The organism is Lysobacter sp. DMC104, assembly GCF_056313665.1.
Window position 1 is genome coordinate 1 of record NZ_JBQUZW010000002.1, and the last position, 53,027, is coordinate 53,027.

Annotated in this window: 65 protein-coding genes and 2 pseudogenes (1 of these 67 running past the window's edge); 19 read left to right on the top strand and 48 right to left on the bottom strand. The window is 67.0% G+C overall.

What is annotated here, in order from left to right; translation table 11 throughout:
• Together ACT53R_RS02765 and ACT53R_RS02770 are read right to left on the bottom strand one after the other, a co-directional pair.
• A partial coding sequence (locus ACT53R_RS02765) for a hypothetical protein (RefSeq protein WP_476170323.1) occupies positions 1-183 on the bottom strand: 183 nt, incomplete at its 3' end.
• A 229-nt stretch (positions 184-412) separates the two neighbouring features.
• Positions 413-886, bottom strand: coding sequence for a hypothetical protein (locus ACT53R_RS02770; RefSeq protein ID WP_476170324.1), 474 nt, complete (start codon positions 884-886; stop codon positions 413-415).
• A 735-nt stretch (positions 887-1,621) separates the two neighbouring features.
• Here ACT53R_RS02770 and ACT53R_RS02775 point away from each other — a divergent pair.
• The 5 genes from ACT53R_RS02775 (at position 1,622) to ACT53R_RS02795 (ending at position 4,679) form a co-directional block, all read left to right on the top strand.
• Positions 1,622-2,455, top strand: coding sequence for a kanamycin nucleotidyltransferase C-terminal domain-containing protein (locus ACT53R_RS02775; RefSeq protein WP_476170325.1), 834 nt, complete (start codon positions 1,622-1,624; stop codon positions 2,453-2,455).
• Positions 2,456-2,588: 133 nt separating this feature from the next.
• Complete coding sequence (locus tag ACT53R_RS02780) at positions 2,589-2,882, top strand: hypothetical protein (protein ID WP_476170326.1); 294 nt, start codon at positions 2,589-2,591, stop codon at positions 2,880-2,882.
• Positions 2,883-2,938: 56 nt separating this feature from the next.
• Positions 2,939-3,601, top strand: a complete 663-nt coding sequence (locus ACT53R_RS02785) for a hypothetical protein (RefSeq protein ID WP_476170327.1) — start codon at positions 2,939-2,941, stop codon at positions 3,599-3,601.
• Between the two features lie 159 nt (positions 3,602-3,760).
• On the top strand, positions 3,761-4,150 hold the full coding sequence (locus ACT53R_RS02790; protein WP_476170328.1) for a hypothetical protein: 390 nt from the start codon (positions 3,761-3,763) through the stop codon (positions 4,148-4,150).
• A gap of 223 nt (positions 4,151-4,373) precedes the next feature.
• The gene (locus ACT53R_RS02795; protein ID WP_476170329.1) at positions 4,374-4,679 is read left to right on the top strand and encodes a hypothetical protein; all 306 of its coding nucleotides are present in this window, start codon (positions 4,374-4,376) and stop codon (positions 4,677-4,679) included.
• A gap of 39 nt (positions 4,680-4,718) precedes the next feature.
• Here the strand turns inward: ACT53R_RS02795 and ACT53R_RS02800 are convergent, their stop codons facing one another.
• From ACT53R_RS02800 to ACT53R_RS02815, 4 genes are all read right to left on the bottom strand, one after another.
• On the bottom strand, positions 4,719-4,952 hold the full coding sequence (locus tag ACT53R_RS02800; protein WP_476170330.1) for a hypothetical protein: 234 nt from the start codon (positions 4,950-4,952) through the stop codon (positions 4,719-4,721).
• Between the two features lie 198 nt (positions 4,953-5,150).
• Positions 5,151-7,052: a propionate--CoA ligase gene (prpE, locus tag ACT53R_RS02805; RefSeq protein ID WP_476170331.1), complete on the bottom strand. Its 1,902-nt coding sequence runs from the start codon at positions 7,050-7,052 to the stop codon at positions 5,151-5,153.
• A gap of 291 nt (positions 7,053-7,343) precedes the next feature.
• Positions 7,344-8,327, bottom strand: coding sequence for a malate dehydrogenase (locus tag ACT53R_RS02810; protein ID WP_476170332.1), 984 nt, complete (start codon positions 8,325-8,327; stop codon positions 7,344-7,346).
• Positions 8,328-8,527: 200 nt separating this feature from the next.
• The gene (locus ACT53R_RS02815; RefSeq protein ID WP_476170333.1) at positions 8,528-9,733 is read right to left on the bottom strand and encodes an aminotransferase class I/II-fold pyridoxal phosphate-dependent enzyme; all 1,206 of its coding nucleotides are present in this window, start codon (positions 9,731-9,733) and stop codon (positions 8,528-8,530) included.
• 150 nt (positions 9,734-9,883) lie between these two features.
• Between ACT53R_RS02815 and ACT53R_RS02820 the strand changes: the two genes are divergently transcribed.
• Genes ACT53R_RS02820 through ACT53R_RS02830 form a run of 3 tightly spaced genes read left to right on the top strand, consistent with a single transcriptional unit; the run spans position 9,884 to position 12,395 of the window.
• A complete protein-coding gene (locus ACT53R_RS02820) occupies positions 9,884-10,630 on the top strand; it encodes a hypothetical protein (RefSeq protein WP_476170334.1) in 747 nt (248 codons plus the stop codon).
• A 5-nt stretch (positions 10,631-10,635) separates the two neighbouring features.
• Positions 10,636-11,820: a M48 family metalloprotease gene (locus ACT53R_RS02825; RefSeq protein ID WP_476170335.1), complete on the top strand. Its 1,185-nt coding sequence runs from the start codon at positions 10,636-10,638 to the stop codon at positions 11,818-11,820.
• Positions 11,817-12,395 carry a hypothetical protein gene (locus ACT53R_RS02830; RefSeq protein WP_476170336.1) on the top strand — a complete coding sequence of 193 codons (579 nt, stop codon included), beginning with the start codon at positions 11,817-11,819 and terminating at the stop codon, positions 12,393-12,395. Before ACT53R_RS02825 ends, ACT53R_RS02830 begins: the two co-directional genes overlap by 4 nt.
• 66 nt (positions 12,396-12,461) lie before the next feature.
• Here ACT53R_RS02830 and ACT53R_RS02835 read toward each other — a convergent pair whose 3' ends face one another.
• Positions 12,462-13,019 (bottom strand): carboxymuconolactone decarboxylase family protein, encoded by a 558-nt coding sequence (locus ACT53R_RS02835; RefSeq protein WP_476170337.1) that lies wholly within the window; start codon positions 13,017-13,019, stop codon positions 12,462-12,464.
• 100 nt (positions 13,020-13,119) lie between these two features.
• Here ACT53R_RS02835 and ACT53R_RS02840 point away from each other — a divergent pair, with 100 nt between their 5' ends.
• A complete protein-coding gene (locus tag ACT53R_RS02840; RefSeq protein WP_476170338.1) occupies positions 13,120-13,950 on the top strand; it encodes an AraC family transcriptional regulator in 831 nt (276 codons plus the stop codon).
• A gap of 58 nt (positions 13,951-14,008) precedes the next feature.
• Here the strand turns inward: ACT53R_RS02840 and ACT53R_RS02845 are convergent, their stop codons facing one another.
• The 3 genes from ACT53R_RS02845 to ACT53R_RS02855 all read right to left on the bottom strand — a co-directional run bounded on the left by ACT53R_RS02845 (position 14,009) and on the right by ACT53R_RS02855 (position 15,533).
• Positions 14,009-14,503, bottom strand: a complete 495-nt coding sequence (locus ACT53R_RS02845) for a peptidylprolyl isomerase (RefSeq protein ID WP_476170339.1) — start codon at positions 14,501-14,503, stop codon at positions 14,009-14,011.
• 83 nt (positions 14,504-14,586) lie between these two features.
• Positions 14,587-15,078 carry a macro domain-containing protein gene (locus ACT53R_RS02850; protein WP_476170340.1) on the bottom strand — a complete coding sequence of 164 codons (492 nt, stop codon included), beginning with the start codon at positions 15,076-15,078 and terminating at the stop codon, positions 14,587-14,589.
• A gap of 146 nt (positions 15,079-15,224) precedes the next feature.
• The gene (locus tag ACT53R_RS02855) at positions 15,225-15,533 is read right to left on the bottom strand and encodes a hypothetical protein (RefSeq protein ID WP_476170341.1); all 309 of its coding nucleotides are present in this window, start codon (positions 15,531-15,533) and stop codon (positions 15,225-15,227) included.
• Positions 15,534-15,571: 38 nt separating this feature from the next.
• On the opposite strand from ACT53R_RS02855, the gene typA reads away from it, so the two are divergent.
• Both typA and ACT53R_RS02865 read left to right on the top strand, forming a co-directional pair.
• Positions 15,572-17,431 (top strand): translational GTPase TypA, encoded by a 1,860-nt coding sequence (gene typA, locus ACT53R_RS02860; protein ID WP_476170342.1) that lies wholly within the window; start codon positions 15,572-15,574, stop codon positions 17,429-17,431.
• Positions 17,432-17,439: 8 nt separating this feature from the next.
• Positions 17,440-17,931: a DUF2127 domain-containing protein gene (locus tag ACT53R_RS02865; RefSeq protein ID WP_476170343.1), complete on the top strand. Its 492-nt coding sequence runs from the start codon at positions 17,440-17,442 to the stop codon at positions 17,929-17,931.
• A gap of 48 nt (positions 17,932-17,979) precedes the next feature.
• Here the strand turns inward: ACT53R_RS02865 and ACT53R_RS02870 are convergent, their stop codons facing one another.
• From ACT53R_RS02870 to ACT53R_RS02880, 3 genes and pseudogenes are all read right to left on the bottom strand, one after another.
• Positions 17,980-18,204, bottom strand: coding sequence for a helix-turn-helix domain-containing protein (locus ACT53R_RS02870; protein WP_476170724.1), 225 nt, complete (start codon positions 18,202-18,204; stop codon positions 17,980-17,982).
• 6 nt (positions 18,205-18,210) lie between these two features.
• Positions 18,211-18,975: pseudogene (locus ACT53R_RS02875) on the bottom strand (sigma-54 interaction domain-containing protein); the annotation flags it as partial.
• 21 nt (positions 18,976-18,996) lie between these two features.
• Positions 18,997-19,755 (bottom strand): annotated as a pseudogene (locus ACT53R_RS02880) (PAS domain-containing protein); the annotation flags it as partial.
• Between ACT53R_RS02880 and cydP the strand changes: the two are divergent.
• The 8 genes from cydP (at position 19,743) to ACT53R_RS02920 (ending at position 24,374) form a co-directional block, all read left to right on the top strand.
• Positions 19,743-19,907, top strand: coding sequence for a cytochrome oxidase putative small subunit CydP (gene cydP, locus ACT53R_RS02885; RefSeq protein WP_476170344.1), 165 nt, complete (start codon positions 19,743-19,745; stop codon positions 19,905-19,907). The pseudogene ACT53R_RS02880 and the gene cydP overlap by 13 nt on opposite strands.
• Positions 19,904-21,472: a cytochrome ubiquinol oxidase subunit I gene (locus ACT53R_RS02890; RefSeq protein WP_476170345.1), complete on the top strand. Its 1,569-nt coding sequence runs from the start codon at positions 19,904-19,906 to the stop codon at positions 21,470-21,472. The genes cydP and ACT53R_RS02890 overlap by 4 nt, the downstream gene beginning before the upstream one ends.
• A 12-nt stretch (positions 21,473-21,484) precedes the next feature.
• Entirely contained in the window at positions 21,485-22,627 is a 1,143-nt protein-coding gene (gene cydB, locus ACT53R_RS02895) for a cytochrome d ubiquinol oxidase subunit II (RefSeq protein WP_476170346.1), read from the top strand.
• Between the two features lie 7 nt (positions 22,628-22,634).
• Entirely contained in the window at positions 22,635-23,039 is a 405-nt protein-coding gene (locus tag ACT53R_RS02900) for a NifB/NifX family molybdenum-iron cluster-binding protein (RefSeq protein ID WP_476170347.1), read from the top strand.
• Positions 23,040-23,051: 12 nt separating this feature from the next.
• Positions 23,052-23,195, top strand: a complete 144-nt coding sequence (cydX, locus tag ACT53R_RS02905) for a cytochrome bd-I oxidase subunit CydX (protein ID WP_476170348.1) — start codon at positions 23,052-23,054, stop codon at positions 23,193-23,195.
• A complete protein-coding gene (locus tag ACT53R_RS02910; RefSeq protein ID WP_476170349.1) occupies positions 23,161-23,466 on the top strand; it encodes a cyd operon YbgE family protein in 306 nt (101 codons plus the stop codon). The genes cydX and ACT53R_RS02910 overlap by 35 nt, the downstream gene beginning before the upstream one ends.
• A 51-nt stretch (positions 23,467-23,517) precedes the next feature.
• Entirely contained in the window at positions 23,518-23,985 is a 468-nt protein-coding gene (locus ACT53R_RS02915; protein WP_476170350.1) for a hypothetical protein, read from the top strand.
• Between the two features lie 143 nt (positions 23,986-24,128).
• Positions 24,129-24,374 (top strand): hypothetical protein, encoded by a 246-nt coding sequence (locus ACT53R_RS02920; RefSeq protein ID WP_476170351.1) that lies wholly within the window; start codon positions 24,129-24,131, stop codon positions 24,372-24,374.
• Between the two features lie 46 nt (positions 24,375-24,420).
• Here ACT53R_RS02920 and ACT53R_RS02925 read toward each other — a convergent pair whose 3' ends face one another.
• The 35 genes from ACT53R_RS02925 to rpoB form a co-directional block, all read right to left on the bottom strand.
• The gene (locus tag ACT53R_RS02925; protein WP_476170352.1) at positions 24,421-25,815 is read right to left on the bottom strand and encodes a class II 3-deoxy-7-phosphoheptulonate synthase; all 1,395 of its coding nucleotides are present in this window, start codon (positions 25,813-25,815) and stop codon (positions 24,421-24,423) included.
• A 64-nt stretch (positions 25,816-25,879) separates the two neighbouring features.
• The gene (locus ACT53R_RS02930; RefSeq protein ID WP_476170353.1) at positions 25,880-26,392 is read right to left on the bottom strand and encodes a disulfide bond formation protein B; all 513 of its coding nucleotides are present in this window, start codon (positions 26,390-26,392) and stop codon (positions 25,880-25,882) included.
• A gap of 208 nt (positions 26,393-26,600) precedes the next feature.
• Complete coding sequence (gene rplQ, locus ACT53R_RS02935) at positions 26,601-26,972, bottom strand: 50S ribosomal protein L17 (RefSeq protein WP_476170354.1); 372 nt, start codon at positions 26,970-26,972, stop codon at positions 26,601-26,603.
• Between the two features lie 66 nt (positions 26,973-27,038).
• Entirely contained in the window at positions 27,039-28,037 is a 999-nt protein-coding gene (locus tag ACT53R_RS02940; RefSeq protein ID WP_476170355.1) for a DNA-directed RNA polymerase subunit alpha, read from the bottom strand.
• Between the two features lie 155 nt (positions 28,038-28,192).
• Positions 28,193-28,819: a 30S ribosomal protein S4 gene (rpsD, locus tag ACT53R_RS02945; protein ID WP_476170356.1), complete on the bottom strand. Its 627-nt coding sequence runs from the start codon at positions 28,817-28,819 to the stop codon at positions 28,193-28,195.
• Positions 28,820-28,847: 28 nt separating this feature from the next.
• Positions 28,848-29,240, bottom strand: coding sequence for a 30S ribosomal protein S11 (gene rpsK, locus ACT53R_RS02950; RefSeq protein ID WP_476170357.1), 393 nt, complete (start codon positions 29,238-29,240; stop codon positions 28,848-28,850).
• 12 nt (positions 29,241-29,252) lie between these two features.
• Positions 29,253-29,609: a 30S ribosomal protein S13 gene (gene rpsM, locus ACT53R_RS02955; RefSeq protein WP_476170358.1), complete on the bottom strand. Its 357-nt coding sequence runs from the start codon at positions 29,607-29,609 to the stop codon at positions 29,253-29,255.
• 419 nt (positions 29,610-30,028) lie between these two features.
• The gene (gene secY, locus ACT53R_RS02960) at positions 30,029-31,384 is read right to left on the bottom strand and encodes a preprotein translocase subunit SecY (protein WP_476170359.1); all 1,356 of its coding nucleotides are present in this window, start codon (positions 31,382-31,384) and stop codon (positions 30,029-30,031) included.
• A 7-nt stretch (positions 31,385-31,391) separates the two neighbouring features.
• Positions 31,392-31,826: a 50S ribosomal protein L15 gene (gene rplO, locus ACT53R_RS02965; RefSeq protein ID WP_476170360.1), complete on the bottom strand. Its 435-nt coding sequence runs from the start codon at positions 31,824-31,826 to the stop codon at positions 31,392-31,394.
• A gap of 4 nt (positions 31,827-31,830) precedes the next feature.
• Positions 31,831-32,013, bottom strand: coding sequence for a 50S ribosomal protein L30 (rpmD, locus tag ACT53R_RS02970; RefSeq protein WP_476170361.1), 183 nt, complete (start codon positions 32,011-32,013; stop codon positions 31,831-31,833).
• Positions 32,006-32,545 (bottom strand): 30S ribosomal protein S5, encoded by a 540-nt coding sequence (rpsE, locus tag ACT53R_RS02975; protein WP_476170362.1) that lies wholly within the window; start codon positions 32,543-32,545, stop codon positions 32,006-32,008. The genes rpmD and rpsE overlap by 8 nt, the downstream gene beginning before the upstream one ends.
• Before the next feature lie 188 nt (positions 32,546-32,733).
• The gene (rplR, locus tag ACT53R_RS02980) at positions 32,734-33,087 is read right to left on the bottom strand and encodes a 50S ribosomal protein L18 (protein ID WP_476170363.1); all 354 of its coding nucleotides are present in this window, start codon (positions 33,085-33,087) and stop codon (positions 32,734-32,736) included.
• Positions 33,088-33,144: 57 nt separating this feature from the next.
• Positions 33,145-33,672 carry a 50S ribosomal protein L6 gene (gene rplF / locus ACT53R_RS02985; RefSeq protein WP_476170364.1) on the bottom strand — a complete coding sequence of 176 codons (528 nt, stop codon included), beginning with the start codon at positions 33,670-33,672 and terminating at the stop codon, positions 33,145-33,147.
• Positions 33,673-33,685: 13 nt separating this feature from the next.
• Positions 33,686-34,081: a 30S ribosomal protein S8 gene (rpsH, locus tag ACT53R_RS02990; protein ID WP_476170365.1), complete on the bottom strand. Its 396-nt coding sequence runs from the start codon at positions 34,079-34,081 to the stop codon at positions 33,686-33,688.
• Positions 34,082-34,287: 206 nt separating this feature from the next.
• A complete protein-coding gene (rpsN, locus tag ACT53R_RS02995) occupies positions 34,288-34,593 on the bottom strand; it encodes a 30S ribosomal protein S14 (protein WP_476170366.1) in 306 nt (101 codons plus the stop codon).
• Between the two features lie 17 nt (positions 34,594-34,610).
• On the bottom strand, positions 34,611-35,153 hold the full coding sequence (rplE, locus tag ACT53R_RS03000) for a 50S ribosomal protein L5 (RefSeq protein ID WP_345303000.1): 543 nt from the start codon (positions 35,151-35,153) through the stop codon (positions 34,611-34,613).
• A gap of 11 nt (positions 35,154-35,164) precedes the next feature.
• Entirely contained in the window at positions 35,165-35,479 is a 315-nt protein-coding gene (gene rplX / locus ACT53R_RS03005; protein ID WP_476170367.1) for a 50S ribosomal protein L24, read from the bottom strand.
• 14 nt (positions 35,480-35,493) lie between these two features.
• On the bottom strand, positions 35,494-35,862 hold the full coding sequence (rplN, locus tag ACT53R_RS03010; protein ID WP_476170368.1) for a 50S ribosomal protein L14: 369 nt from the start codon (positions 35,860-35,862) through the stop codon (positions 35,494-35,496).
• A gap of 16 nt (positions 35,863-35,878) precedes the next feature.
• On the bottom strand, positions 35,879-36,142 hold the full coding sequence (gene rpsQ / locus ACT53R_RS03015) for a 30S ribosomal protein S17 (RefSeq protein WP_476170369.1): 264 nt from the start codon (positions 36,140-36,142) through the stop codon (positions 35,879-35,881).
• A 12-nt stretch (positions 36,143-36,154) separates the two neighbouring features.
• Positions 36,155-36,340: a 50S ribosomal protein L29 gene (gene rpmC, locus ACT53R_RS03020; protein ID WP_476170370.1), complete on the bottom strand. Its 186-nt coding sequence runs from the start codon at positions 36,338-36,340 to the stop codon at positions 36,155-36,157.
• On the bottom strand, positions 36,340-36,753 hold the full coding sequence (gene rplP / locus ACT53R_RS03025; protein WP_386823126.1) for a 50S ribosomal protein L16: 414 nt from the start codon (positions 36,751-36,753) through the stop codon (positions 36,340-36,342). The genes rpmC and rplP overlap by 1 nt, the downstream gene beginning before the upstream one ends.
• Positions 36,754-36,756: 3 nt before the next feature.
• Positions 36,757-37,521 (bottom strand): 30S ribosomal protein S3, encoded by a 765-nt coding sequence (gene rpsC / locus ACT53R_RS03030; RefSeq protein ID WP_476170371.1) that lies wholly within the window; start codon positions 37,519-37,521, stop codon positions 36,757-36,759.
• Position 37,522: 1 nt separating this feature from the next.
• Positions 37,523-37,858, bottom strand: coding sequence for a 50S ribosomal protein L22 (rplV, locus tag ACT53R_RS03035; protein WP_476170372.1), 336 nt, complete (start codon positions 37,856-37,858; stop codon positions 37,523-37,525).
• Between the two features lie 10 nt (positions 37,859-37,868).
• Positions 37,869-38,135, bottom strand: a complete 267-nt coding sequence (gene rpsS / locus ACT53R_RS03040) for a 30S ribosomal protein S19 (protein WP_476170373.1) — start codon at positions 38,133-38,135, stop codon at positions 37,869-37,871.
• A 6-nt stretch (positions 38,136-38,141) separates the two neighbouring features.
• Positions 38,142-38,969 carry a 50S ribosomal protein L2 gene (gene rplB, locus ACT53R_RS03045; RefSeq protein WP_476170374.1) on the bottom strand — a complete coding sequence of 276 codons (828 nt, stop codon included), beginning with the start codon at positions 38,967-38,969 and terminating at the stop codon, positions 38,142-38,144.
• 10 nt (positions 38,970-38,979) lie between these two features.
• A complete protein-coding gene (rplW, locus tag ACT53R_RS03050) occupies positions 38,980-39,276 on the bottom strand; it encodes a 50S ribosomal protein L23 (RefSeq protein ID WP_476170375.1) in 297 nt (98 codons plus the stop codon).
• Positions 39,273-39,878, bottom strand: coding sequence for a 50S ribosomal protein L4 (gene rplD, locus ACT53R_RS03055; protein WP_476170376.1), 606 nt, complete (start codon positions 39,876-39,878; stop codon positions 39,273-39,275). The genes rplW and rplD overlap by 4 nt, the downstream gene beginning before the upstream one ends.
• Positions 39,879-39,889: 11 nt before the next feature.
• Positions 39,890-40,540: a 50S ribosomal protein L3 gene (gene rplC / locus ACT53R_RS03060; RefSeq protein ID WP_476170377.1), complete on the bottom strand. Its 651-nt coding sequence runs from the start codon at positions 40,538-40,540 to the stop codon at positions 39,890-39,892.
• 11 nt (positions 40,541-40,551) lie between these two features.
• Positions 40,552-40,863, bottom strand: a complete 312-nt coding sequence (rpsJ, locus tag ACT53R_RS03065; protein ID WP_005408208.1) for a 30S ribosomal protein S10 — start codon at positions 40,861-40,863, stop codon at positions 40,552-40,554.
• Positions 40,864-41,362: 499 nt separating this feature from the next.
• Positions 41,363-42,553: an elongation factor Tu gene (gene tuf / locus ACT53R_RS03070; protein ID WP_476170378.1), complete on the bottom strand. Its 1,191-nt coding sequence runs from the start codon at positions 42,551-42,553 to the stop codon at positions 41,363-41,365.
• Positions 42,554-42,619: 66 nt separating this feature from the next.
• Positions 42,620-44,737 carry an elongation factor G gene (fusA, locus tag ACT53R_RS03075; protein WP_476170379.1) on the bottom strand — a complete coding sequence of 706 codons (2,118 nt, stop codon included), beginning with the start codon at positions 44,735-44,737 and terminating at the stop codon, positions 42,620-42,622.
• Between the two features lie 110 nt (positions 44,738-44,847).
• Complete coding sequence (gene rpsG / locus ACT53R_RS03080; RefSeq protein WP_476170380.1) at positions 44,848-45,315, bottom strand: 30S ribosomal protein S7; 468 nt, start codon at positions 45,313-45,315, stop codon at positions 44,848-44,850.
• Positions 45,316-45,429: 114 nt separating this feature from the next.
• The gene (gene rpsL, locus ACT53R_RS03085; RefSeq protein WP_476170381.1) at positions 45,430-45,807 is read right to left on the bottom strand and encodes a 30S ribosomal protein S12; all 378 of its coding nucleotides are present in this window, start codon (positions 45,805-45,807) and stop codon (positions 45,430-45,432) included.
• Between the two features lie 375 nt (positions 45,808-46,182).
• Positions 46,183-50,448, bottom strand: coding sequence for a DNA-directed RNA polymerase subunit beta' (gene rpoC / locus ACT53R_RS03090; protein WP_476170382.1), 4,266 nt, complete (start codon positions 50,446-50,448; stop codon positions 46,183-46,185).
• Positions 50,449-50,516: 68 nt separating this feature from the next.
• A protein-coding gene (gene rpoB, locus ACT53R_RS03095) for a DNA-directed RNA polymerase subunit beta (protein ID WP_476170383.1) crosses the window boundary here: on the bottom strand, positions 50,517-53,027 show its 3' portion. It continues 1,659 nt past the right edge of the window; 2,511 of the gene's 4,170 nt are visible here — the last part of the coding sequence; its start codon lies beyond the right edge, outside the window; it ends in the stop codon at positions 50,517-50,519.

Genomic DNA, 53,027 nt, shown 5'->3' on the forward strand with positions numbered 1-53,027 from the left:
GGTGACCGCTTCACAAGACCACGTGAACTGCCCTGAATCGATGTCCGCCCCGAGCACACAAAAAATCTGACACACCCGGCGCCACCCTTTGCGGGTGGCGTTTGCCGCTTTTCGGGGCAGGCGTGGCACTTTTCCGGTCACGCACCACACTTTCCGTCTGGCGCGCGACGCTTTTTTGGTCATGTGTGACCATTTCAGACTGACATGCGACACTTTTTGGATCGCGCGTGGCGCTTTTTTTACCATCTGCCACACTTTTTCACTGGTGCGCCACGCTAGAAGTGTGGCGCATGATGCTTTCTACCTTGCATGCCACGCTTTTCAGGTGGTGGCCGGCGCTTTCCGGGGGTCGCACGGCGTTTCGACTGTCATGCGCCACGGGGCGGGCCCCGATCGCGCCCGCCCGGGGCGTTCAGCCGTCCTTCGACGCGGCAGCGGCCGCCTTCGAGGGCCGGGCGAAGCGCGTCGACAGGGCCTTGCGCAGCCCTTCCAGCCCCTGATTGCGGCCGGACACCTTCAGCAGCGCATAGCCTTCCAGCGCGAACGACATCACGTCGCTGCCGAGGGCGTCCTGGCTGTCCTCCCACCGCTCGGAAAGGCGCTGCAGCCGGGCCAGCCGCGGGCGCAGCTGGTCCAGCGCCGCCAGGTCGGCCTGCGCGTCGGCCAGATCCAGACTCGGCGGGATGACCTGCGGGTTCTCGCCCAGCACGGTCAACGTCTGCCGGCAGAAGGCCTCCGACTTCGGCCCCATCCGGTACAGGCCCTTGCGCTGGTCGGGCGTCAGCGAGATCAGCCCCTGCAACTCGGTTTCGAGCGCGGCCAGGGCGTTGTCGATGCGCGCAAGCTGTTGGTCGTCGAAGCTCAGGGACAGCAGGTTCTGACTCATGGGGTTCCCGATTGGCGTTGGACCCGCGTGCTGCGGGCGGGCGGCAGCCTACACGGGTCGCGGGAGACGGCGCATGAAACCGGAATCACGACCATAGGGTGGGCTCGGGCCTGAGGTATCCCCACAAGTTTTCGCGGAAGCCTCGGACATTCATGTCCCAACGACATCCGTGAGCCCGTTCTGGTCTTGACGTTCCGGGGCCCCTGGTCGCGACGGGCTTCGCGGATCAGGCCCGAAGGGCGCGCGGCAGGAGGCCGCGCGTTTTTCGACCAGCACACGGATGTGCTGTCGAAAAACCCCGCGGAGCCCGTGCACCCGGCGCGCAGCGTCGGGCGCGACCGACGGGGTGTGCTTTCTTTGGGTCACCCTTTCTTTACACAAGTAAAGAAAGGTGACTCGCTCGCGGCAGCGAGCGAAACACGGAAACAACGGCAGAGCCTTCAAAGCGGGATCCCGGCGTTCGCCGGGATGACGGGATGACGGGATGACGGGATGACGGGATGACGGGGAATGGTGCTGCCGGATCAAGCAGCCCCCTCGCCTCCGGCCCGGGATGACACGAGAGAGGGTCGACCCCACCTGCCCCGATGATCCGCCAGGACAAGAAGTGGGGAACCCCCAGACCCGGGCCCGCCGCAACGTCTGCCCGCATGGGCATACTGGGACCGCGATCGCCCATCGTGCGTCGCCTGCGTCATCGGACAAGTCCCACATCCACGGAGCCCATTCCACGCCATGCAGTACGAACTTCCCACAGGCAGACTCGAAGACGTGTTTTCCGGCCCGCGCGCGATCACCGCCGACGAGCGCAGCGCCCTGTACGAGCTGATCATCAATGCGATGCGCGAGCGCTTCGGCGAACACCTGCAGCATCTGGTGCTGTACGGCTCCACCGCACGCGGCGCCGCCCGCCCCTACTCGGATGTCGACCTGTGGGGCGTGATCGACGACGAGGTCTACGGCCCCGAGTTCCAGAAACAGGTCGAATGGGTCTACGGCCCCGGCAAGGCGCTGGTGTACCTGCTCTCGCGCACCGCGGCCGAAGCGCTCGCGCGCGTGGTCGACGAAAGCTGGCCGATCAGCCGCGGCAAGTTCGTCTATTCGCACGTGGTGTGGACCGCGCCCGGCCACGAGAACCTGCTCGCCGAGCTGCGCGAGATCGCCACCCATCCGGATTCGGACACGGTGGAGCGTTCGATGGCGCGGATCGTCTCGGGCACGCTGTACGAACTGATCGGCAAGCTGCGCAACCGCTCGGCGCCACACGCGATGATCGCGGGCACCTTTGCCATGCATCTGGCGCTGGTGACGGGGCTGTCCGCGCGCTATCCGTACGCGACCTTCGGCACGGTGCTGGAAGAAGCCGCGCGGCTGCCGGCGCCCGATGGCGCAAAGGAACTGTACGCAATGGTGATCCAGGGCGACCTGGCCGATCTGGCCCGCGTCAACGACGTGGTCGAGCGCGCCTGGGCCGGACTGGCTTCGTGGCAGGCCGGCCCGGCCTTCACCGCGGCGGTGGAACGGCGCGTCACCCCGGTGTTCGAGCCGAGCGTGGAAGACGCGCACTGAGCCGGCGCGGATTCGCCTGTCGGCGTGCCGCCGACCGAAGGGCGTAGCCCGGGTAAGGCCGCAAGCCGTACCCGGGCGGCTTGCTTCGGCGAGAATTGAAGCCCTGCCCCCCGCCAGTCTCGCCGGAACGCGCATGACTCCCGTACAGACGACATTGACGGCACTCGCATCGCTCGACCTGATCGCTTCGCTGCTGGCCCTCTTCAACCGCTCGTACACGGGCAGGCAGCGCGTCCTTCAACTCGCCATCATCTGGTTGTTGCCGCTGGTGGGCGCGTTGATCTGCATCGGCATCGCATGGTCCGACCACGCGAGCCTGACCGTGCGCAGCACGTTCGACCCGCTGCACAAGCCGACCGACGGCAGCACGATCGATGCGACCGGGCCGCCGGGTACGCATCTTCGCCACGGCGACAACGACCATTGAAGAAATCGCCACGCCCGTTTGTCCGCTATCTGTGCTGGATCACGATAGTCTGGGCTGTGCTGCTCGCTCTCTACGCCGCCGGGACATTCCTGATTCCAGATGACGGCGCACGGGAACCCGAGATGGGGCGCATGGCGACGTTCCTGATCTTCGCCGTGCCCGGCTCGGTGCTCTACTTCATCGCCGCGCTGGGCCTTTACCTGCTGGCGAGCATCGCGTCGGACAGCATGTCACCTGACAGCGTCCGCATGCCCTTTCCGCCTCCGGGCGGCATCGCATTCCACACCGCGGAAGACATCGAAGCGGACGACCTCTGCGTCCTGCTGCACGATGTCGTCGCGTTTCTCGGCACCTTGGAGCCGCCGCTGCGGAAGCTCCGTCGCTACGACGACTGGTGGCAGCATGACGGCCTGCATTTCGCACGAGGCAGCATCACCTTTGGCGAACTTGCCGCGATGGTCGAGACACCGCGCGCCATGCTGGAAGCGACGCCGGACGACGAAGCAGTCTTCGTCGGCATCGCGCCCGACGACGCGCGCTGGTATCTGCGCTTCCGCGCGGAGCGGGATGCTGACGACGAACGCATCGTGGGGCGCATGGCGCTCGTCCTGCCTGCCGAAAGTGCGCGTGGGTTTGCCTCGACAATTTCCGCTCCCGATCGCGCTTTGGTGCAGGAGGCCGCCGAAGCCTGTTACGCGAAGATCATTCGGCGCGATTGAGCATCCAGGCTGCGCCGGGGCCATGGCCGACAATGTTGATGACGCAGTCGGTACAGCCCGGGATGAAGACGCCGGCGTCGGCACCGCGGATCACCCGACCGAGCGAGCTGTAGACTAGGGCGGCAGGTCTTTATTCACTCAACCCGGGCATCAGGCGTCATGGGCGACCAACGCGATTTCGACAAATTGCTTGCGTACCTCAGGCGCGTTCCTGCCATTTCTTCCGATCCCATCGGAACCGGCAAGCTCCCCGACGGCAATTGGCGGGTCCAATTCTCGCTCGACATCGAACACCCGCTTGCATGGCATGTCGTGCAGGAGATGGGCTGCGTCCTCAACTACCTGTCCCTGACGGAACGCTTGCCGACCGTCTTCATGCCCATCTCTCCGGCACCATATCTCAATGGAGGACCTGAAGAATTCCTGTCCTGGATCATCGAATCCAAAGACCCTGCGTTCAAGCCAGGCACGGTTGCAGACTGGCTTGATTCACGCCTGCCCCGCCCTGTCGACGACATCTCTCAATGGCCCTCGGACGACGAAATTTGACCCATCGACAAAGAGCCATCACCCGAGCGCAACGGATACAGGCGCACACTCTGCCCGACAGAGACGGGCAATCTCTTTCATCCCGGGCAGACAAAGCTCACTCTGCCCTCCAGATCATCTGTTCGCTGGTGTGAGCCCAGCCATGCAACTGACCCGCTGTAAGGACCAGGACCACGACACGCTGGATGGGGCATACGGGGAACTCGCACGGAGCGATGACGCGATGAGTCGCGAACTTGGTGCGACGATGCTCGACTTGCTCGCCCGCCTCCGCGCGTTGCCCGGCGACAAGCCGGCATTCGTCCTCACCTCGCATCATCGACTTGTCCTGCTTGCACAGGATTCGCATGCGTCGCCGTGGTTCGTCATCGTGTCCGCGCTGTGCAAGTCCGAATACCACATCGAAGCGCTGCTGCCGGAGCGGGCAGCACCGTGGTCCGGCGCCTACGTGCGTGGCATCGCGCGGACGGAAGACGAAGCGACCGAGATGATCGTGACCGCGATGACCGTTTCGGAAGGATGGAAGTAGCCGCTGAGTGCGTGCACGCCGCGGCACTTGTGCGAAGCATCATGCAAGCCGGGCTCGATCAGGCCTGAACATTTTCAGACAAGCGCCGTCCTCTCCGTACACGACGCACTCCCGATCCGGGAACGACCGAACATGGTCTTCGCAGAACGCGAACGCCGATGCGACGCTGTCGAAATCGATCCGGCATTCCGCATCTCCGGCCTGATGGCGCGTGCCATCGAGATGCAGGACCTTGCCGGTAGCGACTTCAGCGATGAGGACGCGGATGGTCATGGCGGCTCTGTTGATGTTGCACACCATGATTCCAAGCCCATAGGGCGGGCTCAAGCCCGCCGGCTCAAGCCCGCGGGCATGCAATCACGCCCCCGCGACACCCGCGTCGCTACGCCATCATCTTCGAAGCGACGTGATGGGCCGCGATGGCGGGCTTGAGCCCGCCCTATGCCGGCTCACGGGCGCCGCGTGAGACTCTCAGCTCCCGAACTCCGGCCCGCGTGCCAGTGCGCGCTTCACTTCTTCCAATGCGTTCGGGTCATCGAGGGTGGACAGGTCGCCCGGGTCGCCGCCCTGTGCGAGGGCGAGCAGCGAGCGGCGCAGGAGTTTGCCGGAGCGGGTCTTCGGCAGCGCGCCGACGACGTAGATGCGGGCCGGGCGGGCGACGGCGCCGAGGTTGTGTTCGACCTGCTTGCGCATGCCGTCGGCGGCGGCGACGCGGGCGTCGCGTTCGGTCGTGGCCTGGCGCAGGGTGGCGAAGACGACGGGCACCTGCCCTTTCAGTTCGTCGGCGACGCCGACGACCGCGGCTTCGGCGACGACGGGGCAGCTAGACACGGCTTCCTCGATCTCGCGTGTGCCCAAGCGATGGCCGGCGACGTTGATGACGTCGTCGGTGCGGCCGAGGATGAAGGTGTAGCCGTCCTCGTCGCGAATCGCCCAGTCGAGCGAGCTGTACAGCAGTTCCTTGAAGTGGCCGAAGTAGCTGCGCAGGAAGCGCGCGTCGTCGTGCCACAGCGTGCTCATGCAGCCGGGCGGCAGCGGCGGTTGCAGCACCAGCACGCCCTTCTCGCCGGGGCCGACTTCCTCGCCGGTGGATTCGTGGATGATCTTCGTGCGGTAGCCGAGATTCGGGAAACCGGGCGAGCCGAACTTCACCGGCTTCATGTCGAGGCCGGGCAGCAGGCACAGCACCGGCCAGCCGGTCTCGGTCTGCCAGTAATTGTCGATGACCGGTTTGCCGAGCGCGTCGGTGATCCAGTGCGCGGTGGGTTCGTCCAGCGGTTCGCCGGCGAGGAACAGGTAGCGCAGCGACGTCAGGTCGTGGCGGCGGATGTAATCGACATCGTGCTTCTTCAGCACGCGCGCTGCGGTCGGCGAGGAGAACATCGTGCGCACGCGGTACTTCTCGCACAGCGCCCACCAGATGCCGGGATCCGGATGTACCGGCAGGCCTTCGTACAGCAGCGAGGTCGCGCCGACGATCAGCGGGCCGTAGACGTTGTACGAATGGCCGACGGCCCAGCCCACGTCGGAGGTGGAGAACATCGTCTGCCCGGGGCCGACGTCGTAGACGGTGCGCATCGACAGCGCCATCGCGACCGCGTGGCCACCGACGTCGCGCTGCACGCCCTTGGGCTTGCCGGTGGTGCCGGAGGTGTAGAGCAGGTAGCTGGGTTCGTTCGACTCCAGCCATTCGACCGGCACCTGCGCATCACCGACGGCGGCGCGCAGTGTGGCGTAGTCCTCGTCGCGGCCGGCGACCTTCGGTTCTGCCGGGTCGAGCCCGCGCGAGACGATCAGCACCTTCGGCGGCGCGAATTCGGCTTCGGCGCAGGCGGCGTCGACCAGCGCCTTGTACGGGATGACCTTGCCGCCGCGCATGCCGGCGTCGGCGGCGATGAGCAGTTTCGGTTTCGCGTCGTCGATGCGCAGCGCGAGGTTGTGCGCGGCGAAGCCGCCGAACACCACCGAGTGGATCGCGCCGATGCGCGCGCAGGCGAGCATCGCGAACACGGCTTCGGCCATGTTCGGCATGTAGATCACGACGCGATCGCCGCGGCCCACGTCCAGCCGCTTCAGCACGGCGGCGAAGGCGTTCACCTCGCGATGCAGCTCGCGATAGGTGATCTCGCGGGTGGTGTCGGTCTCGGTGGAGATCGCGACGAGCGCGAGCTGGTCGCCGCGTTCGTCGAGGTGCCGGTCGACGGCGTTGTAGCAGAGATTGGTCTCGCCGCCGACGAACCATTTGCGGAACGGCGGTTCGTCGTATTGCAGGATCGTGTGCGGCGGCACGTGCCAGTGGATGGCCTTGGCCTGCTCCGCCCAGAATGCCTCCGGTTCTTCGACCGATCGGCGATATTCGTCTTCGTAGCGCATGGCCCCTCCCGGCGTGGCGCGATGCCGGGAGCATAGTCCCGCGCGCCGCCGCCGGCCTTCCGACCTTGGTCGGAGGTGGCAAATCATCGAGCCGCCTACGGCTCGGTAGAGCGGCCTTCAGGCCGCTGCGCTTGATCCATCGCGCATCTCGAAAAGCAGCGGCCTGGTGTTCAACAGCCGAATGGCTGGTCAGGCCGCTCTACCGAGCGCGAGATGGCAGACGGGCGCATCGCAAACAAAAATGCCAGCCGGGGGTGAGCCGGCTGGCATTCGAATCGGCAACAGATGCGTTTACAGCAGGTGCGCGACGCCGGCGCGTTCCTCTTCCAGCTCGGCCAGGGTCTTGTCCATGCGGGCGCGGCTGAAGTCGTCGACCGGCAGGCCTTCGACGCGGGTGTATTCGCCGTTGGCGCAGGTCACCGGCACGCCGTACATCACGCCTTCGGGGATGCCGTAGCTACCGTCGGACGGAATGCCCATCGTCACCCACTCGCCATTCGTGCCCAGCGCCCAGTCGCGCATGTGGTCGATGGCGGCGTTGGCGGCCGAGGCGGCCGACGACAGGCCGCGGGCCTCGATGATGGCGGCGCCGCGCTTGCCGACGACCGGGATGAAGGTATTGGCGTTCCAGTCGGCGTCGTTGATCTTGCCCTGCAGCGACTCGCCGCCGACGGTGGCGAAGCGGTAGTCGGGGTACATGGTCGGGCTGTGGTTGCCCCACACGACCATCTTCTTGATGTCGGCGACGGCGACGCCAGCCTTGGTCGCGAGCTGCGACAGCGCGCGGTTGTGGTCGAGGCGCAGCATCGCGGTGAAGTTCTTCGCCGGCAGGTCCGGGGCCGACTTCATGGCGATGTAGGCGTTGGTGTTCGCCGGGTTGCCGACGACCAGCACCTTCACGTTGCGCGAGGCGACGTCGTTCAGCGCCTTGCCCTGCACGGTGAAGATCTCGGCGTTCTTCAGCAGCAGGTCCTTGCGCTCCATGCCCGGGCCGCGCGGCATCGCGCCGACCAGCAGGGCATAGTCGGCGTCCTTGAACGCGACCTTCGGATCATCGGTGCCGACCATGCCGGCGAGCAGCGGGAACGCGCAGTCTTCCAGCTCCATCATCACGCCCTTGAGCGCGGCCTGGGCCTTCTCCAGCGGCAGCTCCAGCATCTGCAGGATCACCGGCTGGTCCTTGCCCAGCATTTCGCCGGAGGCGATGCGGAACAGCAGGGCGTAACCGATCTGGCCGGCAGCGCCGGTGACGGCGACTCGGACGGGGGTCTTCATGTGCGGTAGCTCCAGAAAGCCTTGAGGAAAGATCGAAGGAAGGAAACGCGATCGGGACGGGTGGCAAGGGTAGACGCGCCATGGCCGGGAGGCCATCGCCCGCGGCTACGACTTCAGTCGCAAGCCGCGGAGGCGTCGGGAAATCGTATGCAGCCCCCCGACGAAAAAGGCCGGATCGCGGAGGCGACCCGGCCCGTGGTTCAGGACAGCTCGGCGAAGAACTCGCGGAAACGTTGCATGCCCGGCATCAGCTGCGGCGTCGGGCAGGTGTAGCTGATGCGCAGCGCGCGCGGTTCGCCGAACGCGGAGCCCGGCACGCAAGCCACGCCCTTGGCGTCGAGCAGCGCGTTGCACAGGTCGACGTCGTTGGCGATCGTCAGGCCGGTGGGGCCATGGGTCTTGCCGAAGTAGGCGCTGACGTCCGGGAAGACGTAGAACGCACCCAGCGGCTTCGGGCAGACGATGCCGGGGATCTGCGCCAGCACCGCCATCACCTCATCGCGCTTGGACTGGAATTCGGCGCACTTCTGCGCCGGCACGTCCTGCGGGCCGTCCAGCGCGGCGATCGCCGCAGCGGTGGTGAGCTCGGGGATGTTGGTGATGTGGTTCGAGTTGAGCGTGACCACGGCCTTCGCGACGGACTCGGGGCCGGCCATGAAGCCGACGCGCCAGCCGGGCATGCCGTAGGTCTTCGACAGCGAGTCGAGGAAGATCAGGCGGTCGCGCAGTTCCGGGCGGAAATGCAGGAAGTTGTGGTAGCCGACGCCGTCGAACACCATCGTGTTGTAGATGTCGTCGGTGATGATCCAGGTGTCGGGATGCTTCGCGACCACGTCGGCCAGCGCGGCGATCTCGTCCTTGGTGTACGCCATGCCCGTCGGGTTGGACGGGTTGTTGAACAGGAACACCTTCGGCTTCTTCGCCAGCGCGGCGTCGAGCTGCGCGGGGGTGAGCTTGTAGTCCTGCTCGGGCGGGCACGGCAGCAGGTCGACCTTGGCATCGACGATCTCGGCGATGTCGAGGTAGCTGGTCCAGTACGGCGTCGGGAAAGCGATGGTGTCGCCTTCGTCCAGCAGCGCCTCGGCCAGGTTGTAGATCATGTGCTTGGCGCCGATCGCCGTGACCACGTTGGCGCGGGCGTAGCCGGTCATGCCGAGCGCTTCGATGTGGCGCAGGAAGGCATCGAGCAGCGCGTCCGCGCCGCGATTGCTGCCGTACTGGCCGCTGTCCTTCGCGAGGGCCTCGCGCACCGCTTCGTACACGTGCGGGCCGGGGAGGAAGTTCGGGACGCCGATCGAGAAGCTGATGATGTCGCGGCCTTCGGCCTTGAGCTTCTTGGCCTTTTCGGCGACGACCATGATCGCGCTGGGCTTGGCGCGACCGATGCGCCGGGCGAGCTGTGGCATGAGGGTTTGACCTGGGGAAGGTATGCACTATTGTAGCCCCGGCGATCCCGCGTCGCAGCATTCGCGGTGCGACGGAACCGTGATCGCCACCCGGCACGACCGGGTGCATGCCCGCCCTGGAGACCCGGAAAGAGGGGGAATCGCGTGAAGATGCGTCCGTACGCCCGGTTGATGTTCCCCGCCTGCGCCCTGCTCGTCGCCTGCGTGCTGGCGACCGCCGGTGCCGCGGCCGCCACCCGCTCCCGCACCGCCGTCGACGCCACCGGCAGCCTGGTCAAGGTCGACGGCAGCATCGCGGTGATCGAACCCGACATCGAGCTGTCGCTGGTCACCGCCGGCGGCATGCTGGAGCCCCGGCGCGAATGGTCCGAGACCGCACGCCGGCTGTATCCGGCCGAAGTGCGCCAGCAGCTCGAAGGCCGGCGCGTGGTGATGGCCCCCGACTACGACATCCCCGACGGTCTGGACCCGGCCTCGCAGCTGGGCCAGATCATCCGCCTGCACCAGGCGGTGGCGATGAGCATCCTGCAGTACACCACCCCCGGCAACGTGCTGGCGACCAAGAAGGACGCCAAGGGCCGCGCGCGGATGGACTGGAGCCTCGGCCCCGGCGTGCAGGCACTGCGCGAACAGACCGGCGCCGACTACGCCCTGTTCACGTACCTCCGAGACAGCTACACCAGCAGCGGCCGCGCCGCGCTGCGCGTGGTCGGCATCCTGCTGCTGGGCGGCGACATCGGCGGTGGCGCCCAGGTCGGCGTCGCGACCTTGGTCGACCTGCGTACCGGCCAGGTGGTCTGGTACAACCTGCTGGCCAAGCAGACCGGCGACCTGCGCGACCAGGCAGGCGCGGCGACCACGGTCCGGCAGATGCTCAGCAAACTGCCGGTGGAGTGACGCCCATGCGCGTATCCCGCCCCTTCGCCACCGCCCTGCTCGCCACCGCGCTGGCGGGCACCGTGGCCGGCAGCGCCGCCGCGCCGCCGCTGCCGCACCTGAAGCCGGGCGAGCGCCCCGCGCCGGGGTCGACCGAATCCGAGCTGTGGTACGGCACCGACCAGGCCGAGAAATACCTGCGCCAGGCGCCGATCGTGGTCCACGACCCCGATCTGCAGCGCTACGTCGAGGGCGTGGTCTGCCGCGTCACCGGCGACTACTGCAAGGACCTGCGCGTCTACATCGTCGACTACCCCGTGTTCAACGCCTCGATGGCGCCCAACGGCGCGACGCTGGTGTTCACCGGCGCGCTGCTGCGCATGCGCGACGAATCCGAACTGGCGGTGGTGCTGGGCCACGAATTCGCGCACTACAAGGCGCGGCACTCGCTGGAAAGCTGGGAAACCACCAAGCGCGCCAGCGCCTTCCTCAGCACGTTCGGGCTGGTGAGTTGGGTCGGCGGGATCCCGCTGGCGGGCGAGATCGCCTATCTCGGCGGCATCGGCGGGCTGTCCAAGCAGTCGCGCGACAACGAACGCGAGGCCGACCGGCTCGGCTACGCCGCGACCATCGCGCTCGGCTACGACCCGCAGGGCGGCGTGCGCGTGTGGGAGCGCATGCGTCGCGAGGAACAGGCCGACAAGCACCACCACAGCGGCGGCGTGTTCGCCAGCCACCCGAAGACCGAGGAACGCCTGACCGACATGCGCGCCGCCGCGGCGCAGGTGTCGACCGAGCATCCGGTCACCAACGCCGAGGCCTACCGCGCGGCGATCCGCCCGTTCCTCCAGCGCTGGATGGAAGGCGAGCTGTCGCGACGCACCTACGACACCAGCCTGCAGGTGCTGTCCGAGTTCAGGCAGGACGCCACGCCCGACACCGCGGCGCTGGCCACGTTCTACCTCGCCGAAGCGCATCGCCGCCGCAACAAGGGCGACGACATGGCGCAGGCCGGCAAACTGTACGCCGAAGCCCTGGCCCTGCCCGATCCGCCCGCCGCCGCGTGGCGCGAGCAGGGCCTGTACCTGCAGGCGCACGGCGACCAGCCCGGCGCGATCGCGGCGCTGCGCCGTTACCTCGACGCGGCCCCGGAGGCCGGCGACGCCGCGCTGATGCGGCATACCCTCGAACGATGGGAGAAGACGCCATGACCCTGCGCACGATGCGCTTCCTGCTGCCTGCGCTGCTGGCGCTGCTGCTGGCGGCCTGCGCCAGCCAGTCGCTGCAGACCGCCGGCAAGGCGTCGGCCTTCGACATGACCTTCGACACCACGCTCGACTGGAGCCGCATCAAGGCCAACCGGCGCGAGATCTGGACGATCGACGGCGTGCTGCTGAACCGCCTGCTGATCTTCTCGAAGATCAAGCCGGGCGAGCACGTGTTCCAGCAGGCCCGCGAGCGGAAGTCGCGCCCGGATGGCCCGTGGTACCGCAGCGGCATGCGTCTGGACGAAGTGCAGAAGCTGATCACCGACGGTCTGGTCGACGGCCAGTGGGTGGGTGTGCAGGCGACCAACCTGCGCCCGCACAGCTTCGGCGGCGTGGACGGCATCCGCTTCGACGTCGAGATGGCCGATCCGGACGGCCTGATCTACCGCGGCACCGTCGCCGCCGCCGAACGCAACGGCCTGCTCAACCTGATCGTGTGGGTCGCCCCGAAGGAGTACTACCACGGCCGCGATGTCGCCGCCGTGGACGCGATGCTGGACGGGATGCGGTTCAAGTAATCGCACGCCGCACCGCCACGCCGCGCACCCGGAGGCGCGCGGCGTTTCCGGTCGGTGCCGCAGCCCTCAGGCCGCGATCTCCAGCGGCACCGCCGGGAAATCCACGACCGTGCCGGCGACGTGGTTGACGTAGTTGGTCAGCGTGTTCAGCGCGACCAGCGCCACCACTTCCAGCACGTGGCCATCGTCGAAGCCGGCCAGTTTGAACGCCGCCAGTTCGGCATCGTCGATCACGCCGCGTGACGTGGTCAGCCGCCGGGCGAAGTCCGCCAGCGCGGCATCGCCGGCATCGGAGCTGGCGCCCGAGCGCGCCGCGCGGATGTCGGCTTCCGACAGGCCCGCGCCCTTGCCGATCAGCGTGTGCGCCGCAAGACAGTAGCCGCAGCTGTTCGCCTGCGCGACGGCGAGGGCGACGATCTCGCGACGGCCCGCGTCGAGGCGGCCGCCCGCCAGCGCGTCCGAGAACGCCAGATAGCCGTTGAGCGTGGCCGGCGCGCGGGCAAAGGTGCGGAACAGGTTGGGGACGACGCCGAGCTTCGCCTTCACCGCGGCGAGGGTGGCGGCGACGGCGGGATCGGCCGAGGCCGGGTCGAGCGGGGCGATGCGGGGGGACGAGGCGTTCATGGCGGGCTCCTGGGAAGCCGTGGAAGGAAGCGTCACTGTGGCGGCTCGATCGATACACATGGCATCATTTCGTCCACGAAAAGCCACGGATCGTCTCACCATGCAGGATCGCCTCAGCGCACTGCTCGACTGCTTCCGCCTGCGGGCCCGGGTCTTCCACACCGGCAGCCTGTGCGACACCGCCGATTTCGACGCCCGCGAAGGCGTCGGCCACCTGCACGTGCTGCGCGGCGGCACGCTGCGGATCGGCGACGGCGTCGCCGGCGAGACCGTGATCGCCGAGCCCAGCCTGATCTTCTATCCACGGCCGGCCCCGCACTGGATCCGCGGCGAAGGCGCGCACGGCGCGGAGCTGGTGTGCTCGTCGATCGAACTGGGTGCGGATGCCGGCAACCCGCTGACCCGCAGCCTGCCCGCGCGACTGGTGCTGCCGCTGCGCGACAACGCGCTGCTGCGCGGCACGCTCGAACTGCTGTTCGAAGAAGCGTTCGCCCAGTACTGCGGGCGGCAGGCGGCGCTCGATCGCCTCAGCGAACTGATGATCCTGCAACTGCTGCGCCACTGCATGACCGCCGGCGTGGTCGCACAGGGCGTGCTCGCCGGCCTCGCCGACCCGCGTCTGGCGAAAGCGCTCAACGCGATGCACGGCGCCCCGGGCGAGGCGTGGACGCTCGACGGCCTGGCGCGGGTCTGCGGCATGTCGCGCGCCCGGTTCGCGGCGCACTTCCACCGCGTCGTCGGCACGCCGCCGGGCGACTACCTGACCGACTGGCGCCTCAGCGTCGCGAAGACACTGCTCAAGCGCGGACAACCCGTGAAGACCGTCGCGCTCGACGTCGGCTACGCGAATGCATCGGCGTTCGCGCGCGTGTTCGCGGCACGGCATGCGGGCACGTCGCCCACTGTCTGGCTGTCTGCGCTGGCGCACTGAGCGCGGAAACGAAAAACGCGCCCGGAGGCGCGTTTTCCATGCGATGCCGCAGCCCGGATCAGGCGGCGAGGATCTTGTTCCATTCCGCCACGCGGTCGGCCTTCGCGTCGAGCGCGGCCTGGGCGTCGCCTTCGATCTTCACCGACTTGATGACGTCGCCCTGGCGGATGGCGTCGACCACGTCAAGACCTTCCAGCACCTTGCCGAACACGGTGTGCTTGCCGTCCAGCCACGGGGTCGCCACGTGGGTGATGAAGAACTGGCTGCCGTTGGTGTTCGGGCCGGCGTTGGCCATCGACAGCACGCCGCGCTCGTGGCGGACACCGTTGCTGGTCTCGTCCTCGAAGCGGTAGCCGGGGCCGCCGGTGCCGCGGCCCTGCGGGCAGCCGCCCTGGACCATGAAGTCGGCGATCACGCGGTGGAAGACCAGGCCGTTGTAGAAGCCGCGCTGCACCAGGTTCACGAAGTTGGCGACGGTCAGCGGCGCCTTGTCGGCGAACAGTTCGATGCGGATCGGGCCGCGGTCGGTGTCGAAATGGGCGATCAGGGACATGCGGGTGTCTCCGGGCGACGAAAAAGGGCGCACACCGTACCACGCCCGCCCTCCCCGGCGGGCGTGGCGGTGGCCCCCGTCATTCAGAACACTTCGTCGGCCAGTTGGCCCGGGCGGTAGGTCGAGTAGACGTAGACCGGGATGCCGGCATCGGCCAGATGTTCGAGGATCAGCGGACGCACGTCGTCCCACGCCAGACCGCCGACGCCGGTCGCCAGCCGCGGCAGCGCGATGCTGGTCAGGCCCTGTTCCTCGATCTCCGCCCGCAGCGCCTTCAGCGCATGGCGGACGTGCTGGAGGCTGGCCTTGCCGGGCTTGCCGCCGTGGTGGCCTTCGGCGCCGTCCTGGGTGAACAGGTTGACGATACGGCGGCCGTCGGCGCCCGCCCAGGTCCACAGGGTGCCGGGCTTGGGATGGGTGGACTGGCAGTAATGCCGGAAGTCCTTGTAGAGCGCCGGGGCGTACTCGCGCAGCGAGAGCGCCAGGCCGGTATGGAAATCGTCGTTCGGAGCCACGCCGTGGGCGATGGCCTGGGCACGCGTCTTGAGGATGTCGCCGGTGGTTTCCTGAAGCATGGGGCTTCCTTGGGGTGGAAATGGGATGGCGCCAGCCTCCCACGCCCACGCCCGCATCGCCTTGCCTCCGGGCAGGCGCGCATGACGCAAAAACCGCTAGAATCGCTGATTCGCCACCGTACTTCCGCAGACCATGGCGTCGCGGCTCAGCGCCGGTGGTGGGCGATCATCGACATCGCCAGGCCGGCCCAGCCGAGCAGCACCATCACCCCGCCCAGCGCCAGCAATGGCACCCGCAGATCGGCCGGCAGGGCCTGCGCCACCGCCGACGCCGGCGAGTACTGCATCAGCAGCCCGAGGGCCAGCACCAGTATCCCCAGAATGTCCAGGGCCATGGCCCACAGCGGCGGTTTCCAGGGGGTCGGGGCCATGCGCGGGTCCTTGATGAACGAGACGATCGTCGCCGATCGAGCCATTGCTCGACCGGGCAGCCTATAATAGTCGGCTTCCTTCACGACAATCCGCGCCCGGCCCACCCGCGGCGCCATTCGCCATGTCCGCACAGAATTCCGTCGAACGCCTTCGCAACATCGCCATCGTCGCCCACGTCGACCATGGCAAGACCACCCTCGTCGATCAGCTGCTGAAGCAGTCCGGCACCCTGAACGAGCGCGCCGTGGTCCCCGACCGCGTGATGGACAGCAACGATCTGGAAAAGGAACGCGGCATCACGATCCTCTCCAAGAACACCGCGATCCGCTGGACGAACCCGAAGACCGGCGAGCAGTGGCGCATCAACATCGTCGACACCCCCGGCCACGCCGACTTCGGCGGCGAAGTCGAGCGCGTGCTGTCGATGGTGGACTCGGTGCTGATCCTGGTCGACGCGATGGACGGCCCGATGCCGCAGACGCGCTTCGTCACCCAGAAGGCGTTCGCGATGGGCTTCAAGCCGATCGTCGTCGTGAACAAGGTCGACCGCCCCGGCGCGCGCCCGAGCTGGGTGCTGGACCAGACGTTCGATCTGTTCGACCGTCTCGGCGCCACCGACGACCAGCTCGACTTCACCACCGTCTACGCCTCGGGCCTGCAGGGCTTCGCCGGCATGACCGAAGACGTGCGCGGCGGCGACATGACCCCGCTGTTCGAGGCGATCTGCGAGCACGTGCCGGCGCCGCCGGTGGATCCGGATGGCCCGTTCCAGATGCGCGTCACCTCGCTGGACTACAACAACTACGTCGGCATCATCGGCGTCGGCCGCATCCAGCGCGGCAAGGTGAAGACCAACCAGAACGTCACGATCGTCGATCGCGAAGGCAAGACCCGCAACGGTCGCGTGCTGCAGGTGCTGGGCTTCATGGGCCTGGAGCGCGTGGAAGTGCCCGAGGCGCAGGCCGGCGACATCATCGCGTTCAGCGGCATCGAGGGCGTGGGCATTTCCGACACGCTGTGCGCGCCCGACGCCGTCGAGCAGCTGCCGGTGCTGGCGGTGGACGAGCCCACCATCTCGATGACCTTCCAGGTGAACGATTCGCCGTTCGCCGGCGTGAAGGAACGTTCGGGCGGCAAGTTCCTCACCTCGCGCCAGCTGCGCGATCGCCTCACCCGCGAAACGCAGCACAACGTCGCACTGAAGGTCGAGGACACCGCCGACGCCGACAAGTTCAAGGTCAGCGGCCGCGGCGAACTGCACCTGTCGATCCTGATCGAAACCATGCGCCGCGAAGGCTACGAGTTGGCCGTGTCGCGTCCGGAAGTGATCATCCGCGAGATCGACGGCGTGCTGCAGGAGCCGTACGAAGCGCTGGTCGTCGACATGGAAGAACAGTTCCAGGGCGGCGTGATGGGCCGTCTCGGCGAGCGCAAGGCGCTGCTGCAGAACATGGAACCCGACGGCAAGGGCCGTGTGCGCCTCGACTACCTGATCCCGGCGCGCGGCCTGATCGGCTTCCAGACCGAATTCCGCACGCTCACCGCCGGCACCGGCCTGCTGTTCCACGTCTTCGACCATTACGGCCCGAAGACCGACGGCGCGATCGGCCAGCGCCAGAACGGCGTGCTGATCTCCAACGGCACCGGCAGCTCGCCCGCGTACGCGCAGGCGGCGATGCAGGAACGCGGCCGCCTCTTCATCGAGCCGGGCGAGGAGATCTACGAAGGCCAGATCGTCGGCATCCACGCCAAGGACAACGACCTCACGGTCAATGCCCTGCGCGGCAAGCAGCTGACCAACTTCCGCGCCTCCGGCAAGGACGACGACGAAGGCCTGATCCCGCCGATCAAGTTCTCGCTGGAACAGGCGCTGGAGTTCATCGACGACGACGAACTGGTCGAAGTCACCCCCAAGCAGATCCGCCTGCGCAAGAAGATGCGCACCGAGGTGGATCGCAAACGGGCCTCGCGCGCGGCATAATCCCGCCCATGCGACCGGATGCGCCTTACAACCCGAGCCCCAATGCGCATCCGGGGCTGCATGCCATCGCGCTGATCGAACTCGGCAAGAGCCTGCTGGCCCTGCTCGCGGCCAGCGGTCTCGAACTCTTCGGCCCGGTCTCGATCCGGGCCTTCCTGCATCGGCTGGTCGAGATGTTCCAGTTCGATGCCCAGCACAGCGCCCTGTCGGTGCTCGCACAGAAGGTCAGCCCCGGCGCCGTGCACTGGGCCGCGGGCGTGGTCGCCGCGTACGGCGTGCTGCACCTGATCGAAGCCTGGGGCCTGTGGCGCGCCAAGGCCTGGGCCTCGTGGCTGGGCTGTCTGGCCGCCGCCATCTACGTGCCGTTCGAACTCTACGAACTGATCCGCAGCCCCGGCTGGATCGCGCTCGCCGTGGTGACGATCAACGTCGCCATCGTCTGGGTGCTGGCGCGCGATCTGTACAAGCGGCGCGGTCCGCACGCCGCACCGGCCGCCTGAGCGCGGCGCCGCGCGGCCATCGCCGGGTCGCCCTTTCTTCGCCCGCCCTCAGATCAGTTGCAGCGTCCGCAGCCTGCGGTAGAGCGTGCGTTCGCTGATGCCGAGGCTCGCGGCCAGGCTGCGCCGATCGCCGCGATGCGTCGCGAATGCGGTGCGCAACGCGTCCGCTTCCAGCGCCTTCAGTGACCCGGGACGCGGCGCATCGCCGGTGATGTCGTCGTCCGTCGACGGCGCGTCGGGCATCGCGGCGCCGCTCCACACCGCATCGTCCATCGCGCGCCGCACGTGGCTTTCGCCGATGCGGTCGCCGTCGGCCATCAGCACCGCGCGCTCGAGGATGTTGCGCAGTTCGCGGATGTTGCCGGGATACGCATGCCGGCGGAGGCGTTCGAGCGCGCCGGCGGTCAGCGTGCGCTCGCGTCCTTCCGGGATGCGCTGCAGCAGCGCGCGCGCCAGCAGCTCGATGTCCTCCAGCCGATCGCGCAGCGACGGAATGCGCACCGGGTAGGTCGCCAGCCGGAAGAACAGGTCCTGGCGGAACCCGCCCTCGGCCACCATGCGCCGCAGGTCGCGATGCGTGGCCGACACCACGCGCAGGTCGGTGTGGCGCAGGTCGTTGCCGCCCACGCGCCGATAGCAGCCGGACTCCAGCAGGCGCAGCAGCTTCACCTGCATCGACAGCGGGATGTCGCCCACTTCGTCGAGGAACAGGGTGCCGCCGTCGGCGGATTCGACCAGCCCGGGCTTGGCGCTGCTCGCGCCGGTGAAGGCGCCCTTCTCGTGGCCGAACAGTTCGCTCTCGAACAGGCTCTCGGGCAGGCTGGCGCATTCCACCACCACGAACGGCCGCGCGCGGCGCGGGCTCATCTCGTGCAGCGCCTGTGCGACGAGTTCCTTGCCCGTGCCGGATTCGCCCAGCAGCAGCACGCTGGCCTGCGATGGCCCCGCGCGGGCCACGGATTCCAGCATCCGCCGGAACGCCGGCGCCCGTCCGACCAGACGCTGGCCGCGGCCGGCATCGCGCACGGCGCGCAGCGGCAGCATCTTCTCCAGGAAGTAGACGAAACGGCCGTCGCCATCCGCCAGCGGCGTCAGCTCCACTTCGATGTATTCCTGCCCGATGGGCAACTGGTGCAGGTGCAGCACCTTCTCGCGCTGCCCGCTGGCGAGCGCGGCCGCCAGCGGACACGACTCGCCGGCGCGGTCGCAGGGCACGTCGACGTGGTGCGACACCGCGTGGCAGGTGCGGCCGACGACGGCGCCGTGCGCGAACTGCGCCCGGTAGGCGGCATTGGCCGCGAGGATCCGGTAGTCGCGATCGAACAGGATGTGCGGCTCGGGCAGGCTGTCGATCAGCGAGACCAGCAGCGGCGGAGCGTCGGGACTGTGTTCACCAGCCATGGGGGCGGCTCCGCGGGCGAGGCGGCCATCATGCCACTCTGGCAGTAGCGACTGCCATTTTCGACAGTTTCCGTGGCGGACGCGCCAGCCGGTTGCGAGCAACCCTTTGATTTCAAAGATCTGCCGCGACGGATTCGCGATGGCACGGATGCTGCATTGAAGAAGGCGTGAAACCCGCCTCGCCCACCGCCCGTCTGGTGCGCCATCTCGTCGCGATCGTCGTGGCGAAGCGGGGACTGCCGCACGCCCCTCGCGACCGGAGGCCCCGAACGACCGCTTCGGCTGGGGCGATATGCCCAATCGAGACGATGGGGAGGCCCGCCTAGCATGGCCATCCGACGACCGACCGAGCCTCCGCGCAGGCGAAGCACCCGGCACACCCTCCGCTCCCCCACGCAGGCCCGCATCCGATGACGACCGCATGGCTCCGACGCCACCTGGGCGTCGTGCTCGCAGTGAAGTGCGTCCTCCTCGCCGCCCTCTGGTGGTGCTTCTTCCGCGAGGCGCGGCCCGCCATCACGGCGGAGGACGCCGCTTCGCATCTCCTTTCGACCCAGCAGGAACGACCCGAATGATTTCCGAGCACCTCGTCGACCTGTCGCGGCTGCAGTTCGCGGCGACGGCCATGTACCACTTCCTGTTCGTGCCGCTGACGCTCGGCATGACGTGGCTGCTGGTGATCATGGAAAGCGTGTACGTGATGACCGGCAAGGTCGTCTGGAAGGACATGACCCGCTTCTGGGGCAAGCTCTTCGGCATCAACTTCGCGCTGGGCGTGACCACCGGCATCACCCTGGAATTCCAGTTCGGCACGAACTGGGCGTACTACTCGCACTACGTCGGCGACATCTTCGGCGCGCCGCTGGCGATCGAGGGGCTGATGGCGTTCTTCCTCGAATCGACCTTCATCGGCCTGTTCTTCTTCGGCTGGGACCGCCTGACGCGGCCGATGCACCTGCTGGTGACGCTGCTGATGGCGATCGGCACCAACCTGTCGGCGCTGTGGATCCTCATCGCCAACGGCTGGATGCAGAACCCGGTCGGCGCCGAGTTCAGCTACACCACGATGCGCATGGAGATGACCGACTTCTGGGCCGTGGTCTTCAACCCGGATGCGCAGGCGAAATTCGTGCACACGGTGTCGGCCGGCTATGTCACCGGCGCGATGTTCGTGCTGTCGATCTCGGCGTGGTACCTGCTGAAGGGCCGCAACGTGGAATTCGCCAAGCGCAGCTTCCGCGTCGCCTCGGCGTTCGGCCTGGCCTCGGCGCTGTCGGTGATCGTGCTGGGCGACGAGTCCGGTTACACCGTCGGCGAAGCGCAGCAGACCAAGATGGCGGCGATCGAGGCGATGTGGGAAACGCAGCCCGCGCCGGCCGGCCTCGCGCTGGCGGCGGGCATCGACGAACGCGCCGGCCGCAACACCTGGGAGATGCAGGTGCCGTGGGTGCTGGGCCTGATCGGCACACGCTCGGTGACGAAAACGATCCCGGGCATCGTCGAGATCAAGGAAAAGAACCGCGAGCGGATCCTGAGCGGCATCGAGGCCGTGACCGCGCTCGAACAGTTGCGCAAGCATCGCGACGACGCCGACGCGAAGGCGCGGTTCGAGGCGCACAAGGCCGACCTCGGCTTCGGCCTGCTGCTGAAGAAATACGTGGTGGATGTACGCCAGGCCACGCCAGCGATGATCCAGCGCGCGGTCGACGACACCGTGCCGCGGGTCACGCCGATGTTCTGGGCGTTCCGGGCGATGGTCGCCGCCGGCTTCGCGATGCTCGCGCTGTTCGTGCTGGCGTTCGTCGAGACCGTGCGCGGTCGCTGCGGCGGGAAGCGCTGGCTGCTGCGCTGGGCGCTGTGGATGCTGCCGGTGCCGTGGATCGCGAGCGAGCTGGGCTGGTTCGTCGCCGAGTACGGCCGCCAGCCGTGGACCATCTACGGCGTGCTGCCGACGCACCTGTCGGTGTCGACGCTGAGCGTGGAAAGCCTGTACGGCTCGCTCGCCGGCTTCATCGGTTTCTACACCCTGCTGTTGATCGTCGAGATGTACCTGATGGTGCGCTTCGCGCGACAGGGGCCCGGCAGCCTCGGCACGGGGCGCTACGACCAAGACGTCGCGCCCGTCGCGGCCCACGCCTGAGGAGATCGCGTCATGCTCGACTACACGACCCTGAAACTGATCTGGTGGCTGCTGGTCGGCGTGCTCCTGGTGGGCTTCGCCATCATGGACGGCCACGACATGGGCGTCGGCACGCTGCTGCCGTTCGTGGGCAAAAACGACGACGAACGCCGTGTCGTCATCAACACCGTCGGCCCGCACTGGGACGGCAACCAGGTGTGGTTCATCACCGGCGGCGGCGCGATCTTCGCCGCGTGGCCGCTGGTCTACGCCACCGCCTTCAGCGGCTTCTACTGGGCGATGCTGGCGGTGCTGTGGGCGCTGTTCTTCCGGCCGGTGGGCTTCGACTACCGCAGCAAGATCCACAACGCCACGTGGCGGAGCACCTGGGACTGGGGCCTGTTCGTCGGCGGCGCGGTGCCGCCGCTGATCTTCGGCGTGGCCTTCGGCAACCTGTTCCAGGGCGTGCCGTTCGGCTTCGACGATGCCCTGGTCTCGACCTACACCGGCAGCTTCTGGGCGCTGCTCAATCCGTTCGCGCTGCTGGTCGGCGTGGTGTCCAGCGCGATGATCACGATGCACGGCGGCATGTACCTCGCCCACCGCACGGAAGGCGACGTGCAGCGTCGCACCCTCCGCGCGGCGTCCATCGCGGCGCTGGTGATGGTGGCCGCGTTCGTCGGCGCCGGGCTGTGGCTGCGCTTCGGCGGGATCGAGGGCTACGCGATCACGTCGATGCCTGCGACCGACGCCCTGCCCGACCCGCTGGCCAAGACCGTGGTCCGCAGCGCCGACGCGTGGTGGGCGAACTACGATCGCCAGCCGCTGATCTGGCTGCTGCCGGTGCTGGGCATCGTCGGCGCGCTGCTCGCGGTCTGGCAGGTGCGCACAGGGCGGACGCTGACCGCGTTCGTGCTGTCGTCGCTGTCGATCGTCGGCGTGATCGGCACCGCGGGCGCGGCGCTGTTCCCGTTCGTGATGCCGTCCTCCACCCATCCCGGCGCCAGCCTGACGGTCTGGGACAGCACCTCCAGCCACCTGACCCTCGGGCTGATGTTCTGGGCCGTGGTGATCTTCATGCCGATCATCGTCTTCTACACCAGCTGGGCCTACCGGGTGATGCGCGGCAAGGTCACCGTCGCGCAGATCCGCGCCAACGAACATTCGGCGTACTGAGGCGGCCATGGTCACGATCGCCTTCACCACGCAGAACCGCAGCCAGATCACCTCGCATGCCGGGCGATGCCGGCACTTCATGGTGCGGCGGCTGGATGGCGGCACCGTCGGCGAGTGGGAACACCGTTCGCTCGGCCGCGAGGACACCCTGCACGCCTCCGCCGACGCCCTGCCGCCCGCCTTGCAGGACGTCGATGTCCTCATCACCGCCGGCGCCGGCCCGGGGCTGGTGTCCCGGCTGGCGCGGCACGGCGTGCAGCTCGTCATCACCGACGTACTGCTGCCGGACCAGGCCATCGCCGCGTGGATGACGGGCACCCTGCCCGTCGTCGCGCCCCGCGAATCGCACGCCGGCGCGCACGCCTGCGGCTGCGGGCGCGGCCGCTGCGGCGGCGCGTCGCACGAACCCTGAAGGAGAGAACCGATGTGGTATTTCGCGTGGATTCTCGGCGTCGGCTTCGCCGTGCTGCTGTCCATCCTCAACGCCATGTGGGGCGAGCACGAGGAGAACCGCCAGCAACCGGAGACAGATCATGCAGACCATCATGGACACGACGTCCAGGACTGATGCCGCGCCGGCGCCGGCGCGCATGCACGTGCCGGCGCTGCTGGTCGCGCTGGCCATCATGCTCGTCGGCACCGCTCTGCCCGCGGTGATGGCGAACGCCGCAGGCAAGGCCGACCACGGCCTGGCCACGCTGCTGCTGTGGGCGATGGCTGCGGGTTTCGTGCGCGGCGTGGGATTCGTGCCGCGGCATCCCGTGCCGCGTTGGCTGTTGTCGGGCTGGGCCTGCGCGATCGGCCTGGTGTCGTACGCGGCGCTACGTTGGGCCGCGTGACATTGCGGTCGCACGCGCAACGCCCGTCATCCATCGAAAAGGAGTCACGAGATGCGTTCGCAAGTGCCGGTTTCGATCGTCCTGTCCTGCCTGACGGCGGTCGGCTTGGCCGCTGCCGCCCCAACCGAATCGCCGGCGGCGGCCGACGCACGCATCGCCATCCCGCTGTCGCCGGCCGACGCCGCGGCCTTGCGCACCGAGATGCGTGGCCAGCTCATCACCGTGCAGGGGCTGGTGTCCGCGCTGGCCGCGGACGACTGGAACGCGGTGGCCGGGCTGGCCGACACGCAGCGCCCGGGCCCGCAACGCCACCCTGCCGGCCCGCCGGGGTTCCGCGCGCATCTGCCGCCGACCTGGTTCGATCTGGCGCGGCCGATGCACCAGAGCTACGGCACCATCGCCGAGGAGGCCCGCGGCGAGCGGCGCAAGGACGCCGCGCTCCGGCACCTGTCCTCAGTGATAGCGCAGTGCACCGCCTGCCATGCGACATATCGCATCGAGGAACGCCCCGCGGACTGAGCACGTGACCGCGGCCCTCCCCGGCCGTCACGCGTCTTCGGCGGCCGGCGATGGCATCGTGGCGCCGCCGACCATCGCCGGCAGATTCCTGCCCCCGACCCGGCAATGCGCGCCTCCAGAGGTGGCTGCAGCAGCACCTCGGCATGCACGCGATCGCGATTGCGTCGCCCTTCCCGTTCACGGGTGAGCACCCCGCCCGCGTCCAGTTTGCCCGGGATCCGCAGCACGGCCCGCGCCGTGATCCCGACCTGGCACGCGATGTCGCCGTCCTGACCGCTCAGGCAGACCGGGACATGCGTGTGATTGCTGAGACATGCGCCATGACGCGGCGCTGGGCCGGCATCTGGTCGAACGACTGCGCCTGCGCGGCCTGCTCCGCACCAGCCTGAGCGCACGCACCGCCGGCAGGCGGCGGCGCGTGTCGGACGTCGGGCGTCAGAGCTTCGCGGGTGCGTTCAACTGCGCCTGCTTGCGCACGATCAGCATCGCGATCTCCAGCGCCTGCTCGTAGTTCAGGCGCGGATCGACCGTGGTGCGGTAGGCGCGTTCCAGGTCGGTCTCGGTCAGCTCGCGCGCACCGCCGGTGCATTCGGTGACGTCCTCGCCGGTCAGCTCCAGGTGCGCGCCGCCGAGGCGGGTGCCGACCGCGGCGTGGATCTCGAACGCCTGCTCCAGTTCGCTGCGGATGTTCTCGAAGCGGCGGGTCTTGTAGCCGTTCGCGGTCGACTCGGTGTTGCCGTGCATCGGATCGCAGATCCACAGCACGCGGCGGCCGTCGCGCTTCATCGCCTCCAGCAGCGGAGGCAGCTTCTCGCCGATCGACGCAGCACTCATGCGATGGATCAGACTGAGGCGGCCCGGTTCGTCGTTCGGGTTCAGCACATCGATCAGGCGCAGCAACTGGTCCGGCGTGACCGACGGGCCGAGCTTGATCGCGATCGGGTTGCGGATGCCGCGGAAGTATTCGACGTGGGCGCCGTCGACCGCGGCCGTGCGCATGCCGATCCACGGGAAGTGGGTGCCGAGGTTGAACCAACCCGGCTGGCGCGGCACCTGACGGGTCACGCCCTCTTCGTACGGCAGCAGCAGCGCTTCGTGCGAGGTGTAGAACTCGACGCTGCGCAGGTTGTGGATGGATTCGCCGGACAGCGTCTCCATGAAGCGCACGGCGTCGCCGATGCCGGCGACCATCGTCTGGTACTCCGCGGCCAGCGGCGAATGGCCGACCCAGCTGAGGTTCCAGTATTCGGGGTGGTGCAGGTCGGCGAAGCCGTCGTCGATCAGCGCGCGGATGAAGTTCATCGTCATCGCCGAACGCGCATGGCCCTTGATCATGCGGCGCGGGTCGGGCTCGCGGGCGTCGGCGGTGAATTCGGGGCCGTTGACCAGGTCGCCGCGGTAGCTCGGCAGCGTGGCGCCGTCCTTGGTCTCGGTGTCGGCCGAACGCGGTTTGGCGTACTGGCCGGCGAAACGGCCGACGCGGACCACCGGCAGGCGCAGGCCGTGGACCAGCACCAGGCTCATCTGCAGCAGCACCTTGAGGCGATTGGAGATCACCTCGGGCGTGCAGTCGCTGAAGATCTCGGCGCAGTCGCCGCCCTGCAGCAGGAAGCGCTTGCCCTCCTGCGCCTCGGCGATCTGCTGGCGGAGGTTCATCACCTCGCGTGAGGTGACGAGCGGCGGCAGCGCGTGCAACTCGTTGAGGACGCCTTCGAGGGCGTCCGCATCGGTGTACCGGGGTTGCTGCAGGGCCTGGCGTTGTCGCCAGGCCGATGGTGACCATCCGGGCGGCGGAGCCGGGACGGCCTGGAGCGGTTCGGGGCGGGTCATGGGGGCGATCCGTGGGGTGATCGTGGGAGGAACGGCAAGAAGAAGCGACGAAACGGCGCGATGGTCAGGCCTGGCGCGGGCGGAATGCGGCGTACAGCGCCCACAACGTGAGCACGATGAACCACAGCAGGCTCCACGCCGGCATCGACAGGCCGAGGAAGGTCCAGTCGACCTTCGCGCATTCGCCGGACCCGGTCAACACCTTGCGGATGACGTCCGTCAGCGGGTTCGTTTCCATCATGAACTGCAGCGGCGGGCCGCATTCCGGCACCTGGTCGGCCGGCAGATGGGTCAGCCAGACATGCCTGGCGCCGATCGCGATGCCGATACCCCCGGGAATCAGCGCCAGCAGACCGTAGAGCCGGCGGCCAAGCCTGCCCTTGGGCGCATGCAGGCCGCCCAGGAGGAAGGCCACGCCCAGCCCTGCGTAGGCGATGCGCTGGAAGATGCACAGCGGGCAGGGATTCAGGCCCCACTGGAACTGGGAGAAGATCGCGAAGCCGATGAACGACGCGCACAGCAGGAACCCGAACAGGAACTGCAGGCGGAAGGACCAGGCGAAAGGATTCGGGCGCATGCGAAGGATTCGGGCAGAGGGGTGTTCAGGAAGGACCGGAGACGGCGGCGCGGGTTCCGCGGGACGCGGCATCACGCTCGCCGCCGGCATGGATCATCGGTCCGAAGATAGCAAAAACCCCGGCACGGGCCGGGGTTTTCGGGTGACGCATCGGGCATCGCCCTGACGCGGCGGCCGGCCGTGCGATCGCGCGACCGGCGTGGCGCGATCAGGCCGCGGCTTCGGGGCGATCGACCAGCTCGACGTACGCCATCGGCGCATTGTCGCCGTCGCGGAAGCCGCACTTGAGGATGCGCAGATAGCCGCCCGGACGCTCGCGGTAACGCGGGCCCAGCATGGTGAACAGCGTGCCGACGGCTTCCTTGTCGCGCAGACGCGAGAAGGCGAGGCGGCGGTTGGCGACGCCATCGGTCTTGGCGAGCGTGATGAGCGGCTCGGCGACGCGACGGAGTTCCTTCGCCTTCGGCAGGGTGGTACGGATCAGGCCGTGCTTGATGAGCGACGCCGCCATGTTGCGGAACATCGCTTCGCGGTGGGCGCTGGTGCGGCTGAATTTGCGGCCGGACTTCTGGTGACGCATGGTCGTGGTTCCTGGTTCAGGCCGACATCGCGTGCCGGCGTCGATTCAATTCGGTACGGGGATCGCTCAGCCCAGCATGCCGTGCGCGGCAATGCCGGCCGGCGGCCAGTTCTCGAGCTTCATGCCGAGCGAGAGACCGCGCTGGGCGAGGACTTCCTTGATCTCGGTCAGCGACTTCTTGCCGAGGTTGGGGGTCTTCAGCAGCTCGACCTCGGTCTTCTGGATCAGATCGCCGACGTAGTAGATGCTCTCGGCCTTGAGGCAATTGGCCGAACGCACCGTGAGTTCCAGATCGTCGATCGGACGCAGCAGGATCGGGTCCACGCCCGTGGCGGCCGGCTTGGCGGCACCGCGGTCGCGGTGCGTGAAGTCGCCGAACACGGACAGCTGGTCGGTGAGGATGTCGGCCGCGGTGCGGACGGCTTCTTCGGCGTCGATCGTGCCGTTGGTCTCGATGTCGAGGACGAGCTTGTCGAGGTCGGTGCGCTGTTCGACGCGCGCGGCTTCGACTTCATACGCCACGCGACGGACCGGCGAGAAGCTGGCATCCAGCATCAGGCGGCCGATGGCGCGGGTTTCCTCGTCGGGGCGACGGCGGGCAGCGGCCGGCTGGTAGCCGAAACCACGCTCGATCTTCAGGCGCATGTTCAGCGCCGCATCCTTGGTGAGGTGGGCGATCACGTGGCCGGGATTGAGGATCTCGACGTTGTGGTCGGTCTTGATGTCGGCGGCAGTCACGGTGCCCGGGCCCTGCTTGGCCAGGCTCAGCGTGGCGGATTCGCCGGTGCCCATGCGGATCGCGACGTCCTTGAGGTTCAACAGCACTTCCAGCACGTCTTCCTGCAGGCCTTCGACCGTGGTGTACTCATGCAGCACGCCGTCGATCTCGACCTCGGTGATGGCGTAGCCGGGGATCGAGGACAGCAACACGCGGCGCAGCGCGTTGCCCAGCGTATGGCCGTAACCGCGCTCCAGCGGTTCGATCACAACCTTGGCGCGGTTGCCGGCAAGGCGCTCGATCTGCGGAGCGCGCGGACGCAGAACCTGGTTGGCGGATACCGTCATCTTGTGGTGTCTCCTGGAGCCAGCCGACGCCTCGCGGCGACGGCGGTGTTTCTGTGGGCCTCCCTGACATGGGAGGCGGCCGCCATGCAGAGCACGACGGCCGTGGGGGGCGGAAAACCGCGCCACCGGGAGGCCCGGAGGCGCATCGCCTAGTCTTACTTCGAGTACAGCTCGACGATCAGCGCTTCGTTGATGTCGGCGGGCAGGTCGCCACGATCCGGCACGGCCTTGAACACGCCGCTGAAGGTCTTGCTGTTGACTTCGATCCAGCCCGGGGTCAGGTCCATCGTCGAAGCGACGTTGAGCGCTTCCTGGACGCGGAGCTGCTTCTGGGCCTTTTCGGACAGCGTGATCGCGTCGCCGGCCTTGACCTGGTACGACGGCAGGTTCACCGACTTGCCGTTGACCAGCACGCCACGGTGCGAGACCAGCTGGCGGGCGGCCGGACGGGTCACCGCGAAGCCCATGCGGTAGATGACGTTGTCGAGACGGGTCTCGAGCATCTGCAGCAGGTTCTCGCCGGTGTTGCCCTTCTTGGTCGAGGCCTTCTTGTAGTAGTTGCGGAACTGGCGCTCCAGCAGGCCGTAGATGCGCTTGACCTTCTGCTTCTCGCGCAGCTGGGTGGCGTAGTCGGACAGCTTGCCCTTGCGGGCGGCGCCGTGCTGGCCGGGCTTCTGCTCGAGCTTGCACTTCGAGTCCAGCGCGCGGGCGGGCGACTTGAGACTGAGATCGGCGCCTTCGCGACGAGCCAGTTTGCAGGTGGGACCGATATAACGAGCCATGGTGTTGTCTGCTCCTCAGGCCGCCGCGTCAGACGCGGCGCTTCTTCGGCGGACGGCACCCGTTGTGCGGGATGGGCGTCACGTCGATGATGTTGGTGATCTTGTAGCCGACGGCGTTCAGCGAACGCACGGCCGATTCGCGACCCGGACCCGGGCCCTTGATGCGCACTTCGAGCGCCTTCAGGCCGTAGTCCAGCGCAGCCTTGCCCGCTTTCTCGGCGGCGACCTGCGCGGCGAACGGGGTCGACTTGCGCGAGCCGCGGAAGCCCGCGCCGCCCGAGGTCGCCCACGACAGCGCGTTGCCCTGGCGGTCGGTGATGGTCACGATGGTGTTGTTGAAGGACGCGTGCACGTGGGCGATGCCGTCGGTGACGACGCGCTTGATCTTCTTCTTGGTCTTGGTGGCAGCCGGCTTGGCCATGGTCTATGCCCCTTACTTCTTGATGGCCTTGCGCGGACCCTTGCGGGTACGGGCATTGGTCCGGGTGCGCTGGCCGCGCAGCGGCAGGCCGCGGCGATGGCGGAGGCCGCGGTAGCAACCGAGGTCCATCAGGCGCTTGATGGCGATGCCGACCTCGCGGCGGAGGTCACCCTCCACCGTGTACTTGCCCACTTCGGCACGGAGGCGCTCGACCTCGGCTTCGGACAGGTCGCGGATCTTGGTGTTCGAAGCCACGGCGGCAGCCTGGCAGACCAGCTTCGAACGGGTACGGCCGATGCCGTAGATGCTTTGCAGCCCGACCCAGACGTGCTTCTGGGCAGGCAGGTTGACACCTGCAATACGCGCCATGCGCGGATCTCCAACTGATTGGCGGCCGGGTTTCCCCAGCGGATTGGACACTTGACTAAGTGAACTCGAAATTCTAGCAGGGCCTCGATCTACAGGGAAGGGGCGCGCAGCCAAAGCCATGCATCGCCTCGGCCCTTGCGGACCGTGGCGACCCTTCCGGCATGGGGAGAGTGCCCATGCTCCGGCGATGGACCCGAAGCTGGCGATGCAGTCCGTCTATCGACGCCCTGCCCCGCCGTCCGACACTCCTCAGGTGTCGGCACCGGCTCCGGCCCACCCACGCTCGAGACCGCCGCGCGGGTCGCCCATGCCCCGGTTTCCGACCGGGGAAACGCCATGACCGAAGGCCATGGCGGGTGATGTCGGAGCCAAGAAGGCCGTCGACATCGATGCGGAGCGGCGGACCGCCCCAGCGCGACTTACCGGGTGAGACCCCGGTTGCCGCCCTTCAGATTCGCCTTTTTCAGCAGGCTCTCGTACTGATGCGACATCAGATGAGCCTGGATCTGGGCGATGAAATCCATCACGACCACCACCACGATCAGCAGCGAGGTGCCGCCGAAGTAGAAGGAGGCCTTGAGTTCCTGCTGCATGAACGTCGGCAAGAGGCAGACGATCACGAGGTAGAGCGCACCGGCGCCGGTGAGGCGAGTCAGCACGCCGTCGATGTAATCGGCAGTGGCCTTGCCGGGACGGATGCCCGGGATCAGCGCGCCGGACTTCTTCAGGTTGTCCGCGGTCTCCTGGGAATTGAAGACCAGCGCGGTGTAGAAGAAGGAGAAACCGATGATCAGGGCCGCGTAGAGGATCATGTACAGCGGCTCGCCCGGCGACAGCATCTGCGCCACTTTCTGCAGGGCACTGACGTTGCCGGTGGCACTGAACCACGTCGATGCCGTGGCCGGGAACATGATGATCGACGACGCGAAGATCGCCGGGATCACACCCGACATGTTGAGCTTGAGCGGCAGGAACGACGTCTGGTTCATGTACGCGTTGCGGCCGCCCTGGCGACGCGCGTAGTTCACCGTGATGCGGCGCTGGCCGCGTTCGACGAACACCACGAAGTACGTGAAGACCATGACGATCGCGAGGATCGCGATGACCGCCAGTGGGCTCATGTCACCATTGCTGGCCTGTTCGAGCGTGCGGTACGTCGCGCTCGGCAGACCGGCGACGATGCCGGAGAAGATGATCAGCGACACGCCGTTGCCGACGCCACGCTCGGTGATCTGCTCGCCGAGCCACATCAGGAACATGGTGCCTGCGGTCAGCGAGACGACGGCGGTCAGCGTGAAGCCGATGCCGCCGGCGTAGACGACCGGGATGCCGTTGCTGGCACCCATGGCCTGCAGGCCGCTGGCGATGCCGGCCGCCTGGAACACCGCCAGCGGGATCGCGCCGATGCGCGACCACTGGTTGATGCGGCGGCGACCGGACTCGCCTTCCTTCTGGATCGCCTTCAGGCTGGGCACGATCTGCACCAGCAACTGGACGATGATCGAAGCCGAGATGTACGGCACGACGTTCAGCGCGAACAGGCTGAAGCGGTGCAGCGCGCCGCCCGAGAACATGTTGAACATGTCGACGATGGTGCCCTTCTGGGACTCCATCAGCTTCAGCATCGCCTCGGGGTTGACGCCCGGAACCGGGATGTAGCACCCGATCCGGTACACCAGCAGGGCCCCGAGCACGAACAGCAGACGCTGCCTCAGCTCGGTGAACTTGCCGAGGCCGCCACCGATCCCGCTCATCGCACTCGCGCTGCGCGCCATGCTTCGATCACTCCTCGACGGAGCCGCCGGCGGCTTCGATCGCCGCCTTGGCGCCCGCGGTGGCCGCGATGCCCTTGATCACGAGCTTCTTGGTCAGCTCGCCCTTCTTCACGATCTTGGCCTTCTTCGCGGTGGTCGGCACCAGCTTGGCGGCGCGGAGCGCGGCGAAGTCGATCGTGCCGTCCAGCTTGTCCAGCTGGTACAGCAGCACTTCAGCGGTGTCCTTCGCGATCGGCGAACGGAAGCCGATCTTCGGCAGACGACGCTGCATCGGCATCTGGCCGCCTTCGAAGCCGGCCTTGATCTTGCCCTTGCCGGCGCGCGCGAACGAACCCTTGTGGCCGCGACCCGCGGTCTTGCCGAGGCCGGAACCGATGCCGCGACCGACGCGGACGCGCTCCTTGCGGGCGCCGTCGGCGGGCTTGAGAGTGTTGAGACGCATGTGATTACTCCTCGACGCGAACCAGATAGTGCAGCTGGGTGATCAGACCGCGCACCTGCGGGCTGTCCTTCAATTCGCGCACGTCATTGAGCTTGTTCAGACCGAGCGCCTTCACCGACAGGCGGTGACGCGACTGGGTCCCGCGGAGGCCCTTGACCAGGCGGACCTTGATGGTGCCATTAGCCATTGAGGATCTCCTCCGCCTTCTTGCCGCGCTTGGCCGCGATGCGGGCCGGCGACTGCATGGCTTCCAGGCCCTTCACGGTGGCGCGGACCAGGTTGATCGGGTTGCGCGAACCGGTGGCCTTGGCCAGCACGTTCTTCACGCCGACCGCTTCGAGCACGGCGCGCATCGCGCCGCCGGCGATCACGCCGGTACCTTCGGAGGCCGGCTGCATGAACACATGCGCCGCGCCGTGGCCCGACTTCACCGCGTGCCAGAGCGTGCCGTTGTTCAAATCGACGTTGCTCATGTTCTTGCGGGCGTATTCCATCGACTTCTGGATGGCGACCGGCACTTCGCGCGCCTTGCCGTAGCCGAAGCCGACCTTGCCGTTGCCGTCGCCCACCACCGTCAGCGCGGTGAAGGTGAACTGGCGACCGCCCTTGACGGTCTTGCTGACGCGGTTGACCGCGATCAGCTTCTCGATCATGCCATCGTCGACTTCTTCGCGGTTGCGATCGCGATCGCGGCCCCGCGGTTCACGTTGTTCTGCCATTTCGGTTCTCGGTTGTGTATGGGATTTGCGGCTGCGCCGCTTATGGTTGTGATGCGACTCGGGTGGATCGCGCGAACCGGAACCGGAGGGCGCGCCCGGCACAGACCGTGCCGGCAGCCGGGAACCCGTCTAGACCATGCGGCCCGGACGGAGTTCCGCGGGGCGGGACGAGGCCCGCCCGATGAAGATCAGAACTGCAGACCGCCTTCGCGGGCCGCTTCAGCAAGCGCCTTGATGCGACCGTGGTAGCGGTAGCCCGAGCGGTCGAACGCGACCTTCTCGACGCCGGCGGCCTTGGCCTTCTCGGCGATCAGGCGACCGACCTTGGCGGCGGCATCGGCGTTCTTGCCGTTCTTCAGGCCGTCGCGCACGTCGGCCTGCTGGGTGTTGGCCGCAGCCAGCACCTTCGAACCATCGGCGGTGAAGACCTGGGCGTAGATGTGCTGGCCGGTGCGCAGCACTGACAGGCGCGGCACGCCGAGTTCGCGGATGTGCGCACGGGTCGACTTGGCGCGACGCAGGCGGGCGATTTTCTTTTCCATTGCGGTGTCCTCGGAAGCTGAAGGGTGCGACGGAGGCGCCATCGGCGCCGCCGGGCATTAGGCCTTCTTGGCTTCCTTGCGAATGATGGTTTCGTCGGAGTACTTCACGCCCTTGCCCTTGTAGGGTTCCGGCGGACGGAACGCGCGGATCTTGGCGGCGACTTCACCGACGCGCTGCTTGTCCGCACCCGAGACCAGGATCTCGGTCTGGGTCGGCGTGGCGATGGTGATGCCTTCCGGCGCGGGGAACACGACCGGGTGCGAGAAACCGAGCGCGAGGCTCAGGTCCTTGCCCTGCATCGAGGCGCGGTAACCGACGCCGACGAGCTCGAGCTTGCGCTCGAAGCCCTGGCTGACGCCGTGGACCATGTTCGAGAGGATGGCGCGGAGGGTGCCGGTCAGCGGGACCAGCATCGCATCGTTGGCCGAGAGCTGGGCGGTGCCGTTCTCGACGGAGATTTCGATGCCGGCCGGCTTGGCGATCGACAGGGTGCCCTTCGGGCCCTTGACGCTCACGTTGTCGGCATTGACGGTGAATTCGACGCCCTTGGGCAGGGCGATGGGCTTCTTGGCGACGCGGGACATGGGTCTGTTCTCCTTACGCCACGAAGCACAGGACCTCGCCGCCGACGCCCTGTTGCCGCGCCTGCGCATCGGTCATGATGCCCTTGGAGGTGGAAATGATGGCGACACCGAGGCCACCGAGGACCTTGGGCAGCGCGTCCTTGCCGCGGTACTGGCGCAAGCCGGAACGCGACACGCGATGCAGGCGCTCGATGACGGGCTTGCCTTCGAAATACTTCAGGACGATCTCGAGTTCGGCCTTGGCGCCGTTCTCGGTCACGCGCACGTCGCCGATGTAGCCTTCGTCCTTCAGGACCTTGGCGATGGCGACCTTGATCTTGGACGACGGCATCTTCACCGTCTGCTTGCCGACCGCGGCCGCATTCTTGATGCGGACCAGCATGTCGGCGATGGGATCAGTCATGCTCATTGCAATTCACCTATGAGTAGCACCGATATCCGCTTTCGCGAAATCTGTCTTGGGTTGTGACGTCGGGCCCGGGGACCCGGCGGGCGTCCCTTGCGGGACATGTCGCGTCGGAGCATGCCGTCGGAGACGGCAGCAGGCCGGACGAGCCGGCCTGCGGTGGCGTTGCCTTTCAGCAGCCGCCTAGTCTAGCAGCCCGAAGGGGCTGCTTACCAGCTGGCCTTGCGCAGGCCCGGCACGTCGCCGCGCATGGTGGCTTCGCGCAGCTTGTTGCGGCCCAGACCGAACTTGCGGTAGACACCGCGCGGACGGCCGGTCAGGGCGCAGCGCAGGGTCTGGCGGCTCGGCGAGGAGTCGCGCGGCAGCTTCTGGAGCTTGGCGGCGGCCGCCATCTTCTCGTCGAAGTCGCCGTCCTGGCTGTTGATGATCTTCTTCAGCGCTTCGCGCTTGGCGGCGAACTTCTTCGCCAGCTTGGCCCGCTTCGTTTCGCGGTTCACCATCGAGGTCTTGGCCATTGCGTCGTGTCCCGGGATCAGTTGCGGAAGGGGAAGCGGAAGGCTTCGAGGAGCGCCTTGGCCTCGGCATCGGTCTTGGCCGTGGTCGTGATGGCGATGTCCATGCCGCGGAGCGCATCGACCTGGTCGAAGTCGATTTCCGGGAAGATGATCTGTTCCTTCACGCCCATGTTGTAGTTGCCGCGACCGTCGAACGCGCGGCCCGAGACGCCGCGGAAGTCGCGGACGCGGGGCAGCGAGATGTTCACCAGGCGATCGAGAAACTCGAACATCTTGGCGCGACGCAGGGTGACCTTGCAGCCGATCGGCCAGCCGTCGCGGATCTTGAACGAGGCCACCGAAACGCGCGCCTTGGTGACCACCGGCTTCTGGCCGGAGATCTTGGCCATGTCGGCCACGGCGTTCTCGAGCACCTTCTTGTTCGCCGCGGCTTCGCCCACGCCCATGTTCAGCGTGATCTTCACCAGCTTCGGCACTTCCATCGGATTGGTGTAGCCGAACTGCTTCATCAGCTTCGGCACCACTTCATCCTTGTAGAACTGTTCCAGACGAGTCGTCATTTCTGCATTCCTCAGGCGTCAACCGCCTCACCGCTGGAGCGGAACACACGCAGTTTGCGTCCATCCTCCAGCTTCTTGATACCGATGCGCTCGCCCTTGCCGGAGGCAGGGTTGAACAGCATGACGTTGGAAATGTGGATCGCGCCTTCGCGCTCGATCACACCGCCGGGCTGGCCGGCCTGAGGATTGGGCTTGGTGTGGCGCTTGACCATGTTGATGTTGGCCACCACCACGCGGTCGCCGTGGATGCTCACCACGTCGCCCTGCTTGCCCTTGTCCTTGCCGGCGATGACGACCACGCGGTCGCCCTTCTTGATGCGATTCATGTGGGCTCCTCCGCTCAGAGCACTTCAGGCGCGAGCGAAACGATCTTCATGAACTTCTCGGAGCGGAGCTCGCGAGTGACCGGCCCGAAGATACGGGTGCCGATCGGCTCATGCTTGTTGTTCAACAGCACGGCGGCATTGGCGTCAAAGCGGATCAGCGAACCGTCGGCGCGACGCACACCCTTGCGGGTACGCACCACGACGGCGTTGTAGACCTCGCCCTTCTTGACCTTGCCGCGGGGAATGGCGTCCTTGATGGACACCTTGATGATGTCGCCGATGCCGGCGTAACGGCGCTTCGAGCCGCCCAGCACCTTGATGCACATCACTTCCTTCGCACCGGAATTGTCGGCCACTTCGAGGTGGCTCTGCATCTGGATCATGATTCAGCCTCCTCGGTTATTCGGCCGCGCGTTCGACGATTTCGACGACGCGCCAGTTCTTGGTCTTGGAAAGCGGGGCGCACTCGGCCACCCGCACGATGTCGCCTTCGTTGCAGCTGTTGTCCGCGTCGTGCGCGTGCAGCTTGGTCGAGCGGCGGATGTACTTGCCGTACAGCTCGTGCTTGACCTGACGCTCCACCAGCACGGTGACCGTCTTGTCCATCTTGTTGCTGACGACGCGGCCCTGGACCGTGCGCTGCTTCTTTTCGTTGGTGTTCATGGCGTCGGTTCCTTACTTCTGCTGACCGAGCAACATGTTGACGCGGGCGATTTCACGGCGCACGCGACGGATGTCGTGGGTCTTGGCGAGCTGGCCGGTGGCCTTCTGCATGCGGAGCGAGAACTGCTCCTTGTGCAGGTCGGTCAGATGGGCCTTCAGCTCGTCGGCCGACTTGGCTTTGAGTTGCTTGAGTTCCATCAGCGCACCGTCCGGGTCACGAAAGTGGTGGTGACCGAGAGCTTGGCGGCGGCCAGGCGGAACGCCTCGCGCGCGGTCGCCTCGTCGACGCCCTCGATTTCATAGATCATGCGGCCGGGCTGGATCTGGGCGACCCAGTATTCGACGTTGCCCTTGCCGGAGCCCATTCGGACTTCGATCGGCTTCTGCGTGATCGGCTTGTCGGGGAACACGCGGATCCACATCTTGCCGCCGCGCTTCACGTAGCGGCTGATCGTGCGGCGCGCGGCCTCGATCTGGCGGGCGGTCAGGCGGCCGGTCATGGTCGCCTTCAGGCCGTACTCGCCGAAGCTGACCTGATTGGCGTTCCAGCTCAGGCCTTCGTTGCGGCCCTTGAAGACCTTGCGGTATTTGGTTCGCTTGGGTTGCAACATGATTTAGTCCCTCGCTTCGCCGCGGTCACCGCGCTCGCGGCGCGGGCCACGCGGACGGTCGGCGCGATCGTTACGGTCGCCACGGTCACCGCGCTCGTTGCGCGGGGAATCGTCCTGCTTCTCCTGGCCCACCAGGGAGAAATCGAAGATCTCGCCCTTGTAGATCCAGGTCTTGATGCCGATGACGCCGTAGGTGGTGTGGGCTTCGGCGAAGCCGTAGTCGACGTCCGCACGCAGGGTGTGCAGCGGCACGCGACCTTCGCGGTACCACTCCGAGCGGGCGATTTCGGCGCCGTTGAGGCGGCCGGCGACGTTGACCTTGATGCCGAGGGCGCCGAGGCGCATCGCGTTGCCGACCGCGCGCTTCATGGCGCGGCGGAACATGATGCGGCGCTCGAGCTGCTGGGCGATCGACTCGGCGACGAGCTGGGCGTCGAGTTCCGGCTTGCGGACTTCGGTGACGTTGATGTGCGCGGGAACGCCCATCACATCGCTGATCTCCTTGCGCAGCTTCTCGATGTCCTCGCCGCGCTTGCCGATCACGACGCCCGGGCGGGCGGTGTGGACGGTGACGCGGGCGGTCTTCGCCGGGCGCTCGATCAGGATCTTGCTGATCCCGGCCGCCGCCAGCTTCTTGCGCAGCATCTCGCGGACCTTGAGGTCGGCGGCGAGGTACTCGGCGTATTCCTTCTTGCCGGCGTACCACTTGGAGTTCCAGTCCTTGGCGATGCCGAGGCGGATACCGGTGGGATGAACTTTGTGACCCATCTTATTTGCCCTCGCCCACGACCACGGTGATGTGGCTGGTACGCTTCAGAATACGGGTGCCGCGGCCCTTGGCGCGCGCCATGAAGCGCTTCAGCGCCGGACCTTCGTCGACCGTGATGGCCTTGACCTTGAGCTCGTCGGCATCGGCGCCGAGGTTGTTCTCGGCGTTGGAGGCGGCGGAGTACACGACCTTGTAGATCATGGCCGCGGCCTTCTTGTCCGAGAACTTGAGCAGGTTCAGCGCCCGGGCGAGCGGCAGGCCGCGCACCTGGTCAGCGACCAGACGGGCCTTCTGCGGGGAGATGCGCGCGGTGCGCAGGATTGCTTTCGCTTCCATCATGATCTCCTTACTTGCCCTTCTTGTCGCCGCCGTGACCCTTGAACGTCCGGGTCAGAGCGAACTCGCCGAGCTTGTGGCCGACCATGTTCTCGTTGACGAGCACCGGGATGTGGTTCTTCCCGTTGTGCACGGCGATCGTGAACCCGATCATTTCCGGCAGGATGGTGGAACGACGCGACCAGGTCTTGATCGGCTTCTTGCTGGAGCCGGCCGTCTCCACCTTCTTGAGCAGGTGGTGGTCGACGAACGGACCCTTCTTGAGTGAACGTGCCATGGTCGGTTAGCTCCTGCGATCGCGCACGATGAACTTCTGGGTGCGCTTGTTCTTGCGCGTCTTGTAACCCTTGGTCGGGACGCCCCACGGGGTGACCGGATGCGGGTTGCCCTGGCCGGCCTTCGCCTCGCCACCGCCGTGCGGGTGGTCGACCGGGTTCATGGCGGCGCCGCGGACGGTCGGCTTGACGCCGCGCCAGCGGGAAGCACCGGCCTTGCCCAGCTTCTCGAGGTTGTGCTCGTCGTTGCCGACTTCGCCGATGGTGGCGCGGCACTCGGACGGGACCTTGCGCATTTCGCCCGAACGCAGGCGGAGCATCGCGTAGGTGCCTTCGCGGGCAACCAGCTGCACGCCGGCGCCGGCGGCGCGGGCGATCTGGGCACCCTTGCCCGGCTTCATCTCGATGCAATGCACGGTCGAGCCGACCGGGATGTTGCGCAGCGGCAGGGTGTTGCCGGCCTTGATCGGCGCATCGTTGCCCGCGATCACCTGGTCGCCGGCCTTCAGGCCCTTCGGCGCGATGATGTAGCGGCGCTCACCGTCGACGTAGCACAGCAGCGCGATGTGCGCGGTGCGATTCGGATCGTATTCGATCCGCTCGACCTTCGCCGGAATGCCTTCCTTGTCGCGCTTGAAGTCGATGATGCGGTAGTGCTGCTTGTGGCCACCGCCGATGTGGCGGGTGGTGATGCGGCCGTGGTGGTTGCGGCCGCCGGTCTTGCCCTGCTTCTCGACCAGCGCGGCGTGCGGGGCACCCTTGTGGAGGCCCGGCGTCACCACGCGGACCGCGCTGCGGCGGCCGGCGGAGGTGGGCTTGAAAGTCATCAATGGCATCGTCGGTTCCTCAGAGCTTGACCGCGGTGACGTCGATCGACTGGCCATCGGCCAGCGTCACGTACGCCTTGCGCGAGTCGGCGCGGCGACCGTTGCGGTAGCGGAAGGCCTTGGTCTTGCCTTTCACGTTCACCACGTTGACCGACTTGACCTGCACGTCGAACAGCTTCTCGATGGCGGTCTTGATGTCGGCCTTGGTGGCGTCGGTGGCGACTTCGAAGGCGTACTGGTTCATTTCCTGGGCGCGGACGGTCTTTTCGGACACGCGCGGCGCACGGATCACGCTGTAGAGCTTGGCGTCGTTCATGCCAGCCACTCCTCGATCTTCTTCACCGCATCGGCGGTCATGAGCACGCTGTCGGCACCGACGAGGGCGACCGGGTCCAGGCCCTGGACGTCGCGGACCTGCACGTAGGGCAGGTTGCGGGCCGACAGGAACAGGTTCTCCGAGGCGTCCTCGGTGACGATCAGCGGACGCTGACCGAGTTCGTAGCCGGCGAGCTTGGCGACGAGACCGCTGGTCTTCGGCGCATCGACTTCGAAGGCCTCGACGATCTTGATGCGGCCCTGGCGGTTCAGTTCCGACAGGATCGCGGCGATCGCGGCGCGGTACATCTTGCGGTTGACCTTCTGGGCGAAGCTGCGCGGCTTCGCGGCGAAGGCGCGGCCACCGCCGACGAAGATCGGCGCGGTCAGGGCGCCGTGGCGAGCGCCACCGCCCTTCTGCTTCTTCGACTTCTTGGTGGTGCCGTTGACTTCGGCGCGGGTCTTCTGCGCCTTGGTGCCGGCGCGACCGGCGTTGCGATAGGCGACGACGACCTGGTGGACCAGATCCTCGTTGAAATCGCGGCCGAAGATCGCGTCGGAGACGTTCAGCTTGTTGTTGCTACCGGTAATGGCGAGTTCCATTGTCGTCTCCCTTACTTCGTGGTCGGACGGACAATGACGTCGCCGCCCGGCGCGCCGGGGACCGCGCCCTTGATCGCGATCAGGCCGCGCTCGGCGTCGACCTTGACCACTTCCAGGCGCTGCGTCGTCTGCGTCTCGGCGCCCATGTGGCCGGACATCTTCTTGCCCGGGAACACGCGGCCCGGCGTCTGGCGCTGCCCGATCGAACCCGGCGAGCGGTGCGACAGCGAGTTGCCGTGCGTGGCATCGCCCATGGTGAAGTTCCAGCGCTTGATCGTGCCCTGGAAGCCCTTGCCCTTGGTCACGCCCTGGACGTCGACGATCTGGCCGGCGCTGAAGATGTCGGCCTTGATCTCGCCGCCCACTTCGAAACCGCCGATCTGGTCGGCTTCCACGCGCAGCTCCCACAGGCCGCGACCGGCTTCGACCTTCGCCTTGGCGAGGTGACCGGCTTCCGGCTTGTTGATCAGCGACGCGCGCTTGACGCCCGCGGTGACCTGCACGGCGCTGTAGCCGTCGGTATCCGGGGTCTTGATCTGGACGATGCGGTTCGGCGTCGCCTCGATCAGGGTCACCGGGATCGACTTGCCGTCCTCGGTGAACATGCGGCTCATGCCGGCCTTGCGGCCGACGATGCCCAACGAATATTTCTTCGCGGTCATGGTCCGAAGCCTCAGGTCAGCTTGATCTGGACGTCGACGCCAGCCGCGAGTTCGAGCTTCATCAGCGCGTCCACGGTCTTGTCGTTGGGGTCGACGATGTCGAGCACGCGCTTGTGCGTGCGGGTCTCGTACTGGTCGCGCGCGTCCTTGTCGACGTGCGGCGACACCAGGACGGTGTAGCGTTCGATCTTGGTCGGCAGCGGGATCGGGCCGCGCACCTGGGCGCCCGTCCGCTTAGCCGTCTCGACGATCTCGCTGGCCGAGCGGTCGATCAGTCGATGATCGAACGCTTTCAGCCGGATCCGGATTTTCTGATCCGCCATGACGGAAATTCCTCGTAGAAAGAGCGACAGGCTCGACGGCTGGGTGCGCCGAACCCCCTTTTGTATTGCTGGTGACACCTAACTCCGTGCTGCCAATGGCCTTCCGGAAAGAGTCAGACCCCGGAAAGACGCCCCGAAGGGCAAATAAACCCCAAAGACAAAGGCAGGCCGGTTGCCCGGCCCGCCAGACTGAGATGCGCGAACGTGGCAATCCGCCCCTGCCATGAGTGCCCCGAAGCATTTCGGAGCGGGCGGGGCGAAGCCGTCGCGACAGATCCCTGTCCGGCGAAGACGAGGCGCATCCTGTGCCTCATTTCGCTTGTCTCGCCGCCCCGAAGGGCAGCGAAGGTCGTGCATTATAGGGAGTGATTCCGGGCCGCGCAACCGCGGCCTGCCCTCCCCGTCCGGATCGCCTCGCAGGCGAGGCGATCCCGGAACGTCAAACGTCAAGCGGGATCCCAGCGTGCACCGGGATGATCGATCGCCCGAGGGCGGTCGATCACTTGATGATCTTGGCGACGACGCCGGCGCCGACCGTACGACCGCCTTCGCGGATCGCGAAGCGCAGGCCTTCGTCCATCGCCACCGGGTTGATCAGCGACACCACCATCTTGATGTTGTCGCCCGGCATGACCATCTCCACGCCTTCCGGCAGCGTCACCGCGCCGGTGATGTCCGTCGTGCGGAAGTAGAACTGCGGACGGTAGCCCTTGAAGAACGGCGTGTGACGGCCACCCTCGTCCTTCGACAGCACGTACACCTCGGCCTCGAAGTCCGTGTGCGGCGTGATCGTGCCCGGCTTGCACAGCACCTGGCCGCGCTCCACGTCGTCACGCTTCGTGCCGCGCAGCAGCAGGCCCGCGTTGTCACCCGCCTGGCCCTGGTCCAGCAGCTTGCGGAACATTTCAACGCCCGTGACCGTCGTCTTCGTCGTCGGACGAATGCCCACGATCTCGATTTCGTCACCCACCTTGATCACGCCACGCTCGATGCGGCCCGTCACCACCGTGCCGCGGCCCGAGATCGAGAACACGTCTTCCACCGGCATCAGGAACGTCTTGTCGATGTCACGCTGCGGCTCCGGAATGAACGTGTCCAGCGCGTCCACCAGCTTGATGATCGCAGGCACGCCGATCTCCGACTGGTCGCCTTCCAGCGCCAGTCGCGCCGAGCCCTTGATGATCGGGGTGTCGTCGCCCGGGAAGTCGTACTTCGACAGCAGCTCGCGCACTTCCATCTCGACCAGCTCGAGCAGCTCGGCGTCGTCCACCATGTCCGCCTTGTTCAGGAAGACCACGATGTACGGCACGCCCACCTGGCGCGACAGCAGGATGTGTTCGCGCGTCTGCGGCATCGGGCCGTCCGCGGCCGAGCACACCAGGATCGCACCGTCCATCTGCGCCGCACCCGTGATCATGTTCTTCACGTAGTCGGCGTGGCCCGGGCAGTCCACGTGCGCGTAGTGACGGATCGGGCTTTCGTATTCCACGTGCGCCGTCGAAATCGTGATCCCGCGCGCCTTCTCTTCCGGCGCCGCGTCGATCGCGTCGTATGCCTTGAACTCGCCGCCGAAACGCTCCGCGCCGATCTTCGTCAGCGCCGCCGTCAGCGTCGTCTTGCCGTGGTCCACGTGACCGATCGTCCCCACGTTCACGTGAGGCTTGGTGCGCTCGAACTTACCCTTGGCCATGATCTGTATCTCTCTTGGATTGAATGCGTGAAACGATGGTGCGGGCCGGCCTGGGCCGGCCACGCATCAGTTCTTCTTGATGACCGCTTCGGCGATGTTGGTCGGCGCTTCGGCGTAATGGTCGAATTCCATCGTGAACGTCGCGCGACCCTGAGTCAGCGAGCGGATCGTGGTGGCGTAACCGAACATTTCGCCCAGCGGCACCATCGCATTGATGGTCTTGCCCGACGGCGTGTCGTCCTGGCCCTGCAACAGGCCGCGACGACGGCTCAGGTCGCCCATCACGTCGCCGACGTACTCTTCCGGCGTCACGACCTCGACCTTCATCATCGGCTCCAGCAGGACCGGATCGGCCTTGCGGAAGCCTTCCTTGAAGGCCATCGACGCGGCGAGCTTGAACGCCATTTCCGACGAGTCGACGTCGTGGTACGAACCGAACACGAGCTTGACCTTCACGCCCACGACCGGGAAGCCGGCCAGCGGACCGCTGGTGATGGTCTCGCGCAGGCCCTTCTCGACCGCCGGGATGAATTCCTTCGGAATCACGCCGCCGGTGATGTCGTTGATGAACAGGAAATCGTTCTCGACGTCCTCGTTGGCGCGGTCGGCGTCGTTCATCGGCGACAGCTCGATCACGACATGACCGTACTGACCCTTACCACCGGACTGCTTGGCGTGCTTGTAGTCCGACTTCACGTCCGACTTGCGGATGGTCTCGCGGTACGCCACCTGCGGCTTGCCGACGTTCGCCTCGACGTTGAACTCGCGGCGCATGCGGTCGACGATGATGTCGAGGTGCAGCTCGCCCATGCCGGCGATGATGGTCTGGCCCGATTCCTCGTCGGTGCGGACGCGGAACGAGGGATCTTCCTGCGCCAGGCGGCCCAGGGCGATGCCCATCTTTTCCTGGTCGGACTTGGTCTTCGGCTCGACCGCCATCGAGATCACGGGCTCCGGGAACGTCATGCGCTCGAGCGTGATCAGGTGATCCTGCGCGCACAGCGTGTCGCCGGTGGTGACGTCCTTCAGGCCGACCGCCGCGGCGATGTCGCCGGCGCGGACTTCCTTGATCTCTTCGCGGTTGTTCGCGTGCATCTGCAGGATGCGGCCGATGCGCTCCTTCTTCGACTTGACCGGGTTGTAGACCTGGTCGCCGGAGTTGAGCGTGCCCGAGTAGACGCGGAAGAACGTGAGCGAGCCCACGAACGGATCGGTCATGATCTTGAACGCCAGCGCCGAGAACGGCGCGTTGTCGTCGGCGGTACGGCTGTCTTCCTTGTCGTTTTCGTCGATGCCCTTCACCGGCGGACGATCGGCCGGCGACGGCAGCAGCTGGACGACGGCGTCGAGCATGGCCTGCACGCCCTTGTTCTTGAACGCGGTGCCGCAGAAGACCGGGACGATCTCGGTCTTGAGGGTGCGCGCGCGGATGCCGGCGATGATCTCTTCCTCGGACAGCTCGCCCTCGTTGAGGTACTTGTCCATGAGGTCTTCGCTGGCTTCGGCGGCGGCCTCGACCATGAAGTTGCGGGCTTCCTTGGACTTCTCGACCAGGTCGGCCGGGATGTCGCCGTAGACGAAGGTCGCGCCCTTGTCTTCCATGTTCCAGATGATGGACTTCATCTTGAGCAGGTCGACCACGCCCTCGAAGCCTTCCTCGGCGCCGATCGGCACCTGCATCGGGACCGCGTACGCGCCGAGGCGCGCCTTCAGCTGGTCCACGACCTTGTCGAAGTTCGCACCGGTGCGGTCCATCTTGTTGACGAACGCCATGCGCGGGACCTGGTACTTGTTGGCCTGGCGCCACACGGTCTCCGACTGCGGCTGCACGCCGCCCACGGCGCACAGCACGAACACCGCGCCGTCGAGCACACGCAGCGAACGCTCGACTTCGATGGTGAAGTCGACGTGCCCGGGGGTGTCGATGATGTTGAAGCGGTGCTCGGGGAACGACTTGTCCATGCCCTTCCAGAACGCCGTGGTGGCGGCGGAAGTGATGGTGATGCCGCGTTCCTGCTCCTGCTCCATCCAGTCCATCGTCGCGGCACCTTCGTGCACTTCGCCGATCTTGTGGTTGACGCCGGTGTAGAACAGGATGCGTTCGGTCGTCGTCGTCTTGCCGGCATCGATGTGCGCCATGATGCCGAAGTTGCGGTAACGCTCGATGGGAGTGGTACGGGCCACTGGAAACCTCTCGTTTCTCGAAGTTCAATTGACCGAACGCCGCCCTGAGGCGGCTTCCGGTGCAGATCGCTGGTGGTGCGCGCCTGGGCGCGCACCCATGCGTGGATCGCTTACCAGCGGTAGTGCGCGAAGGCCTTGTTGGCCTCGGCCATGCGGTGCGTCTCTTCGCGCTTCTTGATGGCGCCGCCGCGGTTTTCCGAGGCATCCATCAGTTCGGCGGCGAGCTTGCGCGGCATCGAGTTCTCGCCGCGCTTGCGGGCCGACTCGATGATCCAGCGCATCGCCAGCGCCATGCGGCGCGAGGCGCGGACTTCGACCGGCACCTGGTAGGTGGCGCCGCCGACGCGACGGGACTTCACCTCGACCGCGGGGGCGACGTTGCCGAGGGCCTTTTCGACCAGCTCGAGCGAGTTGCCGTTCTTCTCGTTGATGACGTCCATCGCGCCGTAGACGATCTTTTCGGCGATGGACTTCTTGCCGCTCTGCATCACCATGTTGATGAAGCGGGCGATGGTCTCGCTGCCGTGCTTGGGATCAGGCAGGACGGTGCGCTGGGGTGCGGAACCTTTACGGGACATGTTGATTACCGGAGTCTGTTGGACGGGCCAGGGCCCGCCGCATGGATCGGGCGGCGGGGAATTCCCCCGCCGGAGACGAACATCGACCCGCGCCAGCGCGGGCCGGGATCCGCCTTACGACTTCTTCGGACGCTTCGCGCCGTACTTCGAACGGCTCTGGCGACGCTTGGCCACGCCGGCGGCGTCGAGCGAGCCGCGAACGGTGTGGTAGCGCACGCCCGGCAGGTCCTTGACGCGACCGCCGCGGATGAGCACGACCGAGTGCTCCTGCAGGTTGTGGCCTTCGCCACCGATGTACGAAATGACTTCGTAACCGTTGGTCAGGCGCACCTTGGCGACCTTGCGGAGGGCCGAGTTCGGCTTCTTCGGGGTCGTGGTGTACACGCGGGTGCACACGCCGCGACGCTGCGGGCACTTGTTCAGCGCCGGGGAAGCGCTCTTGTAGGTCTCGGGGCTGCGCGGTTTGCGCACGAGCTGATTGATCGTTGCCATCCGTCTGGGTCTGCTTGATTGGGCCTGGACAACGCCGGGACGCGCGAGCGCATCACGACGACAAAAAACGCCGGCAGACCGGATCGCTCCGCTCTGCCGACACGCGTATTCTTCGCCCGCCCCGGTCTGGTGGACCGATGCGGTCCCGGGACCCCGCCGCCGCTGCCCGTTCAGGCGCAACTGCTCCGGTGTTCCGGACTTTCCCGCCCTGCCGTGGGCCGAATACGAGGCACGTCCTGTGACCTCATTTCGTGATCTGGGCGACCAAGGTCGCCGAAAGAGGGGCGCATCATACAGCAGCCGACGCGCCCGTGCCACCCTGCCCCGTGTGACGCCCCTGGCCGGCCACGCGGGCCGGCCGAGGAGTCGCCGACGTCACTCGGCGGAATCGCCCTCGATCATGTCGGGGACGGGGTTGCCGGCGGCCGGCGGCGGGACGTCTTCCAGCATGACCGGCTCGGCGGCCGCGACCGGCGCCGGCGTCGGGGCCGACAGGGCCTCGAACTCCGAGTCGGTCAGGCCACCGCCGCGACGGCGCTGGCTGTGGTACGCCAGACCGGTACCGGCCGGGATCAGGCGACCGACGATCACGTTCTCCTTCAGGCCGCGCAGCGTGTCGCGGGTGCCGCGGACGGCGGCCTCGGTGAGCACGCGGGTGGTTTCCTGGAACGAAGCCGCCGAGATGAACGACTCGGTCGCCAGCGACGCCTTGGTGATGCCGAGCAGCACCGGGTCGTAACCGGCCACGATCTCGCCCTTGCTGGCGAGACGCGCGTTCTCCTCGATCAGGCGCTGGCGCTCGACCTGCTCGCCGTTCAGGAACTTGCTGTCGCCCTGGTCGGTGATCTCGACCTTGCGCAGCATCTGGCGAACGATCACCTCGATGTGCTTGTCGTTGATCTTCACGCCCTGCAGGCGGTAGACGTCCTGGATTTCCTTGGTCAGGTACGAGGCCAGCGGCTCGACGCCGAGCAGGCGCAGGATGTCCTGCGGGCTGGGCTCGCCGTCGACGATGGTTTCGCCCTTCTGGACGTGCTCGCCTTCGAACACGATGACCTGGCGGTACTTCGGGATCAGCTCTTCGTGCTCGTTGCCGTCGGTGTCCTTGATGATCAGGCGCTGCTTGCCCTTGGTGTCCTTGCCGAACGAGACGATGCCCGAACGCTCCGCGAGGATCGCCGGATCCTTGGGCTTGCGCGCTTCGAACAGGTCGGCCACGCGCGGCAGACCGCCGGTGATGTCGCGGGTCTTCGAGGCTTCCTGCGGGATCTTGGCGATCACGTCGCCCACGCCCACCGGGGCGCCGTCCTGCAGGTTGACGTTCGACTTCGGCGGCAGCATGTACTGGGCGGGGAGATCGGTGCCCGGGATGGTCAGGTCCTTGCCGTTGGCGTCGACGATGCGCACCAGCGGACGCAGGTCCTTGCCCTGCGAGCCGCGACGCTTCGGATCGGTGATCTCGCGCGACGACAGGCCGGTCTGGTCGTCCATCTTCTCGACCACCGTCACGCCGTCGACGAAGTCGATGAAGCGGACGAAGCCGGCGACTTCGGACATGATCGGATGGCTGTGCGGATCCCAGTTCGCGACGGTCTGGCCGGCCTTCACCTCGCCGCCGTCCTGCACCAGGATGGTGGCGCCGTACGGCAGCTTGTAGCGCTCGCGCTCGCGGCCGTGGGCGTCCAGCACCGAGATCGCGCCCGAGCGCGACACCGCGACCAGGTGGCCGGCGGCGTGCTCGACGTGCTTGAGGTTGTTGAACTTCACCGTACCGGTGGTCTTCACCGTCACGTTGTCGATCGACGCCGCACCGGAGAACGTGCCGCCGATGTGGAAGGTACGCATGGTCAGCTGGGTGCCCGGCTCGCCGATCGACTGCGCGGCGATGACGCCGACCGCTTCGCCGATGTTGACGACGTGGCCACGCGCGAGGTCGCGGCCGTAGCAGAAGCTGCAGACGCCGAACGACGATTCGCAGGTGATGGTCGAACGGACCTTCACCGACTGCACGCCGGCGTCCTCGAGCTTCTGCACCCAGGCTTCGTCGAGCAGCGTGTTGCGGGTGACGAACGGATCCTCGTCGTTGCCCGGCAGGAACACGTCGTCGACCACGATGCGGCCGAGCACGCGGTCGCGCAGCGGTTCGACCACGTCGCCGCCTTCGACGATCGGGGTCATCATCAGGCCTTCGGTCGTGCCGCAGTCGACCTCGGTGATCACCACGTCCTGGGCCACGTCGACGAGGCGGCGGGTCAGGTAACCGGAGTTCGCGGTCTTCAGCGCGGTATCCGCGAGACCCTTTCGCGCGCCGTGGGTCGAGATGAAGTACTGGAGGACGTTCAGGCCTTCGCGGAAGTTCGCCGTGATCGGCGTTTCGATGATCGAGCCGTCCGGCTTGGCCATCAGGCCGCGCATGCCGGCCAGCTGGCGGATCTGCGCCTGCGAACCACGCGCACCGGAGTCGGCCATGATGTAGATCGAGTTCATCGACTTCTGCGCGACCCGCTCGCCCTTGGCGTTGGTCACGGTGTCGATGCCGATCGCGTCCATCATCGCCTTCGCGACGCGTTCGTTGGTGCGCGACCAGATGTCGACCACCTTGTTGTAGCGCTCGCCGGCCGTGACCAGACCACCCTGGTACTGCTGCTGGATTTCCAGCACCTCGGCTTCGGCCTCGGCGAGGATCGCCTTCTTCTCGTCCGGGATGGTCATGTCGTTGATGCCGACCGAGATGCCGGCGCGGGTCGCGAACCCGAAGCCGGTGTACATCAGCTTGTCGGCGAACACGACCGTGTCCTTCAGGCCGAGCTGGCGGTAGCAGCTGTTGATCAGGCGGCTGATCGCCTTCTTGGTCAGCTCGGTGTTCACCAGCGCGAACGGCAGGCCGTCCGGCAGGATTTCCTGCAGCAGGGCGCGGCCGACGGTGGTGTCGACGATCGCGGTCTTGCGCTCGCGGGTACCGTCCTCGGCGATCACGGTTTCGGTGATGCGCACCTTGACCTTGGCGTGCAGCTCGACGACGCGGTTGTCGTACGCGCGCTTCACCTCGGCGATGTTGGCGAACACCATGCCCTCGCCCGCCTTGTTCTCCAGGGCGCGGGTCATGTAGTACAGGCCGAGCACCACGTCCTGCGACGGCACGATGATCGGCTCGCCGTTCGCCGGCGAGAGGATGTTGTTCGACGACATCATCAGCGCGCGCGCTTCGAGCTGGGCTTCCAGCGACAGCGGCACGTGGACGGCCATCTGGTCACCGTCGAAGTCCGCGTTGAACGCGGTGCAGACCAGCGGGTGCAGCTGGATCGCCTTGCCTTCGATCAGCACCGGCTCGAACGCCTGGATGCCGAGGCGGTGCAGGGTCGGAGCGCGGTTCAGCAGCACCGGATGCTCGCGGATCACCTCTTCGAGGATGTCCCACACGATCGGCTCTTCGCGCTCGACCAGCTTCTTCGCCGCCTTGATGGTGGTGGCGAGGCCGCGGCGCTGCAGCTTGGCGAAGATGAAGGGCTTGAACAGTTCCAGCGCCATCTTCTTCGGCAGGCCGCACTGGTGCAGCTTGAGGTACGGGCCGACCACGATGACCGAACGGCCCGAGTAGTCGACGCGCTTGCCGAGCAGGTTCTGGCGGAAGCGGCCCTGCTTGCCCTTGATCATGTCGGCGAGCGACTTGAGCGGGCGCTTGTTGGTGCCGGTGATCGCGCGGCCGCGACGGCCGTTGTCCATCAGCGCGTCCACCGACTCCTGCAGCATGCGCTTCTCGTTGCGCACGATGATGTCGGGCGCGTTGAGTTCGAGCAGGCGCTTGAGGCGGTTGTTGCGGTTGATGACACGGCGGTACAGGTCATTGAGGTCGGAGGTCGCGAAGCGGCCGCCGTCCAGCGGGACCAGCGGACGCAGGTCCGGCGGCAGCACCGGCAGCACGGTCATGACCATCCACTCCGGACGGTTGCCGGATTCCAGGAAGGCCTCGACCAGCTTGATGCGCTTGGTGAGGCGCTTGAGCTTGGTCTCGGAACCGGTGCTGGCGATCTCCTCGCGCAGGGTCACCATCTCCGACTGCAGGTCGATCGTGCGCAGCAGCTCGTACACGGCTTCGGCGCCCATCGCGGCCTCGAAGTCGTCGCCGTGCTCCTGGCGCGCGGTCATGAACTGCTCTTCGGTCAGCAGCGAGCCGCGCTCGAGCGGGGTCAGGCCCGGCTCGGTCACGACGTACGCTTCGAAGTACAGGATGCGCTCGATGTCGCGCAGGGTCATGTCGAGCATCAGGCCGATGCGCGACGGCAGCGACTTCAGGAACCAGATGTGCGCGACCGGCGAGGCCAGGTCGATGTGGCCCATGCGCTCGCGGCGGACGCGCGCGAGCGTGACTTCGGTGCCGCACTTCTCGCAGACCACGCCGCGGTGCTTCATGCGCTTGTACTTGCCGCACAGGCACTCGTAGTCCTTGATCGGGCCGAAGATCGCGGCGCAGAACAGGCCGTCGCGTTCCGGCTTGAAGGTACGGTAGTTGATGGTCTCGGGCTTCTTCACTTCGCCGTACGACCACGAACGGATCATGTCCGGCGACGCCAGCGCGATCTTGATCGCGTCGAAGTCGAGGGTCTGGCGCTGCTGGTTGAAGAGGTTGAGCAAATCTTTCATTTGATTTCTCCGGGAATCTGGAAGCGGGGGCTGTGCGGTGGCGGGCCGCCGGGCGGCCCGCGATCGGCTCAGTTCTCTTCCAGCTCCATGTTGATGGCCAGCGAGCGGATTTCCTTCACCAGGACGTTGAAGGATTCCGGCATGCCGGCGACCATCTCGTACTCGCCGTCGACGATGTTCTTGTACATCTGGTTGCGGCCCTGCACGTCGTCGGACTTCACCGTCAGCATTTCCTGCAGGGTGTAGGCCGCGCCGTAGGCTTCCAGCGCCCAGACTTCCATTTCGCCGAAGCGCTGGCCGCCGAACTGCGCCTTGCCGCCCAGCGGCTGCTGGGTGACGAGCGAGTACGGACCGGTCGAACGCGCGTGCATCTTGTCGTCGACGAGGTGGTTCAGCTTCAGCATGTGCATGTAGCCGACGGTGGTCTTGCGGTCGAAGGCTTCGCCGGTGCGACCGTCGAACAGCTGGGTCTGGCCGCTCTGCGGCAGGTCGGCGAGTTCGAGCATGCGCTTGATCTCGGATTCCGCCGCGCCGTCGAACACCGGCGTCGCCATCGGCACGCCGTCCACCAGGTTGTGGGCCAGGCGCAGCAGTTCCTCGTCGGAGAACTGCGTCAGGTCGACGCGCTGGCCATGCAGCTTGTTGTCGTGGTTGTAGATCTCGTCGAGGAACTTGCGCAGGTCGGCGAGCTTGGCCTGGGCCTCGAGCATGCGGCCGATCTTCTGGCCCAGGCCCTTCGCGGCCCAGCCCAGGTGCACTTCGAGGATCTGGCCGATGTTCATTCGGCTCGGCACGCCCAGCGGGTTCAGCACGATGTCGACGGTCTGGCCATCGGCCATGTACGGCATGTCCTGGATCGGCACGATGTTGGACACCACGCCCTTGTTGCCGTGGCGGCCGGCCATCTTGTCGCCCGGCTGGATGCGGCGCTTCACCGCCAGGAACACCTTCACCATCTTCAGCACGCCCGGGGCGAGGTCGTCGCCCTGGGTGATCTTGCCGCGCTTGTCGGCGAAGCGGCGCTCGAATTCCTTCTGGTGCGCGTCGATCTGCTTCTGGGCGCGTTCGATCGCGTCGGCCGCGTCGTCGTCCTTCATGCGGATCGAGAACCAGTCCTTCTTGCTCAGGCCGTCGAGGACGAGGCTGCTGACCGTGTCGCCCTTCTTCAGGCCGGGACCGCCGTTGGCGATCTTGCCGAGGATCTGGTCACGCAGGCGCGCGTAGATCGCCGATTCGAGGATGCGGAACTGGTCGTCGAAGTCCTTCTTGACCCGACGGATTTCCTCTTCCTCGATCTGGCGGGCACGCTTGTCCTTCTCGATGCCGTCGCGGGTGAAGACCTGCACGTCGATGACCACGCCGTCCATGCCCGGGGGCACGCGCAGCGAGCTGTCCTTCACGTCCGAGGCCTTCTCGCCGAAGATTGCGCGCAGCAGCTTCTCTTCCGGCGTCAGCTGGCTCTCGCCCTTCGGCGTGACCTTGCCGACCAGGATGTCGCCGGCGCGGACCTCGGCGCCGATGTACACCACGCCCGACTCGTCGAGGCGCGACAGCGCCTGCTCGGAGACGTTCGGGATGTCGGCGGTGATCTCTTCCGGACCCAGCTTGGTGTCGCGGGCCTGGCAGGTCAGCTCTTCGATGTGGATCGTGGTGTAACGGTCTTCCTTCACCACGCGCTCGGACAGCAGGATCGAGTCTTCGAAGTTGTAGCCGTTCCACGGCATGAACGCGACCAGCATGTTCTGGCCGAGCGCCAGCTCGCCGATGTCGGTCGAGGGACCGTCGGCCAGCACGTCGCCCTTCGCGACCACGTCGCCCACGTTCACCAGCGGACGCTGGTTGATGCAGGTGTTCTGGTTGGAACGGGTGTACTTGATGAGCGTGTAGATGTCGACGCCGGCGTCGGTGGCCTCGGTGATCTCGACTTCGTTGACCTTGACCACGATGCGGCCGGCGTCGATCTGCTCGATCACGCCGCCGCGGCGGGCGTTCACGGTCACGCCCGAGTCGCGCGCCACGGCGCGCTCGATGCCCGTGCCCACGAGCGGCTTCTGCGAACGCAGCGTCGGCACGGCCTGGCGCTGCATGTTCGCGCCCATCAGCGCGCGGTTCGCGTCGTCGTGCTCGAGGAACGGCACCAGCGCCGCCGCGACCGACACGGTCTGCATCGGCGAGACGTCCATGAAGTGGATTTCGCTCGGCGGACGCAGCATCGACTCGCCCTGGAAGCGGCAGGCCACGAACGGGGCGGTGATCAGGCCCTTGTCGTCGCGCTGGGCGTTGGCCTGGGCGATGACGTACTCGTTTTCCTCGATCGCCGACAGGTATTCGATGTCGTCGGTGACGCGGCCGTCCACGACCTTGCGGTACGGCGTCTCGAGGAAGCCGTACTGGTTGGTGCGCGCGAACACGGCGAGCGAGTTGATCAGGCCGATGTTCGGGCCTTCCGGCGTCTCGATGGTGCAGACGCGGCCGTAGTGGGTCGGGTGCACGTCGCGCACTTCGAAGCCGGCGCGCTCGCGGGTCAGGCCGCCCGGGCCCAGCGCCGAAACGCGACGCTTGTGCGTCACTTCCGACAG

Bases quoted from the DNA above. Each gene is read 5' to 3' on its own strand.
- ACT53R_RS02770 (WP_476170324.1), bottom strand. From the start codon at position 886: ATGAGTCAGAACCTGCTGTCCCTGAGCTTCGACGACCAACAGCTTGCG.
- ACT53R_RS02775 (WP_476170325.1), top strand. From the start codon at position 1,622: ATGCAGTACGAACTTCCCACAGGCAGACTCGAAGACGTGTTTTCCGGC.
- ACT53R_RS02780 (WP_476170326.1), top strand. From the start codon at position 2,589: ATGACTCCCGTACAGACGACATTGACGGCACTCGCATCGCTCGACCTG.
- ACT53R_RS02790 (WP_476170328.1), top strand. From the start codon at position 3,761: ATGGGCGACCAACGCGATTTCGACAAATTGCTTGCGTACCTCAGGCGC.
- ACT53R_RS02795 (WP_476170329.1), top strand. From the start codon at position 4,374: ATGAGTCGCGAACTTGGTGCGACGATGCTCGACTTGCTCGCCCGCCTC.
- ACT53R_RS02800 (WP_476170330.1), bottom strand. From the start codon at position 4,952: ATGACCATCCGCGTCCTCATCGCTGAAGTCGCTACCGGCAAGGTCCTG.
- prpE (WP_476170331.1), bottom strand. From the start codon at position 7,052: ATGCGCTACGAAGACGAATATCGCCGATCGGTCGAAGAACCGGAGGCA.
- ACT53R_RS02810 (WP_476170332.1), bottom strand. From the start codon at position 8,327: ATGAAGACCCCCGTCCGAGTCGCCGTCACCGGCGCTGCCGGCCAGATC.
- ACT53R_RS02815 (WP_476170333.1), bottom strand. From the start codon at position 9,733: ATGCCACAGCTCGCCCGGCGCATCGGTCGCGCCAAGCCCAGCGCGATC.
- ACT53R_RS02820 (WP_476170334.1), top strand. From the start codon at position 9,884: ATGCGTCCGTACGCCCGGTTGATGTTCCCCGCCTGCGCCCTGCTCGTC.
- ACT53R_RS02825 (WP_476170335.1), top strand. From the start codon at position 10,636: ATGCGCGTATCCCGCCCCTTCGCCACCGCCCTGCTCGCCACCGCGCTG.
- ACT53R_RS02830 (WP_476170336.1), top strand. From the start codon at position 11,817: ATGACCCTGCGCACGATGCGCTTCCTGCTGCCTGCGCTGCTGGCGCTG.
- ACT53R_RS02835 (WP_476170337.1), bottom strand. From the start codon at position 13,019: ATGAACGCCTCGTCCCCCCGCATCGCCCCGCTCGACCCGGCCTCGGCC.
- ACT53R_RS02840 (WP_476170338.1), top strand. From the start codon at position 13,120: ATGCAGGATCGCCTCAGCGCACTGCTCGACTGCTTCCGCCTGCGGGCC.
- ACT53R_RS02845 (WP_476170339.1), bottom strand. From the start codon at position 14,503: ATGTCCCTGATCGCCCATTTCGACACCGACCGCGGCCCGATCCGCATC.
- ACT53R_RS02850 (WP_476170340.1), bottom strand. From the start codon at position 15,078: ATGCTTCAGGAAACCACCGGCGACATCCTCAAGACGCGTGCCCAGGCC.
- typA (WP_476170342.1), top strand. From the start codon at position 15,572: ATGTCCGCACAGAATTCCGTCGAACGCCTTCGCAACATCGCCATCGTC.
- ACT53R_RS02865 (WP_476170343.1), top strand. From the start codon at position 17,440: ATGCGACCGGATGCGCCTTACAACCCGAGCCCCAATGCGCATCCGGGG.
- ACT53R_RS02870 (WP_476170724.1), bottom strand. From the start codon at position 18,204: ATGGACGATGCGGTGTGGAGCGGCGCCGCGATGCCCGACGCGCCGTCG.
- cydP (WP_476170344.1), top strand. From the start codon at position 19,743: ATGACGACCGCATGGCTCCGACGCCACCTGGGCGTCGTGCTCGCAGTG.
- ACT53R_RS02890 (WP_476170345.1), top strand. From the start codon at position 19,904: ATGATTTCCGAGCACCTCGTCGACCTGTCGCGGCTGCAGTTCGCGGCG.
- cydB (WP_476170346.1), top strand. From the start codon at position 21,485: ATGCTCGACTACACGACCCTGAAACTGATCTGGTGGCTGCTGGTCGGC.
- ACT53R_RS02900 (WP_476170347.1), top strand. From the start codon at position 22,635: ATGGTCACGATCGCCTTCACCACGCAGAACCGCAGCCAGATCACCTCG.
- cydX (WP_476170348.1), top strand. From the start codon at position 23,052: ATGTGGTATTTCGCGTGGATTCTCGGCGTCGGCTTCGCCGTGCTGCTG.
- ACT53R_RS02910 (WP_476170349.1), top strand. From the start codon at position 23,161: ATGCAGACCATCATGGACACGACGTCCAGGACTGATGCCGCGCCGGCG.
- ACT53R_RS02915 (WP_476170350.1), top strand. From the start codon at position 23,518: ATGCGTTCGCAAGTGCCGGTTTCGATCGTCCTGTCCTGCCTGACGGCG.
- ACT53R_RS02920 (WP_476170351.1), top strand. From the start codon at position 24,129: ATGCACGCGATCGCGATTGCGTCGCCCTTCCCGTTCACGGGTGAGCAC.
- ACT53R_RS02925 (WP_476170352.1), bottom strand. From the start codon at position 25,815: ATGACCCGCCCCGAACCGCTCCAGGCCGTCCCGGCTCCGCCGCCCGGA.
- ACT53R_RS02930 (WP_476170353.1), bottom strand. From the start codon at position 26,392: ATGCGCCCGAATCCTTTCGCCTGGTCCTTCCGCCTGCAGTTCCTGTTC.
- rplQ (WP_476170354.1), bottom strand. From the start codon at position 26,972: ATGCGTCACCAGAAGTCCGGCCGCAAATTCAGCCGCACCAGCGCCCAC.
- ACT53R_RS02940 (WP_476170355.1), bottom strand. From the start codon at position 28,037: ATGACGGTATCCGCCAACCAGGTTCTGCGTCCGCGCGCTCCGCAGATC.
- rpsD (WP_476170356.1), bottom strand. From the start codon at position 28,819: ATGGCTCGTTATATCGGTCCCACCTGCAAACTGGCTCGTCGCGAAGGC.
- rpsK (WP_476170357.1), bottom strand. From the start codon at position 29,240: ATGGCCAAGCCGGCTGCCACCAAGACCAAGAAGAAGATCAAGCGCGTC.
- rpsM (WP_476170358.1), bottom strand. From the start codon at position 29,609: ATGGCGCGTATTGCAGGTGTCAACCTGCCTGCCCAGAAGCACGTCTGG.
- secY (WP_476170359.1), bottom strand. From the start codon at position 31,384: ATGGCGCGCAGCGCGAGTGCGATGAGCGGGATCGGTGGCGGCCTCGGC.
- rplO (WP_476170360.1), bottom strand. From the start codon at position 31,826: ATGCGTCTCAACACTCTCAAGCCCGCCGACGGCGCCCGCAAGGAGCGC.
- rpmD (WP_476170361.1), bottom strand. From the start codon at position 32,013: ATGGCTAATGGCACCATCAAGGTCCGCCTGGTCAAGGGCCTCCGCGGG.
- rpsE (WP_476170362.1), bottom strand. From the start codon at position 32,545: ATGGCAGAACAACGTGAACCGCGGGGCCGCGATCGCGATCGCAACCGC.
- rplR (WP_476170363.1), bottom strand. From the start codon at position 33,087: ATGGAAAAGAAAATCGCCCGCCTGCGTCGCGCCAAGTCGACCCGTGCG.
- rplF (WP_476170364.1), bottom strand. From the start codon at position 33,672: ATGTCCCGCGTCGCCAAGAAGCCCATCGCCCTGCCCAAGGGCGTCGAA.
- rpsH (WP_476170365.1), bottom strand. From the start codon at position 34,081: ATGAGCATGACTGATCCCATCGCCGACATGCTGGTCCGCATCAAGAAT.
- rpsN (WP_476170366.1), bottom strand. From the start codon at position 34,593: ATGGCCAAGACCTCGATGGTGAACCGCGAAACGAAGCGGGCCAAGCTG.
- rplE (WP_345303000.1), bottom strand. From the start codon at position 35,153: ATGACGACTCGTCTGGAACAGTTCTACAAGGATGAAGTGGTGCCGAAG.
- rplX (WP_476170367.1), bottom strand. From the start codon at position 35,479: ATGAATCGCATCAAGAAGGGCGACCGCGTGGTCGTCATCGCCGGCAAG.
- rplN (WP_476170368.1), bottom strand. From the start codon at position 35,862: ATGATCCAGATGCAGAGCCACCTCGAAGTGGCCGACAATTCCGGTGCG.
- rpsQ (WP_476170369.1), bottom strand. From the start codon at position 36,142: ATGAACACCAACGAAAAGAAGCAGCGCACGGTCCAGGGCCGCGTCGTC.
- rpmC (WP_476170370.1), bottom strand. From the start codon at position 36,340: ATGGAACTCAAGCAACTCAAAGCCAAGTCGGCCGACGAGCTGAAGGCC.
- rplP (WP_386823126.1), bottom strand. From the start codon at position 36,753: ATGTTGCAACCCAAGCGAACCAAATACCGCAAGGTCTTCAAGGGCCGC.
- rpsC (WP_476170371.1), bottom strand. From the start codon at position 37,521: ATGGGTCACAAAGTTCATCCCACCGGTATCCGCCTCGGCATCGCCAAG.
- rplV (WP_476170372.1), bottom strand. From the start codon at position 37,858: ATGGAAGCGAAAGCAATCCTGCGCACCGCGCGCATCTCCCCGCAGAAG.
- rpsS (WP_476170373.1), bottom strand. From the start codon at position 38,135: ATGGCACGTTCACTCAAGAAGGGTCCGTTCGTCGACCACCACCTGCTC.
- rplB (WP_476170374.1), bottom strand. From the start codon at position 38,969: ATGCCATTGATGACTTTCAAGCCCACCTCCGCCGGCCGCCGCAGCGCG.
- rplW (WP_476170375.1), bottom strand. From the start codon at position 39,276: ATGAACGACGCCAAGCTCTACAGCGTGATCCGTGCGCCGCGCGTGTCC.
- rplD (WP_476170376.1), bottom strand. From the start codon at position 39,878: ATGGAACTCGCCATTACCGGTAGCAACAACAAGCTGAACGTCTCCGAC.
- rplC (WP_476170377.1), bottom strand. From the start codon at position 40,540: ATGACCGCGAAGAAATATTCGTTGGGCATCGTCGGCCGCAAGGCCGGC.
- rpsJ (WP_005408208.1), bottom strand. From the start codon at position 40,863: ATGGCGGATCAGAAAATCCGGATCCGGCTGAAAGCGTTCGATCATCGA.
- tuf (WP_476170378.1), bottom strand. From the start codon at position 42,553: ATGGCCAAGGGTAAGTTCGAGCGCACCAAGCCTCACGTGAACGTGGGG.
- rpsG (WP_476170380.1), bottom strand. From the start codon at position 45,315: ATGTCCCGTAAAGGTTCCGCACCCCAGCGCACCGTCCTGCCTGATCCC.
- rpsL (WP_476170381.1), bottom strand. From the start codon at position 45,807: ATGGCAACGATCAATCAGCTCGTGCGCAAACCGCGCAGCCCCGAGACC.
- rpoC (WP_476170382.1), bottom strand. From the start codon at position 50,448: ATGAAAGATTTGCTCAACCTCTTCAACCAGCAGCGCCAGACCCTCGAC.